This window comes from Flavobacterium qiangtangense, assembly GCF_042658345.1.
Lineage (GTDB): Bacteria > Bacteroidota > Bacteroidia > Flavobacteriales > Flavobacteriaceae > Flavobacterium > Flavobacterium qiangtangense.
The window spans coordinates 1-57,671 of sequence record NZ_JBHSQB010000021.1 but is presented as its reverse complement, the minus strand read 5'-3'; the positions used below and the strand labels follow the sequence as shown (position 1 = coordinate 57,671).

At 35.9% G+C, this 57,671-nt stretch carries 44 protein-coding genes, 1 tRNA gene and 1 pseudogene (1 of these 46 running past the window's edge); 23 read left to right on the top strand and 23 right to left on the bottom strand.

Annotated elements, in window-relative coordinates; translation table 11 throughout:
- Both radA and ACFPVY_RS16880 read right to left on the bottom strand, forming a co-directional pair.
- Positions 1-367, bottom strand: partial view of a DNA repair protein RadA gene (radA, locus tag ACFPVY_RS16885; RefSeq protein ID WP_379793337.1) — the beginning only. 998 nt of this gene lie to the left of the window's left edge; the window shows 367 of its 1,365 coding nt (coding positions 1-367); the start codon lies at positions 365-367; its stop codon lies off the left edge, out of view.
- 4 nt (positions 368-371) lie between these two features.
- Entirely contained in the window at positions 372-1,514 is a 1,143-nt protein-coding gene (locus ACFPVY_RS16880; RefSeq protein ID WP_379793336.1) for an alpha/beta hydrolase, read from the bottom strand.
- Positions 1,515-1,639: 125 nt separating this feature from the next.
- Between ACFPVY_RS16880 and ACFPVY_RS16875 the strand changes: the two genes are divergently transcribed.
- Positions 1,640-2,095 (top strand): nuclear transport factor 2 family protein, encoded by a 456-nt coding sequence (locus ACFPVY_RS16875; RefSeq protein WP_379793335.1) that lies wholly within the window; start codon positions 1,640-1,642, stop codon positions 2,093-2,095.
- Between the two features lies 1 nt (position 2,096).
- On the opposite strand, the gene ACFPVY_RS16870 is transcribed toward ACFPVY_RS16875, so the two are convergent.
- The 3 genes from ACFPVY_RS16870 to panC are packed head-to-tail and all read right to left on the bottom strand — an operon-like array spanning position 2,097 to position 4,289.
- Positions 2,097-3,062: a lysylphosphatidylglycerol synthase transmembrane domain-containing protein gene (locus ACFPVY_RS16870; RefSeq protein WP_379793334.1), complete on the bottom strand. Its 966-nt coding sequence runs from the start codon at positions 3,060-3,062 to the stop codon at positions 2,097-2,099.
- A 7-nt stretch (positions 3,063-3,069) separates the two neighbouring features.
- Positions 3,070-3,420, bottom strand: coding sequence for an aspartate 1-decarboxylase (panD, locus tag ACFPVY_RS16865; protein WP_125011083.1), 351 nt, complete (start codon positions 3,418-3,420; stop codon positions 3,070-3,072).
- Between the two features lie 20 nt (positions 3,421-3,440).
- Positions 3,441-4,289: a pantoate--beta-alanine ligase gene (gene panC, locus ACFPVY_RS16860; RefSeq protein WP_379793332.1), complete on the bottom strand. Its 849-nt coding sequence runs from the start codon at positions 4,287-4,289 to the stop codon at positions 3,441-3,443.
- 106 nt (positions 4,290-4,395) lie between these two features.
- On the opposite strand from panC, the gene ACFPVY_RS16855 reads away from it, so the two are divergent.
- The 7 genes from ACFPVY_RS16855 (at position 4,396) to ACFPVY_RS16825 (ending at position 15,351) form a co-directional block, all read left to right on the top strand.
- Positions 4,396-5,202: a glycogen/starch synthase gene (locus ACFPVY_RS16855; RefSeq protein ID WP_379793331.1), complete on the top strand. Its 807-nt coding sequence runs from the start codon at positions 4,396-4,398 to the stop codon at positions 5,200-5,202.
- A 22-nt stretch (positions 5,203-5,224) separates the two neighbouring features.
- Positions 5,225-6,835 (top strand): DUF4270 domain-containing protein, encoded by a 1,611-nt coding sequence (locus ACFPVY_RS16850; RefSeq protein WP_379793330.1) that lies wholly within the window; start codon positions 5,225-5,227, stop codon positions 6,833-6,835.
- Positions 6,836-6,849: 14 nt separating this feature from the next.
- The gene (gene glmS / locus ACFPVY_RS16845) at positions 6,850-8,694 is read left to right on the top strand and encodes a glutamine--fructose-6-phosphate transaminase (isomerizing) (protein ID WP_379793329.1); all 1,845 of its coding nucleotides are present in this window, start codon (positions 6,850-6,852) and stop codon (positions 8,692-8,694) included.
- A gap of 234 nt (positions 8,695-8,928) precedes the next feature.
- On the top strand, positions 8,929-11,742 hold the full coding sequence (locus tag ACFPVY_RS16840) for a carboxypeptidase-like regulatory domain-containing protein (RefSeq protein WP_379793328.1): 2,814 nt from the start codon (positions 8,929-8,931) through the stop codon (positions 11,740-11,742).
- 29 nt (positions 11,743-11,771) lie between these two features.
- Positions 11,772-13,286 carry a G-D-S-L family lipolytic protein gene (locus ACFPVY_RS16835; RefSeq protein ID WP_379793327.1) on the top strand — a complete coding sequence of 505 codons (1,515 nt, stop codon included), beginning with the start codon at positions 11,772-11,774 and terminating at the stop codon, positions 13,284-13,286.
- A 224-nt stretch (positions 13,287-13,510) separates the two neighbouring features.
- On the top strand, positions 13,511-15,022 hold the full coding sequence (gene atpD / locus ACFPVY_RS16830; protein WP_379793326.1) for a F0F1 ATP synthase subunit beta: 1,512 nt from the start codon (positions 13,511-13,513) through the stop codon (positions 15,020-15,022).
- Between the two features lie 47 nt (positions 15,023-15,069).
- Positions 15,070-15,351, top strand: a complete 282-nt coding sequence (locus ACFPVY_RS16825) for a FoF1 ATP synthase subunit delta/epsilon (protein WP_379793325.1) — start codon at positions 15,070-15,072, stop codon at positions 15,349-15,351.
- 65 nt (positions 15,352-15,416) lie between these two features.
- On the opposite strand, the gene ACFPVY_RS16820 is transcribed toward ACFPVY_RS16825, so the two are convergent.
- Genes ACFPVY_RS16820 through ACFPVY_RS16810 form a run of 3 tightly spaced genes read right to left on the bottom strand, consistent with a single transcriptional unit; the run spans position 15,417 to position 16,345 of the window.
- Positions 15,417-15,602: a GldL-related protein gene (locus ACFPVY_RS16820; RefSeq protein WP_379793324.1), complete on the bottom strand. Its 186-nt coding sequence runs from the start codon at positions 15,600-15,602 to the stop codon at positions 15,417-15,419.
- Between the two features lie 10 nt (positions 15,603-15,612).
- Positions 15,613-15,831, bottom strand: a complete 219-nt coding sequence (locus ACFPVY_RS16815; protein WP_379793323.1) for a helix-turn-helix domain-containing protein — start codon at positions 15,829-15,831, stop codon at positions 15,613-15,615.
- Position 15,832: 1 nt separating this feature from the next.
- A complete protein-coding gene (locus ACFPVY_RS16810; protein WP_379793322.1) occupies positions 15,833-16,345 on the bottom strand; it encodes a DUF2975 domain-containing protein in 513 nt (170 codons plus the stop codon).
- 112 nt (positions 16,346-16,457) lie between these two features.
- On the opposite strand from ACFPVY_RS16810, the gene ACFPVY_RS16805 reads away from it, so the two are divergent.
- Positions 16,458-17,603 (top strand): aminotransferase class I/II-fold pyridoxal phosphate-dependent enzyme, encoded by a 1,146-nt coding sequence (locus ACFPVY_RS16805; RefSeq protein ID WP_379793321.1) that lies wholly within the window; start codon positions 16,458-16,460, stop codon positions 17,601-17,603.
- Here ACFPVY_RS16805 and ACFPVY_RS16800 read toward each other — a convergent pair.
- On the bottom strand, positions 17,587-18,678 hold the full coding sequence (locus ACFPVY_RS16800) for an AI-2E family transporter (protein WP_379793320.1): 1,092 nt from the start codon (positions 18,676-18,678) through the stop codon (positions 17,587-17,589). The two genes, ACFPVY_RS16805 and ACFPVY_RS16800, sit on opposite strands and share 17 nt — an antisense overlap.
- 163 nt (positions 18,679-18,841) lie before the next feature.
- Here ACFPVY_RS16800 and bioD point away from each other — a divergent pair, with 163 nt between their 5' ends.
- The 4 genes from bioD (at position 18,842) to ACFPVY_RS16780 (ending at position 22,516) form a co-directional block, all read left to right on the top strand.
- Positions 18,842-19,459, top strand: coding sequence for a dethiobiotin synthase (gene bioD / locus ACFPVY_RS16795; RefSeq protein ID WP_379793318.1), 618 nt, complete (start codon positions 18,842-18,844; stop codon positions 19,457-19,459).
- Between the two features lie 78 nt (positions 19,460-19,537).
- Positions 19,538-20,809: an adenosylmethionine--8-amino-7-oxononanoate transaminase gene (gene bioA / locus ACFPVY_RS16790; RefSeq protein ID WP_379793317.1), complete on the top strand. Its 1,272-nt coding sequence runs from the start codon at positions 19,538-19,540 to the stop codon at positions 20,807-20,809.
- A 67-nt stretch (positions 20,810-20,876) separates the two neighbouring features.
- Positions 20,877-22,034 (top strand): beta-ketoacyl synthase N-terminal-like domain-containing protein, encoded by a 1,158-nt coding sequence (locus tag ACFPVY_RS16785; RefSeq protein ID WP_379793316.1) that lies wholly within the window; start codon positions 20,877-20,879, stop codon positions 22,032-22,034.
- A gap of 2 nt (positions 22,035-22,036) precedes the next feature.
- The gene (locus tag ACFPVY_RS16780) at positions 22,037-22,516 is read left to right on the top strand and encodes a hypothetical protein (protein WP_379793315.1); all 480 of its coding nucleotides are present in this window, start codon (positions 22,037-22,039) and stop codon (positions 22,514-22,516) included.
- A 59-nt stretch (positions 22,517-22,575) separates the two neighbouring features.
- On the opposite strand, the gene ACFPVY_RS16775 is transcribed toward ACFPVY_RS16780, so the two are convergent.
- On the bottom strand, positions 22,576-25,788 hold the full coding sequence (locus ACFPVY_RS16775; protein WP_379793314.1) for a T9SS sorting signal type C domain-containing protein: 3,213 nt from the start codon (positions 25,786-25,788) through the stop codon (positions 22,576-22,578).
- 323 nt (positions 25,789-26,111) lie between these two features.
- Positions 26,112-26,600, bottom strand: coding sequence for a regulatory protein RecX (locus tag ACFPVY_RS16770; protein WP_379793313.1), 489 nt, complete (start codon positions 26,598-26,600; stop codon positions 26,112-26,114).
- 278 nt (positions 26,601-26,878) lie between these two features.
- Here ACFPVY_RS16770 and ACFPVY_RS16765 point away from each other — a divergent pair, with 278 nt between their 5' ends.
- Positions 26,879-30,928 (top strand): beta strand repeat-containing protein, encoded by a 4,050-nt coding sequence (locus ACFPVY_RS16765; RefSeq protein WP_379793312.1) that lies wholly within the window; start codon positions 26,879-26,881, stop codon positions 30,926-30,928.
- Between the two features lie 29 nt (positions 30,929-30,957).
- Entirely contained in the window at positions 30,958-33,096 is a 2,139-nt protein-coding gene (locus tag ACFPVY_RS16760) for a T9SS sorting signal type C domain-containing protein (protein WP_379793310.1), read from the top strand.
- 63 nt (positions 33,097-33,159) lie between these two features.
- Here the strand turns inward: ACFPVY_RS16760 and ACFPVY_RS16755 are convergent, their stop codons facing one another.
- The 3 genes from ACFPVY_RS16755 to bioB all read right to left on the bottom strand — a co-directional run bounded on the left by ACFPVY_RS16755 (position 33,160) and on the right by bioB (position 37,064).
- Positions 33,160-34,032 (bottom strand): cupin-like domain-containing protein, encoded by an 873-nt coding sequence (locus ACFPVY_RS16755; RefSeq protein WP_379793308.1) that lies wholly within the window; start codon positions 34,030-34,032, stop codon positions 33,160-33,162.
- Positions 34,033-34,177: 145 nt separating this feature from the next.
- Complete coding sequence (locus tag ACFPVY_RS16750; protein WP_379793307.1) at positions 34,178-35,842, bottom strand: tetratricopeptide repeat protein; 1,665 nt, start codon at positions 35,840-35,842, stop codon at positions 34,178-34,180.
- Between the two features lie 136 nt (positions 35,843-35,978).
- Positions 35,979-37,064: a biotin synthase BioB gene (gene bioB, locus ACFPVY_RS16745; protein ID WP_379793306.1), complete on the bottom strand. Its 1,086-nt coding sequence runs from the start codon at positions 37,062-37,064 to the stop codon at positions 35,979-35,981.
- Positions 37,065-37,250: 186 nt separating this feature from the next.
- On the opposite strand from bioB, the gene ACFPVY_RS16740 reads away from it, so the two are divergent.
- A complete protein-coding gene (locus tag ACFPVY_RS16740) occupies positions 37,251-37,706 on the top strand; it encodes an NUDIX hydrolase (protein ID WP_379793305.1) in 456 nt (151 codons plus the stop codon).
- A gap of 46 nt (positions 37,707-37,752) precedes the next feature.
- On the opposite strand, the gene ACFPVY_RS16735 is transcribed toward ACFPVY_RS16740, so the two are convergent.
- From ACFPVY_RS16735 to ACFPVY_RS16725, 3 genes are all read right to left on the bottom strand, one after another.
- A complete protein-coding gene (locus ACFPVY_RS16735; RefSeq protein WP_379793304.1) occupies positions 37,753-38,205 on the bottom strand; it encodes a hypothetical protein in 453 nt (150 codons plus the stop codon).
- A 168-nt stretch (positions 38,206-38,373) separates the two neighbouring features.
- Positions 38,374-39,708 carry an HTTM domain-containing protein gene (locus ACFPVY_RS16730; protein ID WP_379793537.1) on the bottom strand — a complete coding sequence of 445 codons (1,335 nt, stop codon included), beginning with the start codon at positions 39,706-39,708 and terminating at the stop codon, positions 38,374-38,376.
- A complete protein-coding gene (locus tag ACFPVY_RS16725; protein WP_379793303.1) occupies positions 39,705-40,628 on the bottom strand; it encodes a bifunctional riboflavin kinase/FAD synthetase in 924 nt (307 codons plus the stop codon). The genes ACFPVY_RS16730 and ACFPVY_RS16725 overlap by 4 nt, the downstream gene beginning before the upstream one ends.
- Positions 40,629-40,893: 265 nt before the next feature.
- Here ACFPVY_RS16725 and ACFPVY_RS16720 point away from each other — a divergent pair, with 265 nt between their 5' ends.
- A complete protein-coding gene (locus ACFPVY_RS16720; RefSeq protein WP_379793302.1) occupies positions 40,894-43,566 on the top strand; it encodes a reprolysin-like metallopeptidase in 2,673 nt (890 codons plus the stop codon).
- 45 nt (positions 43,567-43,611) lie between these two features.
- Here the strand turns inward: ACFPVY_RS16720 and ACFPVY_RS16715 are convergent, their stop codons facing one another.
- The 4 genes from ACFPVY_RS16715 to ACFPVY_RS16700 form a co-directional block, all read right to left on the bottom strand.
- Complete coding sequence (locus ACFPVY_RS16715) at positions 43,612-44,127, bottom strand: hypothetical protein (protein WP_379793300.1); 516 nt, start codon at positions 44,125-44,127, stop codon at positions 43,612-43,614.
- Between the two features lie 47 nt (positions 44,128-44,174).
- Positions 44,175-44,741 (bottom strand): aminoacyl-tRNA hydrolase, encoded by a 567-nt coding sequence (gene pth / locus ACFPVY_RS16710; protein ID WP_379793299.1) that lies wholly within the window; start codon positions 44,739-44,741, stop codon positions 44,175-44,177.
- A 282-nt stretch (positions 44,742-45,023) separates the two neighbouring features.
- Positions 45,024-45,638: a 50S ribosomal protein L25/general stress protein Ctc gene (locus tag ACFPVY_RS16705; RefSeq protein WP_379793298.1), complete on the bottom strand. Its 615-nt coding sequence runs from the start codon at positions 45,636-45,638 to the stop codon at positions 45,024-45,026.
- Positions 45,639-45,736: 98 nt separating this feature from the next.
- Positions 45,737-46,678, bottom strand: a complete 942-nt coding sequence (locus ACFPVY_RS16700) for a ribose-phosphate pyrophosphokinase (RefSeq protein ID WP_379793297.1) — start codon at positions 46,676-46,678, stop codon at positions 45,737-45,739.
- 158 nt (positions 46,679-46,836) lie between these two features.
- Here ACFPVY_RS16700 and ACFPVY_RS16695 point away from each other — a divergent pair.
- A tRNA-Leu gene (locus tag ACFPVY_RS16695) sits at positions 46,837-46,916 on the top strand.
- A 1,053-nt stretch (positions 46,917-47,969) separates the two neighbouring features.
- Entirely contained in the window at positions 47,970-48,665 is a 696-nt protein-coding gene (locus tag ACFPVY_RS16690; RefSeq protein ID WP_379793296.1) for a response regulator, read from the top strand.
- Here the strand turns inward: ACFPVY_RS16690 and ACFPVY_RS16685 are convergent.
- Positions 48,627-50,624: a tetratricopeptide repeat-containing sensor histidine kinase gene (locus ACFPVY_RS16685; protein ID WP_379793295.1), complete on the bottom strand. Its 1,998-nt coding sequence runs from the start codon at positions 50,622-50,624 to the stop codon at positions 48,627-48,629. The two genes, ACFPVY_RS16690 and ACFPVY_RS16685, sit on opposite strands and share 39 nt — an antisense overlap.
- A 313-nt stretch (positions 50,625-50,937) precedes the next feature.
- Here ACFPVY_RS16685 and ACFPVY_RS16680 point away from each other — a divergent pair, with 313 nt between their 5' ends.
- Positions 50,938-53,802, top strand: coding sequence for a hypothetical protein (locus ACFPVY_RS16680; RefSeq protein ID WP_379793294.1), 2,865 nt, complete (start codon positions 50,938-50,940; stop codon positions 53,800-53,802).
- Between the two features lie 102 nt (positions 53,803-53,904).
- A pseudogene (locus ACFPVY_RS16675) lies at positions 53,905-54,009 on the top strand (hypothetical protein); the annotation flags it as partial.
- Here ACFPVY_RS16675 and ACFPVY_RS16670 read toward each other — a convergent pair.
- On the bottom strand, positions 54,009-54,155 hold the full coding sequence (locus ACFPVY_RS16670; RefSeq protein ID WP_379793292.1) for a hypothetical protein: 147 nt from the start codon (positions 54,153-54,155) through the stop codon (positions 54,009-54,011). The pseudogene ACFPVY_RS16675 and the gene ACFPVY_RS16670 sit on opposite strands and share 1 nt — an antisense overlap.
- Before the next feature lie 130 nt (positions 54,156-54,285).
- On the opposite strand from ACFPVY_RS16670, the gene ACFPVY_RS16665 reads away from it, so the two are divergent.
- On the top strand, positions 54,286-57,438 hold the full coding sequence (locus ACFPVY_RS16665; protein ID WP_379793291.1) for a DUF7507 domain-containing protein: 3,153 nt from the start codon (positions 54,286-54,288) through the stop codon (positions 57,436-57,438).
- 56 nt (positions 57,439-57,494) lie between these two features.
- The coding region (locus tag ACFPVY_RS16660) for a type IX secretion system membrane protein PorP/SprF (RefSeq protein ID WP_379793536.1) at positions 57,495-57,671 on the top strand (177 nt) is incomplete at its 3' end.

Genomic DNA, 57,671 nt, shown 5'->3' with positions numbered 1-57,671 from the left:
CATATAACGTTCTGTACGGCAATTGCAGTGAAATTTGAAGCAAAAGCGTACTTTTTCCAATGCCAGGTTCGCCACCCAAAAGTATAAGCGAGCCGGGAACTATGCCGCCACCCAAAACACGATTCAACTCGCCATCGCGCGTGTCAAGACGAATTTCTTCGGTGCTGTCAATTTCGTGGATTTTTAAAGGTTTGGTAACCCTTTTTGAATCCGGCGACGTCGCTGATTTCCAGTCTTTTTTTTCTTCTTTTTGGATTATTTCTTCGGCAATGGTGTTCCATTCTTTGCAAGAATTGCATTGGCCTTGCCATTTTGAATATTGCGCGCCACAATTTTGGCAGAAAAAAGTTGTTTTTACTTTCGACATATAGTTATTTCGTCTTCATTTCGTCCGCTTTTTCAAGCATCATATCTTTGGTCAAATCTCCGATTTCGTTTTTTGTATAAGCATTTTGGTAAGACTTAAACGCTTTTTTGAAATCGCCCGTGTGTTCATACATCATTGCTAATTCATAATCTGCAAGCATCGCTTTTGGATAGCTTTTCTTTGCCAAATCTGATAATTTTTCAAATTCTGAATACGCCTTATTTTTTAAGATTGCAGCTTCAATTGCTTTGAAATCATTGACTCTAATTGGCATTTTTATTCCTAAAGATTTTTCGATGATTGTGTATTTATTTGCCAAATAATCAACATAACCGCTTGGCAATTTTGCGATTTTGTCCTGAAATTCAGAAGAAGAAATCGGTTGGTACGCAGCGAAAATTTGGTACAAAGAATTGGGAACTGCTTGCAAAACTAATGAATAATGCGTTGCGTTTTTAAATTCGTCAAAACGATAATTCACATTTGGATTCGTTTTCGCTTTTATGTTTTGGTCCAATTCCTGGATTTTCTTTTGCATTCTTTTCAAATCGCCGTCGGCTGTGGCTTGGTAGTAAAAAATTGGCGTTTTTGCCACGGCAAGTCGGTCTGCGATTCTGGTTTCCATTTCTGGAGCGAATTCCGGACTTAAAGAAATATAAGCATTAAAAATTGGCTGGTCTTTGTATAAATAAAAATTCAAAAATCCAGCAGTAGTGTCGTGTCCGGCGATAATTTTGAAAGGAGCAACTCTGTATTTTTTTTCCAAGGAAGGAATTAATTCAGAACCAATAAATTCATAAAAACGAGAACCGCCTTCTTCCGGAAGCCCAGATTCTTTGTCGAATTGGCTGTCCACAAAACGCTCTCCATTTGAATTTTGATTGATTGCAACGATAATTACCGGAGGCAAATCATCCCAATAATTCGCGTAAGAAAGCGCGCCGGAAAAAGCATCAAAAAGATATTCTCCGTCTAATAAAATCAATAGCGGAAACTTTCTTTCTGGCTCTTTTGCATAAGCGGGAGGAAGCGAAATGGTGATTTGTCTTTCACCGTTCAATTTTTCTGATTTGACAACTTCTGTGGTTTTTTGAGCAAATAAACTCAGTGAAAATAATGAAAAGGTGAGAAGTAATAGTTTTTTCATTTGGAGGTTTGTTAGTTAGTTTCTTCCGAAATTGTCTTCCGATTTTGGAAAGCAAGATAATGATTTATTTTTCGATTGGGAAATATGGTTTTTCAATATCTTCGCCATAATTAGAATCTAACAAAATGAAACTGTACCCAATTTTTTTCTTCCTAATTTCTCTTTCAATAAACGCTCAAGAAAACGGCGCCATTTCTGAATTAAAGAAGGAACCAAAACTTCAGGAAAATATTAGGCTACTTGATTTTTATATGAAAAATAATGATTCTGCCATTTTAGAATTGTTTTCAGAAGACGTTTCCCTTGGGCATTCAAACGGCTGGGTTCAGAATTTTGATGATTTCAAGAAAGATTTTGAATCTAAAAAAGTCAGCTATAAATCAATTGAGCAGACTGATTTTTTAGAATTTAAACGAAATAGAAAAACGGTCAGCCTTCGCAGAAAAGTGAAAGTTGTGGGGATTTATAAAATTTATGATTTTGAAATGACACTTTCTTTATTGGAAATTTGGGTCAAAAAAGGAAAATCGTGGAAACTTTGGAGCCGACAAGCAATTGAATTAAAGGAAAAGGCAGAATAACTTATTGCTTTTTTCTGTTTAAAATTGGCAGAAATAAAAATGAAAGTCCGCCTAAAATAATGATTTGAACGGTTTGAGAAGTCCAAATAATCCAGCCAAAAGCGGTTCCGGCTTCCTTTGGAATTCCGTATAAAGCTAAGATTCCTGCAATTACCACTGGGAAAACTCCAAAACCTCCGTTGGAAAAAGAAATTGCCAAACTTCCGATAACGAAAGCGGTAACGACTACGCCAAAACTAATCTCGCTGGTTTCTTTCAAAGCAAAAATCGCGGAGTAAAAAGTCAGTACGTAACAAACCCAAATCACAGCCGTGTGAAAGATAAACGGCCATTTTTTCTCCATTTTCCAGACGCTCAAAAGACCTTCGGTTAAACCGGAAATTTTTCCTTTGATCATTAAAATCCATTTTGATTTTGAATAGGCAAAAATTAAGATGGAAGTAATGAAAATCGCAAAGGCGACGACTCCGTAAATCAATAATTTTTCAACCGGAATTGTTGCTAAAAGAAACGTTTTTAAAACTTCAAATTGCAGTAAAACGGCAGTTGCGATAAAAGCCAAAAGAATGATGAAATCAACAACACGTTCAGCAATAATGCTTCCAAAAGCCTTGTCGAATGGGATGTTTTCATATTTTTTTAAGACCAAAGCTCGAGAAACTTCGCCTGATCTGGGAATCGTCATATTCATAAAATAAGCAACCCAAACCGCCATAAAATTATTTTTAAACGGAGAATTATATCCCATGTGTTCGAGCATAAATTTCCAGCGATACGCGCGTGCGGCGTGACTGATAAATCCGAAAATAAGGGCGATAAAAATATAGGTGTAATCAGCATTGACAAAATAACTTTTCATTTCTTCCAGTTGCGCCGGCGTGAATGAATTATAGGTGTAAATTGTCAAAAAAACTCCCAATAAAATTGGGAGTAATATGGATAATACTTTGCTTATTTTTTTCTTCAAAAGACGTTTACGTTAAAGTGTTGTCTTTTTCATTTGGGAAAACCAAAGTTGGCTTGAAGGTTTTTGCTTCTTCAAAATCAAGAATTCCATAAGAAATAATGATGATGATATCGCCTTTTTGAACCATTCTTGCCGCAGGACCATTTAAAGTAATGTCACCGCTATTTCTGTTTCCTTTGATGGCATAAGTCTCTAGACGAGCGCCATTATTGATGTTAACAATTGAAACTTTTTCTCCCTCAACTATGTTGGAAGCTTCCATCAACGCCTCGTCGATTGTGATACTTCCGATGTAGTTTAAATCTGCTCCAGTTACCGTTACGCGGTGAATCTTGGACTTAACAACTTGAATTTGCATGGGGCAAAGGTAATTATTTTTTAATTTAATGAAATATTATCTATCAATCTGATACTGTTAATAAAAACAGCTATGAAAGCGCGGTATTTTTTATCCTCTTTTTTTGCAGTAGCGGGAAGCAGTTCGTCTTCATCGGCAATCTGAAAATATTCTAACTGAAATTCTGGATTTTTCTCAAAAATGGCTTCCACATATTTGATGATATCTTTTGCAGAATTCGTGCCAAATTTTTCTTTGGCAGTTTTTAATGTCTTGTAAATCAATGAAGCATCTTCTTTTTCTTGAGCCGAAAGTCTTTCGTTTCTTGAACTCATCGCCAGGCCGTTTTCTTCTCTGAAAATTGGGCAACCGATTACGTTTACAGGCAAATCATGCTTTTCAACCATCTTTCTGACAATTTGCAATTGCTGGAAATCTTTTTCTCCGAAGTAAGCATTTGTTGGATTTACAATTTTAAAAAGACGTTTTACGATCGTTCCAACACCGTCAAAATGTCCTGGTCGGTGTTCGCCTTCCATCTGGTTTTCCAATCCGTCGAAATTGAAAGAAGCAGAAACGGTATTTCCCTCGTAAATATCTTCTACGCTTGGCGCAAAAATCAGTACGTCTTTGTTTACAGTTTCAATTTTTTCAGTGTCTTTTTCTAGAGTTCTTGGGTATTTTTCTAAATCTTCGGCGTTGTTAAACTGCGTTGGATTTACAAAAATGCTTACGACCGTAATTTTATTTTTGGCTAAAGAATTCTTGATCAGCGATAAATGACCTTGATGCAAAGCGCCCATCGTTGGTACGAATCCAATTGTTGTGTTTTCATCTGAAACCGACTTCAAATGGTTCTTCAAGTCTTCTTGTCTGTTGAAAATGAGCATCTGCAAATGATTAAATTGAGTGCAAACTTACCATTTTTGTTAATAACTGCATAAATTTTTGTAATTTTGCGTGTTTTTATAGGCAATAAATAAAGTTCAAAATAATATGGAGGATAAGAGGATATTGTATGTATCATCTGAGGTAGTACCTTACTTGGCTGAAAATGAAGTATCTAATATGTCGTATGACGTTCCAAAGATGATCAATGACCAAGGAGGACAAATTAGAATTTTCATGCCAAGATATGGAAATATAAACGAAAGAAGACATCAGTTACACGAAGTTATTCGCCTTTCTGGGATGAATTTAGTTGTAAACGATTTAGATATGCCACTGATTATCAAAGTAGCATCAATCCCAAAAGAGCGAATTCAGGTTTACTTTATTGACAACGACGAATATTTTAAACGCAAGGCGACTTTTACAGATGAAGAGGGCGTTTTGTATCCAGATAATGACGAACGTGCGATTTTCTTTGCAAAAGGAGTTGTGGAAACCGTTAAGAAATTAAACTGGGTTCCAGATATTATCCACGTTCACGGATGGTTGGCAGGAATGCTTCCGGTTTATATGAAGCATTTTTATAAAGATGAAGCATTATTTTCGGAAACAAAAATCGTGACTTCGGTTTATACATCAGGTTTTGAAGGAAATCTTGATATGGAAATGATGAAGAAAGTGGCTTTTGACGGCGTTCCAAATGAGTCAATTGAGCTTTTGGCAGAGCCAAATTATGCAAACATTATGAAGACGTCAATTATGCACTCAGATGCTGTGATTGTTGGCTCTCACGACCTTTCTTCAGATTTAACAAAATTTATAGAATCCTCGGGAAAACCTTTTTTACCTTTCGCCGCTAAAGATAAGTTTGCAGAAGCTTATACTAATTTCTATAAAAATGAAGTTTTATAACAAAAATACATCTAAAAATTCTATGCTAAATAGTTCAATTTTAAAGAAGTTTGCCTTGGCTAGCCTTGGTATTTTCTTCTTAATTTCATGTGATAAAGATTTTAATGAGATTGGAAGTGACATTGTTGGAGAGGACCATTTTGGTTTTGAAAGAGATTCTATGTCTACTTTAACGGCTTTTACAAAAAAAACAGGTGCAGTTGAAACTTCAAATCTTGATATTAATCCGTTAGGAATTTTAGATAATGGAAAGTTTGGGAAAACTACTGCAAATTTCGTGACTCAAGTTTCTTTTCCTTTAGGGACAGAAAATCCAACTTTTACAAATGTTACGCTTGCGAGAATAAAATCTGTTGTATTAAATGTGCCTTATTTTAGTACTTTTAAAGAGACAAATTCTGACGGAGCTAATGTTTATGAACTTGATTCTATCTATGGTAATTTAAATCAAACTTTCAAATTAAGTGTCTATGAAAATGGCTATTATTTGAGAAATTTTGATCCAAATAATAACTTCGAGGCGCAAAAATACTATTCAGATCAGAATGCAATGTTTGATGCGGTAAAAATTGGATCCTCATCGACAGGAACGCCAGTTTTAAATGGCGCTGCCTTAAATGCAGGAGAAGAGATTTTTAAATTTTCTCCGAGCGAACTTGTAACTGAAGGCGAAGAAGATGAGGATGACATTAAAGAAGCGCCAGGACTTCGATTGAATTTAAATAAGCAATATTTTTACAATAGAATTATCGACGCAAATTCTGAGAGTTTAATCAATAATAATATATTTCAAAATTATTTCAGAGGACTTTATTTTAAAGTGGAGGAAATAAATGGACCAGCAGCTTTAGCAATGTTGAATTTTGCAGCAGGTACAATCACAATTTCTTATGAAGATGAAACTACTGCATCTGGGGTTGTTGATAAAACGCTTGTACTAAATTTATCTGGAAATACCGTGAGTCTTTTGACACATACCGCAACTACAGAAAGTTCAGAATATGATATCGCTTCAGGAAATTCAGTTAGCGGTGATGCGAAGGTGTTTTTAAAAGGTGGCGAAGGAGCAATTACTTATATCGATTTATTTGGCGGGGGAAATTCAGCAGAATTAGAGGAATTGAGAAGTACAGCAATAGCAAATAATTGGTTGATTAATGAAGCGCATATTGTTTTTAATGTAGAACAAAGTGCAATGGCTAATACTATTGATCCAAATAGAATTTATCTCTATGACGCCACAAACAGAAGGGCAATTTTAGATTATAACTTTGATTCATCTGCAAATACGGCACAACCAAAATATGCTAAAACCAGATATGATGGGATTGCACAATTGACCGGAAATTCTGGTGATGCGAATAGAAAGGCGAAAAAATATAGGGTTAGAGTAACAGAGCATATAAAAAATATTATATTTAACGACTCTACTAACGTAAGATTGGGACTTTCTGTAACAGAGTCTATTGCGAATTCGGCAACTTTAGGTGTAAAAACGCCAACGACAGAATTAAAAAGTGTTCCGCAAGCTTCAGTTTTAAGCCCGTTGGGGACAATAATATATGGTAGCAACCTTCCGGATACAAATGCTAAAAAATTAAGATTAGTTATTTCATTTACAAAACCTGACTAAATAAATAAAAATATATGTGTGGTATCGTTGGATATATTGGTCATAGAGAAGCTTTTCCTATTATCATAAAAGGTTTAAAAAGATTAGAATATAGAGGTTATGATAGTGCCGGAATAATGCTTTTCGACGGCGAATCAATGAAAGTTTCGAAGACAAAAGGAAAGGTTTCTGACCTTGAAGAAAAGTCTAAAGAAATTTCTGCGAATGGTTCTATCGGAATGGGTCATACACGTTGGGCAACACACGGTGTCCCAAATGATGTGAACTCGCACCCGCACGTTTCAAATTCTGGAGAATTAGCAATAATTCACAATGGAATCATTGAGAATTATGAGCCGTTAAAGAAGGAATTGATGAAACGAGGTTACGTTTTTAAATCAGATACAGATACAGAAGTATTGATTAACTTGATTGAAGACGTTCAGAAAAAAGACAAATTAAAACTTGGAAAAGCGGTTCAAATTGCTTTAAATCAAGTTGTTGGAGCTTATGCAATCTGTGTTTTTGATACAAAAAAACCAGATGAAATTGTTGTAGCAAGATTAGGAAGTCCATTGGCAATTGGTATCGGTGAAGATGAATTTTTCATTGCTTCTGATGCTTCTCCTTTTATTGAATATACTTCAAATGCAATTTATTTGGAAGATGAAGAAATGGCAATTGTTAGAAGAAATAAATCAATTAAAGTTCGTAAAATTAAAGATGATTCATTGGTAGATCCTTATGTTCAGGAGCTTCAGATGAATTTGGAACAAATTGAAAAAGGTGGATATGAGCATTTTATGCTTAAAGAAATCTATGAGCAACCAAACGTAATTAAAGATACATATAGAGGAAGACTTCTTGCTAATAAAGGAATTATCCAAATGGCAGGAATCGAGGACAACCTTGAGAAATTCCTTAATGCCGAAAGAATTATCATCGTCGCTTGCGGCACTTCTTGGCACGCTGGTTTAGTCGCTGAATATATCTTCGAAGAATTTGCAAGAATTCCGGTTGAAGTTGAATATGCTTCTGAATTTAGATACAGAAATCCAATTATCGGACCAAAAGATGTGGTTATCGCGATCTCTCAATCTGGAGAAACTGCAGATACTTTAGCGGCAATTAAATTGGCTAAAGAAAGAGGAGCATTTGTTTTTGGAGTTTGTAACGTAGTTGGTTCTTCAATTTCAAGAGAAACTCACGCAGGTGCTTACACTCATGCTGGGCCGGAAATTGGTGTGGCTTCAACAAAAGCATTTACAACTCAAATTACAATCTTGACATTAATTTCTTTACGTCTTGCAAAAGCAAAAGGGACGTTGTCAAATTCTGATTTCCATAGATATTTGCAAGAATTGGAAGTAATTCCAGAGAAAGTTCAAGAAGCTTTGCAAACAAATGATATTGCAAAAACTATCGCAGAAATTTATAAAGATGCACCAAATTGCCTTTATTTAGGTAGAGGTTACAACTTCCCAGTTGCTCTTGAAGGTGCTTTGAAACTTAAAGAAATTTCATATATCCACGCCGAAGGTTATCCTGCTGCAGAAATGAAACACGGACCAATTGCTTTGATTGACGAGAAAATGCCAGTTGTTGTAATCGCTCCAAAACAAGGACATTATGACAAAGTGGTAAGTAATATTCAGGAGATTAAGTCAAGAAGCGGTAAAATTATTGCAGTTGTGACAAAAGGCGATACTCAAGTTAGAGATTTGGCAGATCACGTTATTGAAATTCCGGATACAATTGAGGCGTTAACACCTTTGTTAACTACAATTCCATTACAACTTTTATCATATCACATCGCTGTTTTTAGAGGATGTAATGTCGATCAACCAAGAAATTTGGCGAAATCAGTTACTGTTGAATAGCGAAAACCTTACATAAATTATTAAAAGCGAGAAAATTTTCTCGCTTTTTTTATGCCGTTAAATTTTCTTCTTATGCGTGCATAGTATTGATTTTATTGAGATATTGACAATTCAAAAGTATGAATTATGTAAATATTAACTTTATTTATTACTAATTGCGATAAAATTTCTCACTTTTTTTATTAATGTCAAAATAATTTGTACTTTGGTATTAATAAACTAACAAATCAAAACATGAGACTGTATTTAACCATTTTGTCTTTGCTTTTCTGCGGTATCACTGCGATTGCCCAGAATTCAATTTCAGGAACTGTTACTGATGACAGCGGACTTCCCCTTCCTGGAGCAACCATTAAAATTATTGGAGAATCAACTTCCACGTTATCTGACGCGAAAGGAAACTTTACGATGAGGCCAGAATCGAAACCGCCATTTACAGTAGAAATCACAAATATTGGCTTTGCTTCGCAATCGATTGAGGTGACAAGTTTGGCAGAAAAAGTTACAGTTTCACTTCTCAAAAAAGAAGTAGATTTAGATGAAATCGTAGTTTCGGCGTCCAGAACTCCAGAAAGAATTCTAGAATCGCCAGTTACGATCGAAAGAATGGGAATCAAAGATGTGAAAAACACGTCTTCCGCAACATTTTATGACGGATTGGAAAACTTAAAAGAAGTGCATTTTAATTCAAGTTCGCTGTCTTTTAAATCAATTAATACAAGAGGTTTTGCGACAGTTGCAAACACTCGTTTCCTGCAGTTAGTGGACGGAATGGATAATTCTTCGCCGGCATTAAATTTTGTTTTAGGAAACCTTATCGGTCTTTCTGAATTGGATGTTCAGAGTGTTGAATTGTTGCCTGGAGCGTCTTCGGCTTTATACGGAGCAAACGCTTTCAACGGAATTTTGTTTATGAACAGCAAAAGTCCATTTGATCACCAAGGTCTAAGTTTTTATGCCAGATACGGAAAAACAAATCAAAAATTAGCTGGTGAAAATGATTACTATGATTTTGGAATTCGTGCTGCTCATGCGTTCTCAGAAGTTTTTGCAGCGAAAGCAAATTTCACTTATTTAAGAGCTACTGAATGGGTTGCTGGCGATGAAAGAAGTATGACAAACGGCGGAATTGGTCATGATGTGAACCAAAATTATGACGGTTTGAATATTTATGGTGACGAGGTAACTACGTTTATTCCAAATGTGGGTCAAGTTAGTAGAACCGGATATTTTGAACAAGATATCAATGATAATTCTATCGAAAGTGTAAAAGCAGATTTCTCATTGCATTTCAAACCAATGAAAGATGACTTCGAGATTATTTTACAACATAAATTGGGTATGGGAAATACAATTTATCAAGGCGCAAACCGATATAGATTGGAGAATTTTATCATGCAACAATCTAAATTTGAGATTAAAAATAGAAATTTCTTCGTAAGAGCGTACATGACGACTGAAGACGCTGGAGATTCTTATGATATGCGTTTCGCAGCTTGGAACGTTAACAGATCTTGGAAATCTGATCAAGAGTGGTTTACAAATTATGCGACAGCATATCAATTGGCCGGCGCTACAGGTTTGGCAACAACTGCGCAACAACAGGCTGCAATCGGAAGACAATATGCAGACTATAACATCTTGCCTGCGGGTTTATCTGGATTGCCACAATTTGCAACTCCTCCAACAGGAAGTTCAAGATTTATGCCAGGTTCTCCTGAATTTGCAAATGCTTTAGCGACAGTTATTCAAAATCCAGATTTGACAAAAGGCGCGAAATTTATTGATCAATCAAAATTGTACCACGCAGACGCTAACTACAATTTTAAAGAATTGACAGATGTTGTTGAAGTTCAAGTTGGAGGTTCATTCAGAAAATATGTTTTGAATTCAGACGGAACAATTTTTACAGATTATGACGGAGCCATTAAATATGACGAGTACGGAATTTACACACAAGCGCAAAAGAAATTCTTAGACGACAGACTGAAATTTACAGGATCGCTTCGTTATGATAAATCTCAAAATTTTGAAGGCCAATTTTCTCCTAGAGTTTCTTTGGTTTATTCTGCCGGAGAAAGAAAAAGTCACAATTTTAGAGTTTCTTTCCAAACTGGCTTTAGAAACCCAACAACTCAAGATCAATACATCGGATTGGATTTAGGGCCTTTCGCATTGATTGGTTCTGCTGAAGATAACTTAGATCGCTACACAGAAACTATGAATGTCAGTGCTGCAGGACAAGCTCTCGGTTATGCACCGACGGTTAATTTATCTGGAAGAAGCGCTTACTTAAGCGACGTATATTCTGTTCCTTCGGTTACAAGATTTGCATTATCTCAAAATCCTGCTGACCTTGAAATTGTAAATATTCAATTGGTTAAACCAGAACAGGTTAAAGCTTTTGAAGTTGGTTATAAAACAATTCTTGAAAACGGACTTTCAGTTGATATGAATGCATATTACAACATTTATACTGACTTCATGAGTACTTCAAGAGTAATTACTCCTTATTACGGAATTGTTGGATCAGATTTGACAAATCCAGAAGTTTTAAGAGGTCTTCAAGCTTTAGGTAACGGAGACAGAAGGGTTTATCAAGTTTATACAAATACAACCGAAGACGTTACTTCATTAGGTTTAGGTATTGGTTTGAATAAAAAAGTTTACGCAGATTTTGAATTAGGTATAAATTATAATTATGCTGAATTTAAATTTGACCAAGCAAAAGACCCTTCTTTTATCGCAGGATTTAATACGCCGAAACACAGAATTAAAGCCTCTTTAGGAAATCAAAAATTATTCAAAAACTTCGGATTTAATTTAAATGCAAGATGGAGCGACGAATATTTATGGCAATCTTCTTTTGCTGACGGTATGATTCCTTCGGTAACTGTTTTTGATGCTCAAATGAACTACGCAGTTCCAGCAATCAAATCTGTTTTCAAAGTAAGTGCTTCAAATTTATTCGGAAATGACTATTTGCAAGTAATTGGAGCAGGTAGAATCGGACAACAATATTTGGTTTCTTGGATTATCAATCCATAATAATTTTAGGTAATAAAAAAATATAGATCATGATAAAAAATTTCAAATGGCTGTTATTTGCTTCGTTAAGCATCGGCCTTGTTGCTTGTTCTGATGATGATACCGAAGGCGAAGTTGCCGAAGTGCCAATCAGTGCCGGAACTGCAGATTTTTCAAAATATGTAGCATTAGGGGACTCTTTTGCTGCAGGATTTAGCGACAATGCGCTTTTCAAAAAAGGACAAGAAAATGGTTACCCAAATTTATTGGCGCAACAATTTATGTTAGTCGGCGGAGGAGAATTTACCGTTCCTTACATGAATGATAACGTTGGAGGATTTTCAGCCGGAGGCAATCAAATTCCGCAGTTTCCAACAAGATTATATTTCAACGGAGTTGGGCCAGTTAACGTAACTGGAGTTTCTTCAACGTCTATTTCTGATCAATTGTCTGGGTCATTCAATAATATGGGAGTTCCTGGAGCAAAAAGTTTTCACTTGACCGTAAATGGTTATGGCGCTGCAAATCCTTACTTCGGAAGATTTGATTCTTCTGCAGGAGCTTCGGTGATTGGAGATGCGGTTGCACAAAACGCCACTTTCTTTTCATTGTGGATTGGCGGAAACGACGTTTTGAGCTATGCAAGTTCTGGTGGAATCGGTGTAAATCAGACAGGAAATTTAAATCCTGCGACTTATGGTTCAAACGATATTACGGATCCAATGGTTTTTGACAACGTTTACAACGGATTGGTAAATGCAATGACTGCAACGGGAGCAAAAGGTGTGGTGGCAAATCTTCCATACATCAATACGCTTCCTTATTTTACAACGGTTCCTTATAATCCAGTGCCGCTTGATGAAGCAACGGCAACTCAATTAAACACGCAGCTTTTAGGACCAATAAAACAAATCTTGACTGCGTTAGGTCAAGGCGATCGCATTGCAACATTAACAGCAGGATCAACAAATCCGCTTTTGATCAGAGATGAATCTTTGGTAAATTATTCAGCGCAATTGACAGGAGCTTTAATTGGAGCGGGAGTTCCAGCTGCACAAGCAGGCTTGATGGGGAATCTTTACGGTCAAGCGCGCCACGCAAAGAAAAATGGTGCTTTTGTTGATTATATTTTGCTTCCAACTCGATCAATTATTGGAACACCACAAGCAGGAATTCCACCGCCGTTTAACACAATTGGAGTAACTTATCCGTTGCAAGATGGTGCTGTTTTAACCGATGCCGAAGCACAAGATGTGGAAACTGCGACAGATGCTTATAATATTACAATTAAAAATGCGGCAGAAGCGAAAGGTTTAGCATTTGTAGATACCAAAGCAATTATGCAACAGTTGTTGAACGGAGGGATTCGTTTTGGGAATTACCACCTGACGGCAACTTATGTAACTGGTGGTACTTTTTCACTCGACGGAATTCATCCTTCGCCAAGAGGTTATGCTTATCTTGCCAATCAATTCTTGAAAGGAATTAGCGTCGCTTATGGTTCGTCAATTCCAGAACTAAATATCGGAAATTATAATGTTCAATATGGACAGACAATAAATTAAGAATTAAAATAATAAGAAAACCATCCGCCAAAAAACGGATGGTTTTTTATTTAAAAACACTGCGGGTTTGTTCGTCTTAATGTTCTTAAACAGACAATCCTATATTTTTTTCATATTTTTTTCGCAAAAGATTATTAAATTTTCATTTTTAAAACTATCTTTGCGCTCTGAAAAAAGAGGTGTTTTTCACAAGCCTAAATAGCTATTTAATAAATACATAAGTAATGTCAAAAGTAATAGGAAAAGTTGCTCAAATCATTGGTCCAGTAGTGGACGTTGTTTTCAACGGTCAAGATGTTGAACTTCCAAAAATTTATGATTCACTAGAAATCACTAAAAAAGACGGTACTTTATTGGTACTTGAAGTGCAATCTCACATTGGAGAAAACACAGTTCGTACAATCTCAATGGATTCAACTGATGGTTTAAGCAGAGGTTATGAAGTTGTTGGTACTGGAAATCCAATCAAGATGCCAATCGGGCCAGACGTTTATGGACGTTTATTCAACGTAATCGGTGATGCTATCGATGGTCTTGGAGATTTACCAAAAACTGGTGAAAACGGATTGTCAATCCACCGTCAAGCACCAAAATTCGAAGATTTATCTACATCTTCTGAAGTTTTATTCACAGGTATCAAAGTAATCGATTTGATCGAGCCTTATGCAAAAGGTGGAAAAATTGGATTATTTGGTGGTGCTGGAGTTGGTAAAACAGTATTGATTCAGGAGTTGATTAACAATATTGCAAAAGGTCACGGAGGTCTTTCTGTATTCGCAGGAGTAGGAGAAAGAACACGTGAAGGAAATGACTTGCTTCGTGAGATGTTGGAGTCAGGAATTATCAAATACGGAGAAGAATTCATGCACTCTATGGAAAATGGAGGATGGGATCTTTCTAAAGTTGATAAAATGGGAATGAGAGATTCTAAAGCAACTTTCGTTTTTGGTCAAATGAACGAACCACCTGGAGCAAGAGCACGTGTGGCTTTATCAGGTCTTTCTATCGCTGAATATTTCCGTGATGGAGCTGGAACTGATCAAGGAAAAGACGTTCTTTTCTTCGTTGATAATATCTTCCGTTTTACACAAGCTGGTTCTGAGGTGTCTGCACTTTTAGGACGTATGCCATCTGCGGTAGGTTACCAACCAACATTAGCAACAGAAATGGGTGCGATGCAAGAGCGTATCACCTCAACAAATAAAGGATCTATTACATCTGTACAGGCGGTTTACGTTCCTGCGGATGATTTAACAGATCCAGCACCGGCAACAACGTTTGCCCACTTAGATGCAACAACTGTATTGTCTCGTAAAATCGCTGAGCTTGGTATCTATCCTGCAGTGGATCCATTGGATTCTACTTCAAGAATTTTGACGCCACAAATCCTTGGTGCTGAGCATTATGACTGTGCACAAAGAGTAAAAGAAATTCTTCAAAAATACAAACAATTGCAAGATATTATTGCGATTCTTGGTATGGAAGAACTTTCTGAAGAAGATAAATTATCAGTTTCAAGAGCGCGTCGTGTGCAACGTTTCTTGTCGCAACCTTTCCACGTAGCGGAGCAATTTACAGGTATTCCTGGAGTTTTGGTTGATATTAAAGATACTATCAAAGGATTTAACATGATCATTGATGGAGAATTAGATCACCTTCCAGAAGCTGCTTTCAACTTGAAAGGAACTATCGAAGATGCTATCGAAGCTGGACAAAAAATGTTGGCAGAAGCTTAATATTTAATAGCTTAAAGCCTAAAGCTTAAAGCCTAAAGCAAAAAAAAATGTATTTAGAAATTATATCGCCAGAAGCAAAATTATTCTCAGGAAAAGTGACTTCGGTTACCGTTCCAGGAATTGACGGAGAATTCCAAATGCTGAATCATCACGCCGCAATTATCTCAATCCTTGCAAAAGGTGACATTAAAATTGCTGCTGATAGCTTTGAATTCTCAAAAGAAGCAGAAGGTAAATTTTTCCTTGGTGACGACAAAAAATATCATTTGTCAATCAACTCTGGAACATTAGAAATGAACGATAATAAAATCAATATCCTTGTGGATTAATTCGATTTTATTCTGATATAAAAAGCCTAACATTAATTTGTTAGGCTTTTTTGTTTTTGTCAAAATTATAGCTTTTCGTTTTTCATACCGATTAGCTTTCCAATGAAAAAAGCAACGGCTCCAACTTCAAGTCCAAGTCCTGCTCCCAAGATAAATCCAGCATTTTCGTAATGCTCGATTTTCAATAATGCGCCGGCAATTATTAACAGCGCTCCCAAAATAAAAAAGATATAAAGTGTCTTGTTTTTCATAATATAAAAATTAAAATTGTGTTTCTTCTTTTACAAATTCCATGATGTCACCAGGCTGACATTCTAAAATCTCACAGATGGCTTCTAAAGTAGAAAATCGCACTGCTTTGGCTTTGCCTGTTTTTAAAATAGAAAGATTGGCTGTGGTCATTCCAATGCGTTCTGCCAATTCATTGGAACGCATTTTTCGTTTGGCTAACATTACGTCAAGATTTACGATTATTGGCATATCAAATAGTTAATTCATTTTCTTCTTTCATACCTTTTCCAATGGCAAAAACTTCGCTCAAAACCATAAAAAATAATCCTAAACTAGCAGAAAATAGAAAAGAATCAAAGCCACTGCTTATTCCTAATTCGGCTTCACCTTCCCAATATATTTTTCCGATGAAATGTACAATTGCCGTTATTAATGAAGCCAACAAAAAGAATATTCCAATTTTATTCAAAAGCGAAATCACGCTATTTTCAAAGATTTCTCTTTTTGAGAAATGATTTAATACTTTTTTGAGTAAATAGATTCCGTAAACAAAAAATCCGAAACCAAATGTGTATCCAAGTAAGATCAACTTTGCAGGAAAATCCATTGCTAAAACTTTTTCTCCGCCTACATTCACCGGAACATCAAGTGGTTTATCGGTAAAAATAAACATAGGGACAAAAATTAAAAATGCGACTGTTACGATAACTGAGAAGAAAAAGAACAAGTCAACAAGTGCTTTAAGTAAATGAAGTTTTTTCATAAGTTCTAAAGATTAAGATTGATACAAATATATAAAAATTATCGAATAACAATAATAAAAATATAAAAAACGATAATTTTTTAATTTGTCAACTTTTCTACCTTTGTAAAATATGAAGCATTTTCCAGAAAATTTATCGCAAAAATTAGCGCAAAGAATTCAGAGTAATTCGTTGAGAAAATTAACTGAACAAAGTGATTTGGTTGATTTTTCTTCCAATGATTATTTGGGATTTTCTACTTCGGAAACTATTTTTGAGGAAACACACCAATTGCTTTTAGAAAAAAAAATAAATCAAAACGGAGCAACCGGTTCACGACTTTTATCAGGAAATCATTCCACTTATAGTTTGGCCGAAGATTTTATTTCTAAATTTCATAATTCAGAAGCTTCGCTGATTTTTAATTCTGGATATGATGCTAATGTTGGATTTTTCAGTTCGGTACCACAACGAGGCGATTTTATCTTATACGACGAATTAATTCACGCCTCAATTCGCGACGGAATTCGGCTTTCAAATGCCAAATCTTTTAAATTTCAACACAATGACTTGGAAGATTTAGAAGAAATTATTCTGAAATACAAATCTGAAAACGCTTCAATTTATATCGTCACAGAATCTATCTTTTCAATGGACGGCGATTCGCCACAATTAGAAAATTTATCGCAATTATCTGACAAGCACAACTGTTTTTTGGTAATCGACGAAGCCCATTCACTGGGAGTTTTTGGCGAAAACGGAGAAGGTTTACTCCAAGATTTAAATTTGGAACAAAAAATTTTCGCCCGAATAATGACTTTCGGAAAAGGATTGGGTTGCCACGGAGCCGTAATTTTAGGTTCAGAAGAACTGAAAAAATATCTAGTTAATTTTGCCCGAAGTTTTATTTATACAACGGCTTTGTCTCCACATTCAGTTGCGACAATTTTAACTGCTTATAAAAACCTAGAAATCCAAAAAGAAGAAATTTTTAAGCTTCGAGAAAATATTGCTCATTTTAATCAAGAAAAGCAACAAATTGGGTTAAAGCAAATTTTTGTGAGAAGTAAATCGGCTATTCAGTCGGCGATAATTCCGGGTAATGAAAATGTGAAAACTATCGCTTTAAAATTCCAAGAAAAAGGTTTTGACGTAAAAGCAATTATATCGCCAACTGTTCCTGAAGGCCAAGAAAGATTGCGTTTTTGCTTGCATAGTTTCAACTCAAAAGAAGAAGTTTCGAGCGTTTTGCAACTTTTGGCTAGCTTTCTTTTTTAGGTTTTCGGTGCCTGAACCATTGCGAATCTTCCTCTCCGAATAAATAAGCATACGGCTCAGTTTCCGGGCTCAATTCAAATAATTTTTTCAGGATTGCAATTGTTGGGATTATCAAAATCATTCCGACAACTCCCCAAATTGCACCTCCGATTAATAATCCTAAAAACGTGATAAAAGCATTCAAACTAACATTTGCACCCGTGATTTTTGGTGTCAAAAAACTGCTCTCTGCGAATTGAATGAGAGTAAATGCAACTACCACTGCAAAAGGATAAAACAAACTGTCTTTGGTTAGTAATGCGAAAAAGAATGGCATTATCGCGCCTAAAAATGGACCAACGTAAGGAATGATATTTAATAGTCCAGCAATCATTCCGAAGAAAATCGCGTGTTTAATTCCGAGCGCAAAAAGTACGGCTGTGTTCACGATTCCCAAAATAATCATCACTTTTCCTGCTCCAACAATGTACGCGTGAACAATTTTTCTGATGGAAACCATATGTTCTAAAAGGATTCGATTGCGTTGTTTTGCAAATACTTTGGTCACAAAAACAGCCAAATGATCTCTATAAATAAGCAAGAAAAAAATAAAAACAGGAAGTAAAATAATATTCGAAATCGTGCCAATCGTAGTAAATAATAAAGCAGAAATATTAGTCCCGCCTTTTTCAACCATCGCCATTATTTTTTCCATCTTAAAACCGTTGCCCATTCCCATGTCATAACTCACGACGTCATTTACCCAAGTATTTATTTTTATGGCGAAACCGTTTACTTTTTCTTCCATATTCATTTCGACATCAGCTTTGAAGTTTTGAAGTTGCGTGACAATGAAGTACATAATTCCTAAAAAAGCCAAAATAATCAGCAATAAAGCGATAAAAGCACTCAATGATCGGGGTATTTTTAACCGCTCTAAACGATTACAAAAACCGGTCATCAACATCGCAATGTATCCAGAAACCAATAACGGAACTAAAATAGCTTTTGCCATAATCATAAAAAAGATGATGATTATGATCAGCAAAGAGATGAAAACTGCTTTGGCATAAGGCGGGAATTTTGTGGTGACCATTTTATGTTTGAGTTAAATTTGGGTTAGTTTCCTATCAAATTTAGCGATTAATAATCCCTTGTTGTCTAAAAATTATATTAAAATCTTACAAAATTCCCATTAGTTTAAATTCCCAAAACTATTGTGTCGAGTTGACTATCTTTGTAAATACAATAAGAATAAAATGAAAATATTTATAACAGGAATCGGCACCGATGTGGGCAAAACAATAGCTTCTGCAATAGTTACCAAAAGCCTTGAAGCCGATTATTGGAAACCAATTCAAGCTGGTGATGTTGATAATTCAGACAGCCATAAATTGAAACAATATATCTCAAATTCAAAGACGACAATTCATCCAAATAGCTATTTATTGCAAACTCCTGCAAGTCCGCATTTGGCGGCGAATTTAGACGGAATTACGATTAATATCAAGAAGATTATTGAACCTAAAACCAAAAATAATCTAGTAATTGAAGGAGCCGGAGGAATTTTTGTTCCGATAAATGACAACGAAACAATTGTTGATTTAATTCAGAAAGATCATAAGGTAATCGTCGTTTCCAGACATTATTTGGGAAGCATCAATCATACATTATTAACTATCGAAGCTTTAAAAAATAGAAATATCAACGTCGTCGGAATCATTTTTAACGGAAACGAAAACAAAGCTTCCGAAGAAATTATTTTAAGCAAAACCGGACTTAAATTTATCGGAAGAATTGAGGATGAACCTTATTTTGATAAAAATGTCATTAAAGAATACGCTGATTTATTTCGAGAAAATCTACTAAGTTTATAGAAGAAAAATAGAAGAAAGAGAAAAGATGCAAGAATAAATTCGGTAGTTTTTTCTCTAATTTATCTAAAAAAAATAAAAATGACACTTTCAGAAAGAGACCAAAAACACAATTGGCATCCTTACACACAACATAAATTAGTCAAGCCAGCAATTGCAATTTCAAGAGGCGAAGGCGCACTTTTGTGGGACGAAGACGGCAAAGAATATATCGATGCGATTGCTTCGTGGTGGGTGAATCCGTATGGACACAGCAACCGATTTATTGCAGATGCGATTTACAAACAGCTTACTTCGTTAGAGCACGTTTTATTTGGCGGTTTCACCCACGAGCCAGCCGTTTTGCTTTCAGAACAATTGATGAAAATTCTTCCGAATAATCAAAAAAAGCTGTTTTATTCTGACAACGGATCAACCGCAGTGGAAGTTGCGCTGAAAGTTGCGCTTCAATATTTTTATAATAAAGGAGAAAAACGAACTAAGATTATTGCTTTTGAAAACGCTTTTCACGGCGATACTTTTGCGGCAATGGCAGCAAGTGGAATTTCTTTTTTTACCGAAGCTTTTAAGAGTTCGTTGATTGAAGTCGTTCGAATTCCGGTTCCAACGGAAGGCAAAGAGAAAGAAAGTTTTGAAGCTTTAGAAGAACTGGCAAAAACCAACGAATATGCGGCTTTTATTTTTGAGCCTTTGGTTCAAGGCGCCGCCGGAATGGTGATGTATGAAACTTTTGCGTTGGGGAAATTGATGAGCATCTGCCAAGAAAATAATATTCTGACCATTGCCGACGAAGTGATGACGGGTTTCGGTAAAACCGGATTAAATTTTGCCTGCAATTACTTGGAAGTCCAACCCGACATGATGTGTCTTTCAAAAGCGTTAACCGGAGGTACAATTCCGATGGCGATTACCACTTTCACGCAAGAATTATTTGACGGATTTTATGACGACGATGTGAACAAAGCCTTATTTCACGGACATACTTTTACAGCAAATCCAACAGGTTGTGCGGCGGCTTTGGCAAGTTTAGAATTGCTTCAAACGCCATTAATTCAAAACGGAATTCGGAATGTAAATCAAAAACATTTGGAATTTCAACAAAAGATTAAAGAACATCCAAGAGTGAAAACTACGCGTGTTCTCGGTGTTATTTTTGCTTTGGAAATAAATACCGGAAATGAAGACAGTTATTACGGAGAATTTAGAAATAAATTATACGATTTCTTTATTGAAAAAGGCGTGATTCTTCGTCCGGTTGGAAACATCGTTTATATTTTACCTCCTTATATTATTTCAGATTCTGAATTGGAAAAAGTGTATGAAGTAGTGGAGGAAGCTTTGCAAATAGTTTAAATTTGCTCAATATAGAACTAACTCTGACAGGGTTTCAAGCCCTGTCAGATTTTTAAATAGAATAAAATTGTCCCAAAAAATAGCCATTACCGCATTCTCCTCAATCTCTCCACTCGGAAATTCTCCTGATGAAATTTGGAAAAATTATCTCAAGCCCGAAACTTTAATTTCAAAAAGAGACATCGGAAATTCAGAAGTTTTGGTGGCCCAATTGCCTTTAGATTTAAAGAATAAAATTGCAGATTTAAAGAATTCTGAAAGCAAATACAAACATTTAGACGATTCGGTTTTGTACGCCATTTTAGCTTCGCGACAAGCGATTGAAAATTCGGGCTGGAAAAAAGGAGATGATTTTGGCATAAATATCGGATCTTCTCGCGGGGCAACGCAATTATTTGAAAAGCATTTTGAAGAATTTTTGCAAACCGGAAAAACCAATACTTTGGCCTCGCCATCCACAACTTTGGGCAATATTTCATCTTGGATTGCCCACGATTTGAATTCACAAGGCCCCGAAATTTCGCACTCCATTACTTGTTCCACGGGCTTGCACGCGGTTTTAAACGGTGTTGCCTGGCTTCGTTCTGAGATGGCAAATAAGTTTTTGGTCGGTGGAAGTGAAGCTCCGTTGACAGCTTTTACTATTGCTCAAATGAACGCTTTAAAGATTTATTCGAAGAGCGAAGACGAGTTTCCGTGTCGTGCTTTTGATATGGAAAAGACTAAAAATTCGATGGTTTTGGGCGAAGGCGCTTCTGTAATTTGTTTAGAAATTGGTCACAAAGAAAATGCTTTGGCTTACATCGAAGGTCTTGGCTTTGCCACAGAAATCTTGGAACACAGTATTTCAATTTCCGCGGAAGCGAAATGTTTTCAAAAGTCGATGAAAATGGCTTTAAAAGACACAAATTTTGATGAAATTGACGCAATTGTAATGCACGCTCCGGGAACTTTGAAAGGCGATTCGTCTGAATTAAAAGCGATAGAAATTGTTTTTGGAGAAAATCTTCCGATGCTAACCACAAACAAATGGAAAATCGGACATACATTTGGCGCTTCGGGAATGCTGAATATTGAGATGGCGATTTTGATGATACAACAACAGCAATTCATCGGCGTACCTTACGCGAAAGCGCAAAAAGAAAGAACTTCTATTAAAAAAATATTGGTAAACGCCGTTGGTTTCGGAGGAAATGCGGTGAGTGTTTTAATTTCTAAATCATAATTATGGAAACTATTTGTTACATTAAAAAAGTGCCGTTTGTAAAACAGCTTTTTGGTTTTTCGTTAATCATTTTGGCCTTTCTTGGATTTTTTACGACAGGAAATATTTTCTCGGTAATTTTCTTGGCGATTGGATGTTTTTTGATTGTATCTGAAGGTTCAGAAATTGATTTGGAAAATAAAAAGTTTCGCAAAGTCAATTTTTTCTTGGGAGTAAAATTTGGTTCTTGGCAAGCGCTTCCTGATTTTGAGTATGTTTCTGTTTTTAAAACTAAGCAAAGCCAACGTGTGAATTATATTACCGCAACGACTAATTTTACTAACGATGTTATTTTGTTGAACCTTTTTGATTCACGAAATAAGTACATCACTTTTTATCAAACTGAAGATAAAGACGATGCTTTTAAAGTAGCTTCACACTTTAAACTTGCTCTTGGAATTGACATTTTAGATGCGACCGGAGCTGAAAAAATTTGGTTGTAAAAAAAAATCCCGTAAACAAAAGCTTACGAGATTTTTTCGGGGGGTTTACTTAACTTGCATTAATTCATTATTACTTTTTTAGAAACTGTTTGGTTATCGTCTAAAGTTACTTTTACGATTACTACTTGAGTTGCAACATTTAAGCCAGTTGTTGAAAAAGTATTGTTATTTACATTTTTACCAGAAGTCAATAATTTTCCGGTGATGTCATAAACTTGAACCGTGTCGATTGTAAAGTTTGTTGCTCTTACAGCGATTTGGTTTCCAGATTTGTAAACAACCACGTCATTATTTGAAACAATTGGTGTGTCAATTCCAAGTTCAGTTCCGTTTACATATCTGATTTCAAATCTTGAGTTGAACGTTCCAACTTCAGAATTGAAAACATAATCGCTTGCTTTTAAATCATGAGTTGTGTTTGTTAAACTGTCAAATAAATAAATATTTTGGCTTAAAAACAATCCGTCAAACTGATCCATGTTGATTGTGTATTGACCAGCAGTTGAGATTTTCATACCTAAAGGAACAACATCTGTGTTTGTGAATGGCAACGCACGACCTTGAATTACCAAGTTATTGCTGTCAATGATTGAATATAAAGTTGTGTTACCTGAAGAAAGATTAGCTCCGTCGAAGGCTTCGTCCATTCCGTTTGTAGCGTTTGAAATATACCCAACTAATGTTTCATTAAAATCACCTGCTTCATTTGAAATATTTAACCAAAGTCTGCTTTTTTCAATTGTTACCGGAAGATCCTCTGATTGTGTTGTGTTGCTAGTCCTAAAAAATTGAGAGTTGTCACCAGCGTTTTTAGCTCTCATTGAATTTGAGAAAGTTAAATTTGCGCTAGTTTTTCCTGCGATAAAGAAACTTTGACCAGCACCGATATTTCCTGTTGGAGATTGACCTCCTGTTATAGCTGATTTAGTTTTTACACCACCCAAAACATTATAACTTGCGTAGTCGTCAGAAGAATAATTGTAAGTCGCATTCCCAGAATTCGCTGAACTTGGAAGCGAATTGTGAGTCCAGAAATAGAACGTTCCGCCAATTTTATCGCTGTTTGCATTGTAAATCGCGTCAGCGCTAATTGCTGAAGGATAAGGATTTCCGATTAAGTTAGATGCATTTGCAACAATTGCCTGTGCAATGATTCCGTTATTTGGTTTTCCAGTAAACGTAGCGTTGTAAACTGCTGGATTATTGATGTCATATTCTTGAGGCGCTCTCACGATGTAACCTTTACCAGGTGCCATCACTTCATTTCCATTGTAGTGAATCATCCATCCAGAAACTGGATTATAGCTGTAATATTTGTCACCCAAAGTATTTGGAGATAAATCATATAATGTTTCACCAATTACTGGAGAAGACCAATATGTAAAGTCATATCTTTTTACCGGAGCGGTATTTCTTTTCATCACAAATGATGTAGCATTACCGGTGTAAGTTGCATCGTTATTAACCTGAACCAAAGAACCTTTGTCTTCGATGATGATTTTTCCTGTACCTTGAACAGTGATGTCTTCTTGTACGTTTAAAACTGAGTTTGGATTAACTTTTAAAGTTTTTCCAGAAGCAACTGTGCAAGAACAAACGTCAATTCTTCCGTTGATTGTAATATCAGAATCAATTTTTATAGATGTGTTTTGAATATCGTTGATTGATGCACCTGTGTAAGTGACAGGAGTTTCAATTAGTACCAATTTTACTGAACCATCACCACCTTTGTTTTTCATTCTCACTTCAATTTTAGAAGTACTGCTTAAGTTCATTGGTAACCCAACATTTTTAAGACCTTGATTACTGCTTGAAATTCCGCCGCTATATCCATTATATTCCCATACTTTGGTTGCCACATTGTTACTGTCGTAAATATATACTGCAGCAGCATCATCCCATTTGTCCATTTTTAATTGGTATGTTCCACATTTAAAACCTTGTCTTCTGTAAGAAAGTGTATAATTATAATTGTGAACCGGAGCGCCATTCCAAACATTAGCGACCAAAGTTTTTGATGGTGATCCGTTTTGGTTCCAAACTAATTCAGAATCAAGTGTTGATTGTGTGTAATATCCTGCGTAAGTATTAGAATCCAATGTTAGATTATAATCTGTCTGATTACATGTGCTAAAACCGTAAGCTTTCCATTCATTAACTCCAAAAGGATAATTTTGAAAATTACCTGCAATTTTTCCGTAAGTAAAAATCAATTCAGAATTACCTGGCCCTTCAAAGTATTCTAAGATCAAATTGTGAGTCCCAACACTTAAGTCCTTTAAACCAGCGTTTGTAGATTTGTTATTCGTCCATCCGTTAACTAAAGGAGTTGTTAAATCATCCACAAATAATCTGAATCCATCATCACCGGTTACTGTAAAATTATATTTTGCAGCTTCAGTGATAGTAAGTTTCATTTTATAACGCACCATGAATTTATCAGAAGGAAGTGGTGAAACACAAGGAATGTTTCTGCTTCCCGGTCTACCATCTACCGCACCAGCACCAACATTTCTTTCGAATATTTTATCTTCTTTTACTGTGCCAATATAAGTTGCTGTTTCAAAATTTGTATTATCAGCTGTGTAAGTATATACATAACCATTCCATTCGTTATCTCCAAAAGCTTGTGTGTTCGCTGGAGGTGTGCATGGAAGATTGGCTGCGGTAACTGTTCCTGTAATCGTTGGAGGAGTTTGGTTATTTGGACCATTAACACGAGCGAACTCTAATCTGTCATATGTATTATAGGCGTAAAGACGAACATAAACTTTTTCACTACTCGCTACCGGATTAATAGCGTTATTAAATACCAAATTAAAAGTTGTGTAATTAGTCCCTGTGCCTGATGCTAAATTAGTTTCTGCTAATAATGTATAGACATTATTTACAAAGTTTTGATCTTTAGAGTATTTAACTTGAAATTTCGCAGCAACACCTTGCATACGCGCTTGAAATTTAAAGTTTTGTAGATTTATTTGATTGCCAGAAGTGGCGCCCACTACAAATTGAATGTATTTTGAATTGTCTATAACGCCTCCGTTAGATTCATTTGTTGGCCAGTTCGGCGAAGATTGAAAAAACATCTGATTTTGATCGTAAGCTTGAAAGCCAATAGCTACAGATCCGTTTCCAATAATATCTTGAGAACTAACATTTGAAGCTGTAGTTGGTGCTAAAGAATTGTTAGCGCCGTTCCATCTAACTAAATCAACTTGAGAAAATCCAAAAAGAGGTAATAATAATCCGAATAAAAGTACTAATTTTTTCATAGGTTTATGTGGTATTTTGTTTTGGGGTACTGCAAATGTATATTGAGGTACGGATCTAAATATCACTTTGGATTGCCTATTTTTTGACTTTTCGATGACGTGGGAATTTTCATCGGTGAAGTGCACAATTTAACGAAAACGTTTGCGTAATTTAAGAAAGAAAAAACTTACTATTTTAACGTAAGGTTATGTTTTTAATGTGTTTTAGCAAATTTTAATTGCAACAGTTATTGAAATCCCAATAGGATTATCGAGACAGATTTAAGTATTTAATTTGAATAAATAATTCGAAAATTAATCGGGCAAATAGTCAATTCTAAAATCTAATCTTTAGAAATTAACTCGTTTAATTTTTCATAGATAAGAGAAGTTTCAAAACCTTTGCGAAGCAAGTAATCGCAAAATTTCTTTTTCTTTTTTTGGATATTCTTTTCGTGAATCGAATCCCAAATTCGCTCTGAAAGTTTGTGGAAATTTTCAAGATATTCTTCGGCATCAATTTCCTTTAAAGCAGTGTCAATATTATAACGAGAAATATTTCGAAGTTTCAATTCGCGCACGATTCTCGTTCTTCCCCAATATTTTATGCGGTGTTTTCCTCTGGCGAAACTGCGTGCAAAGCGTTCTTCGTTCAAGAAATTATTTTCAATCAAATGAACAACTGCATTATCAATGACAGTTTCTGAAGAGGTCATCGTTTTCAATTTTTGAACTACTTCATCATGACAGCGCTCTTGGTAAGCGCAGTAACCTTCTGCTTTGCGAAGAATTTCTTCAAAAGTAAACGTCTTGTCAGAAGATTTGTAATTCATAATTAAAATATTGATCGTAAAAATATAAAATTCAAGGCTTTTTATTGGGATTGATTTAAAATATTACAATTTGATACCATTCGTCGCTTATTTATAACATCTTGACGACTTTATTAGAAGTTAACATTCTCGATAAAATTAACAATTATTTTTGTTTTAAAATCTCAAGTGACCAGCCCTTTCCCCAACTGTTTTATTGAGAATCAGCCATTTGATGTGGTTGAGAAACGTTAATAATAACATGCGCTTTAAATCAAAGCGTCTAATATTGGGGAAATATGAATAAAAAATTACACTTCAAGATTGCGAGTTCTACGCAAAATCTAAAATTTGGATTTATCCAAAATATTCTTTTGGGTTTTTTATTGATGATGAGTTATGGCGTTGTGGGGCAGACAACATTATATTCCACAAATTTTGGGACAACAAATAATGCAGCTGTAAGTACTTTACCCGGTTGGACAACTTCAGGATCTCAAGCGGGTAATTTAATTTTATCAACAGGATCCGCAAGTACTGGTTATACCACTCCGATAGTAAGTTCTGCCAGTGCAAATTTAGCAGACGCAGCTTCATCCCTTGCAATTGGTACAGCAGTTGCAACATTATCAGGGCAAGTAAATACGACCGGTTATACATCGATTGAAGTTGCATTTGGCAATAGAGCAACAATGTCTTATTCAGGAGTGGTTACATTAGAGTGGAGCTCAAATGGAACAGCATGGAATACGATTTCTACAATACCTAATACAACTGGTTGGGGAGCCACAGGATGGTTATCGCTGCCATTAGGAGCACAAAATCAAAGCAATTTAAGATTTCGATTCTCATTTGTAAGATCAGATACCAGCGGAAATTTCAGAATAGATGATTTTGTAGTAAGAGGAACGTTGTCAACTCCTTGTTCAGGAACTCCAAATCCAGGGAACACAAATGCCACAGTAAATCCGGTAGTTTCAGGAAGCACAACTGTTCTGTCTTTACAAAATACAACTTCTGGTTCTGGAGTTACATATCAATGGCAAAGTTCTACAACTAGCGCAAGTACAGGATTTACAAATATTGCGAGCGCAACTGCAGCAACTTACACAGCATCACCAACAACTAAAACGTGGTATCGTTGTGTGGTAACTTGTAGTGGCAACAGCACTAATTCTAATCCTGCGGAGGTGAATTTGACTTATTGTACGCCAACGTATTCTAACGGTCCTGGGACAGTTGATCAAATCACAAATGTAACGTTAGGAACATTAAGTAATAATTCTGGTGCATCGGCAAGTCCGTTTTATACATTTTATAATGCTGTAGCAATACCAAATATTCAGCAGTCATCTACAGCAAGCGTTTCTGTAACTTTTGGGAGTGATCCAAGTCAGTTTGCAGCAATATGGATTGATTTTAATCAAAATGGTATTTTTGAATCTAGCGAAGGATTGATTTCAGCAAATGCATATCTGAATGGAGGTACTTATGTTTTTAATATTTCAGTTCCTGCTGGTGCAGTTTTAGGAAATACAAGAATGAGAATTAGAGGCGGTGATGATAATGCTTTGACATTGACACAATCTTGTGGTGCCAGTAATAGTGGCTTTGGTGAAACTGAAGATTACATTGTAAATATCATCCCGCCCTGCACACCACCAACAACGCAAGCCAACGCTTTTACAAGTTCTTCCATAACTCAAAATAGCGCAACAATCGGCTGGACAAGAGGAAACGGTACCGCAGGAGTTATAGTTCTTGCACGTGCCACAAGTGCCGTAAATTCAGATCCTTCAAGCGGAAACGCATATACGGCAAATAACTCATTTGGTTCTGGATCACAAATTGGCACAGGAAATTATGTAGTTTACCAAGGCAATGGAAATTCAGTAAATCTAACAGGTCTTTTACCAAGTACAAATTATCATTTTGCGGTTTACGAATACAATAGTGCTGCAACATGCTACAATCTTGTAGAATTAGTGGGAAATTTAACCACGTTGGCACCAGCTGCGGGTACTTTCGTTTGGAACGGATCAGTTAGCTCCAATTGGAACAATACTAATAACTGGACGCCAAATGGAGTTCCTGGCGCGACTAACAATGTTATTATCACAGGAACTGGCGTGGCGAATATCTTAAATATAAATTCAGATAGAACAGTTGCAAATTTTGAATTGGCAGGTTCTAGCCAAAATTCATTCAACTTAACATCTGGTAATACTTTGACAATTACAGGAAACGTGACTTATTCAGGCACGGCTTTCGCAACTTTGGATTGCGAAAGTTTAGTCAATATAACAAGTTCCTCGCCACAGATAATTCTACCATTAAATTATGGTGCGCTTAATGCTGCTGGTGGAAACAGGACTCTTTTAAGTGACAAAACCGTGGGAATATGTTACACATTTACTCCGGGATCTGGAGTTTATACGATAACTGGAAGCACAGTAAATTATTTTTCTTCCGCTGGTTATTCTTACACGATGTTGTCATTCAATTACCATAATCTGAAATTTAGCGGAACTGACATATTTACTTTTGGTGCAGGAAATACTATAAATGTTCTAGGAAATTATGAGCAAACAGCAGGAAAAGTATTTGTTGCAAATACCGCCGGCAGCATCAATACTTTAAATGTTCACGGAAACTTTTTAATGTCAGGTGGAGAGCTCGATTTAAACGGAATTTCAGGTGGGCAAGGTACGATCAATTTGAAAGGAGATTTGCTGATTGGGACAGCTGCTTTATTACGTGCAACTTCTAGCCCTACAACAAATTCCAATTTTAATTTCTCCGGAGTTGGTGATGGACTCACCAGCGCATCAACACAAACTATAGAAATCGCCAGTACGGCAGCTGCAAGTAACAGAAATATTAGCTTTAATGTGAAATCAGGCGCTTATGTACAACTCTCTAATATAGATTTTGCATTAGGAAATAACTCAAGATGCGTAGTAGAAACTGGTAGTAAATTCGACTTTGGTTTCAATGGAACAACCGCTTTGAATATTGCCGGAAATGGAGTCACAGGAACTGGATTCACATCCCAGTCTGACGCAACTTTAATTATTTCTTCTCCACAAGGAATCATGAATACTTCCGGAGCGGTTGGTAATATCCAAACAAATACAGCTCCTAGTATTAGCCAAACCGGTAATTTCTACTTTGTTGGAAAACAAAATCAAATGACTGGAACTGCGCTCACAAACGGTTCTACAACAAAAAATATATTTGTAAACCTTGCAGATAATTCTTTAGAACTACGATTAAATAATGTGATCGGAATTGGAACTAATGGAAAACTTGAAATTCAAAAAGGAACAGTAATTGGAGCAACCGCAGTTGATTTTACAGGTCCTGGCCGACTAATTATGACTGATGGCGAATATAGAATCAGCACCATTACAGCAACACCAGCATCAGATTTTCTGCCACAGTTATCTGGATATAATAATTATAGCTTAACCGGAGGAACCGTGACTTTAAACGGATCAAATGCGGACCAAGTACTTTCTCACATTCCGAGTTATAAAAAATTAAAAATTGCAGGAACTAACATTTTAGGAAGTAATGATAAGAAAGTAAGCGGTCCAAATATTACGATAACAGAGCAGCTTCAAATCACCGAATCTGCAATATTTAATTCCGAAAACAGAGGTGTTATCGGAACAGCAAGCGTAGAAATGACAGGAAATTCGCGTTGGAGAAATTCTAGAACAACAACCACGCAACCAGAACTCTCCGGAACGTACACTTTAACCAGTGGAACAATGGAATTCTACGGAACCGGAGCAATAACCGGACAAAAAATTAAAGGTGGTATTAAATACAACAACATTGATGTCAATTCAAATTCGCAAAATTCAGATTATTCAAATATCGAAGATTTTCATAACGTCAGTCCGTCGTCAAGTATTGAAATTGCTGGCGCTCTAAACATAAATTCACCCGCAGTTTTTAAAATAGGAAGTACTTATAATATTTTTGGAGCTGGAAATATAAATGTAAATCCAGGAGCAACTTTGCTTTATGGTTCTGAAAATGGCATAAAAACGACTGGAACGAGTGCCTCAGATGGAGCAATTAGACTTGTTGGAACAAGAAATTTTTCAAATTTAGCTTCGTACGGATTTATTGGAAGCCAAGCAACAATGATGTCTGGAAACGGATTGCCTTCCACAATTGAAAATCTTTATGTGGCAAGAACGAACACGCTTCAAGACGTGGATCTTACAAATCCAAATCTTACCGTTAAAAATAAAATGTATTTAATCAGCGGGAATCTCGTTACCGGAAGCACTAATTTGCAACTAGGAACCGACGCCACAAACAAGGGACTTTAGAATATACTTCAGGTTTTGTAAAAGGAAGATTGACACGCTGGTTTAACGGAGCGAATTCAAACGATGCTACGGGACTTTTTCCAATAGGAACAACTGATAACAAGAATCGTTTTGCAAGAATCGCTTTTAACGGAACTTCTGGCGGAACATTAACTGCTTCCCTCAACACATCTTCAATGGGAATTGCTGGAGTTTCAACGCTAACCGCAATTCCAGCGGTCGGCTCTTGTACTACATTCGATGTTTCTAATACCGAAGAATTTTTCTGGAATATCGTTCCAACTGGAGTTTCCGGAAATTACACTGCTTCATTTACGCGAGAAAGTAGTTCTACAGATCCAATTTGTGAAATGACGCTATTAAAAAGAGCAACCACAAATTGGGAAATTCAAGGAACTCATGCAGAACCGTCTGGAACTTCAAACATGGTTACAGTCAGCCGTTCTGGATTGACAAATTTTAACGACTTTGGATTCGGATTTAAGCGTTGCATACCCACAATCTGGAATGGTACCGCGTGGTCAAACGGTTCGCCATCAAGCTTACACGCCGTGACTTTTAGCGAAAATTTTACAACTACCGGAAATCTTGTAACGTGCGAATGTCAAATAAACACGGGTAAACAATTGACAATTATGCCGAATCATACCTTAGAAATAAAAGGAAATTTGAATAACAGCGGCACCTTAATAATTGAAAATAACGGAAGCCTTGTACAACACGATGATTTTGCAACAAATACCGGAAAAATTATCATGAAACGCGAAACCCAGCCAATGTATCGATACGATTTTACATATTGGTCGTCGCCATTGAAGCAGGCTTCGGGCTATAAATTGGCCGATCCTAATTTGGCAATTCCAAGCCTTTCGCCGGCAACACTTTGGGATAAATATTATTTCTGGAATGCCACGAGCCAAGCCTGGAATACAATTCCAAGTGGCGATGAAGTCATGATTCCCGCAAAAGGATATATCGTGAGAGCGCCACAAACCTATTCAACAGATCCTTTTACAACGCAAACCTATCAAGCGATTTTTGAAGGTTTTCCAGGAAACGGAATTGTAAATGCGCCGATTTCTACAACTTTAAACGATTTTAATTTAATCGGAAATCCATATCCATCGGCGGTAAGCGCAGATTTGTTTTTAAGTAACGCTTTAAATACCTCAGTTGTGGACGGAACCATTTATTTGTGGACACATAATTCGCCTCCAAGTGACGCTATTTCCGGAAGTAGCGCTTACAATTACACGTCCAGCGATTATGCAAGTTACAATTTCACAGGAGGAACGGCCACGGCACACAACGCTACAACTGAACCAAATACGACAATAAATACTCCAACCGGATTTATTGCTGCCGGCCAGTCATTTTTCATAAAATCAACTGGCGGAGGAAATGCTATTTTCAATAATTCAATGCGCGCTGTCAACAATAACAATCAGTTTTTTAGAACATCAAATTCAAATGAAGTTTCTCAAAGTATATTGGAAAAACATAGAATTTGGTTGAATATTTCAAATACTCAAGGCGCTTTTAATCAGACTTTGGTGGGTTATGTTCAAAATGCTACAAATGGTTTAGAGCGTGGTTTTGACGGAGAATTAATGGGTGGCAATTACGTAACGCTGTATTCGATTGCCGAAAATAAAAACCTTACGATTCAAGGAAGAAGCCTCCCGTTTGATGTTCAAGATCAAGTAATTTTAGGTTTCAAGACAACAATTGCAGGAAATTTTAACATCAGCATTGACCATTTCGATGGATTGTTTGATAACCAAAACATATATTTGGAAGATAAATTGCTTAACATAATTCATGATTTAAAGCAATCTTCTTATGATTTTGTAGCACCAATTGGTACTTTCGATACAAGATTTGTCTTAAGATATACCAATTCCACGTTGGGAATTGGTGAATTTGCATCAAATAATAACGATGTAATTGTGTATGCAAAAGACAAAACCATAAAAGCAATTTCTGCCAAAGAAAATATTGAAAGCATAAAAATCTATGATTTGCTCGGACGAATGATTTATGAAAATAACGATGTAAACTCAATGACGTTTTCCGTAAGCGAAATCACTGCAAACCAACAAGCTTTGATTGTGAAATTAAAATTAGAAAGCGGACAAAATTTAGAAAAGAAAATTATCTTCAATTAAAAATTTATTCCAAAATAAAAAAGAGGCAGAATCAACGTTTGCCTCTTTTTTTATCATTTATTTTTAAACCGGAAGGTGTAGTTTTTTGTGTGTTTGAACAACAGCCTGCTGATTTTTATAGTCAATCCAAGCTTGTCCTTTCCATTTTCGCATCAAATTATCAAAATGGCGCATGATTATAATATTATAAACAGCTTTGCCCAAATTTGAAATTTTCCTTGGAAACGCTCTCAAACTCATTGAAAATCCGGGTGTCAAATATTTCATATAATGCCAATAACCTTCTGGCATATAAAGCATTTCGCCGTGATTTAAGTTGCAAATCAAACCTTTTGCTTGCTTTAAAGCGGGCCATTTTTCAAAATCGGGATTGTCAAAATCGATGTCTTCCCTTGAAATCAAAGCATGAGGAACTTTATACAAATAAGGAGTTTGGTCTGGAGCAAAGAGAACGCACTGTTTTTTTCCGTGGAAATGAAAATGCAAAATATTGGAATAATCGATGTCATAATGGATGAAAACCTTTGAATTTTCTCCGCCAAAAAACAACATTGGCAATTGTTTTACCAAACGTAATCCAATATCCGGCCACTTAAAATCATTCCGCAACGACGGAACTTCGTTCATTAAATTGTATAGAAAAATGCGATAATTCGTTGGTTTTGATTGAAGTAAATCGATGTATTCTGACATTTTCATTTTTGCGTGCGCCTCATTAAATCCGTCTTTGTGGGTAACCGGGCGATCGTCATAAAGCGGAACAGTTTTTTCGCCAGCAATATCTTTTATGTAATTCAGCTTCCATTTTTCATAGGCCGGCCAATCTTTGGTCAAGTTTTCAATGACCAAAGGTTTTTGTTTTTTTACATAATTGTTATAGAAATCTTCTTTTGAAATGGTTTTAACGCGCTCAATTTCAGTTAGATGTAGTGGCATACAAATAGATGGGTTTGAGATAATACTCATTTTAGTGGTCCGGTTTATAACAAAGTTACTAAAGGATTGCTAAATTGTAAAGTCCGAAATCTTAAATTTTTGCCATATTAATTTAAGAATCTACCCAAAATAGTTACAAGAAATCTTAAAGTGTTGAAAGATAGTCATAAAGGTGAATATCTGAAGGCAATTCCATTCGTGTAGCAATTCGTTCTTTTCGTTTTCGGCAAGCGTCTGGCGTAATATTCAACATAGAAGAAATTTCTTTCGTACTGAGGTTCATATAGATATAAGTGATGAATCGAATGTCGTTTGCATTTAACTTCGGATGTTTTTCTTTCAGATTATTCAAGAAAGTTTGATTTATTTCTTCAAAATGCGTGATGAAATTATCCCATTCATCTTCAGTTTTTAAATGACCTTTGAGCGTTTGAATGTGGCTCACAAGATGCGCGTCTTTTGAAATTTCTGGAAGCTTTGACAGCGATTGCAAAGTTTCTTCAATTAACTCATTTCTGCCCGAAAGATATAAGGCTTTCGCCGAAAGCTTGCGGTTTTTCTGTTCAATTTCGTTCTTTAATTTTTCTTGTTCCAATAAAGAACTCGTCTCTTTTTCGGTAATCATTTTCTCCAAAAGAAGGTTGTCGCTTTTTTCTTTTTCTAATTCTAAAGAGATGATTTGCTCGTTTCTTTCGGCAATTAATTTTTTCTGTTTGTGCTTCACCGAAAGATTTCGAAGCGTTAGAATTATAAAGAAAACGATCACAGCGATCACAGCAATTACCGAATAGAAGATTTTTCGCTCGTTAGAAATTTTTGCTTCCTTTAAAGCAATTTCTTTCTTGTAATTCTCCATTTCAAATTTTACTCTGCTGTTTTCAAAAACACGTCCGTTTTTTATTTCATTGAGTTCGCTTTCGGTTTTGATAATTGAATCTTTAAAATTCAGCGCTAAATCAAAATCCTTTTTTCTTTGGCTAATATCAGATAGTAGTTCGAAAACTTCTACTTTCGTCTCCAGATTTGGATTTCTTCCAAAGATTTTATTAGCATAATCTGTCGCTAAATCTAGATTATTTTCTTTCAAATGACTTCTCGACATCACCAGCAAAAGTGAAATTCCTACATCGTTATAACTTAAATCTTTTGTTGTTTTTAGCAAATCGTCCGCCACATTTCGGGCTTGACCTGTATTTCCTTGTAACATATCGTTTTCGGCAAGTGCCATTTTTGCTAAAATCTCAAGTTGAGGTTGTGGTTTCAACAACGGAAGCGCTTCCTTAAAATAGTTTCTTGCGATTTTTAATCTGTTTGTTTCATTGGCCACATTTCCAAGATTCATCGCATAAAGTCCGATTTTTAATTGATCTTTATTTTCAACTGCAATGTCATAAGCTTTCTTAAAATATTCGTTTGCTTTTTCATAATTTTTTTCCTTAGAATATAAAATAGCGATATTATTTAAGACGACCATCTCAAATTTTGGTTCCAAATGTTTTACCGCAATCGTATAACTTTCAAGATAATAATTTAGCGCTTCGCCATAATCAAGAAGGTTGTAATAATTGGCTCCAATGTTATTCGTGGCCAAAAATAACTGTTTGTACCAACGATTTTTTTCTGCTAAAGAGCGCGCTTCCGTTAAAAGTTCAAGTGATTTTACGTGATCTTTTTTCCAAAGCGCATCAATTCCATTTTGAATCAAAGTATCACAACGCTGGATGTTTCCTGCCGAAATTGTTGAAGTGAAAAAAGCGCACAACAAGAACGCAAACAAAAGGAACTTGAAATGATTTGATTTTTTCGGCATAGTGGTAGTTTGTGATTTCAAATATAAGAATAACTAAAATACAATTGGTTGCGTCGGCAAATTGCGAAATTTCAATAAAAAAAGCTTTTCTTGTTTTCAAGAAAAGCTTTTGTGTTTACTATCAAAAAGTTATGGTTTATTCTTTTTTACCTGAAGCTTCAAGATTTCTTTCAATCTTATGTCCCGGACGCGTCCATTTTGGTTTTTCTCCTAAAGCTTGAAACGCAGAATCTTCTGCTTCAACAGTTTTTGGTTGAGATACTTTTGTGAACGGTTTTTGAGGTTTTAATCCCAATGTTTCAAACATTTTCATGTCTTCATTCACGTCTGGATTGGGCGTTGTCAGCAATTTATCGCCAGCAAAAATAGAATTTGCGCCAGCAAAAAAGCACATCGCCTGACCTTCGCGCGTCATGTTCGTTCTTCCCGCAGAAAGACGAACTTGCGTGTTTGGCATCACGATTCTGGTGGTGGCAACCATTCTGATCATTTCCCATATTTCAACCGGTTTTTCTTCTTCAAGAGGCGTTCCTTCCACGGCAACAAGCGCGTTGATTGGTACTGATTCTGGCTGCGGACTTAAAGATGCCAATGCCACAAGCATTCCAGCTCTGTCTTCAGCACTTTCTCCCATTCCAATAATTCCACCACTGCAAACGGTTACATTCGTTTTTCTGACGTTTTCAATAGTTTGCAAACGATCTTCATAACCGCGCGTTGAAATTACTTCTTTATAATATTCTTCTGAAGTATCTAAATTGTGATTGTAAGCGTATAATCCGGCTTCTGCCAAACGATGGGCTTGGTTTTCAGTGATCATTCCGAGTGTGCAACAAACTTCCATGTCAAGTTTATTGATCGTTCTGACCATTTCAAGAACTTGGTCAAATTCTGGCCCGTCTTTTACATTTCGCCACGCGGCACCCATACAAACGCGAGAAGAACCGCTTGATTTTGCTCTCAAAGCTTGTGCTTTTACTTGAGAAACAGACATTAAATCGTTTCCTTCCACGCCAGTGTGATAACGTGCGGCTTGCGGACAATAACCGCAATCTTCAGGACATCCGCCAGTTTTTATTGAAAGCAATGTGGAAACCTGCACCACATTTGGATCGTGATTAATTCTGTGAACCGCGGCAGCTTCAAAAAGCAAATCCATCATCGGTTTATTATAAACTTCAAGAATTTCTTCTTTGGTCCAATTGTGTCTTGTGGTAGTCATTATTGTTTAGTTTAGTTGAATCAAAAGTAGGTATTTACTTGAAAAGTAAAAAAGAACTTCCTTTAATGTTTGGATTTCGCTTCGATGTAAAAACTAATCAATTGATTATGAAATATAAAAACTAATTTAGAACTTTAATAGTTCAACTGATAATGTAAGATTTGTATTATTTTATCCTAATAAAAAATGAAAAAGAGTGCGGGAATTCTTCTGTTTAAGAAATTAAAATCTGAAATTTATTTTTTCATAGCACATCCTGGCGGCCCATTTTGGAAAAACAAAGATGTTGGAAGCTGGTCAATTCCCAAAGGCGAATTTACCGATGAAGAAGAACCGCTTCAAGCTGCAATTCGGGAATTTCAGGAAGAAACCGGAATTTTTTTGGAAGGAGAATTTGTAGAATTAAATCCGGTGCGGTTAAAATCTGGGAAAAAAATTTTTGCATGGGCTTTAGAAAAAGATGCCGATGAAACTTCAATTGTCAGCAATGAATTCCCGTTAGAATGGCCTCCAAAATCTGGAAAATTTATAACTATTCCCGAAATTGACAAATGTGGCTGGTTCAAAGAAGACGAAGCAAAAGAAAAATTAAATGTTGCGCAATCCGATTTTATCGACCAAATGATTAAAAAATTGAGCTAAAAAAAAAGGACCGCAATTGCAGTCCTTTAATTATATATTGTTGTGATTAATCTACTTGATTGATTTTTTCTACTTTGTCTTTCCAAAATTGCATCATTGCAAATGAAACAATCATTGACGCTGCCGCACCTTCAATGAATAATCCGAAGCAAAATTGGTATAATGAAGGATCTCCACCACCAAAAATGTAACTGTCAGCAAATGTTTCTAAATAAGAATCGCCACCTTTATATTCAACGTAAATCATGAAAGCAATCAGCCCTAAAACCAATCCGAACATTGCAGTTATAAAACCGGCTAAAAGATTTGTTAAGTAACCTTGTTTCCCTTCTGCGGCATTGGCTTTAATCGTTCGATTTACTCCATAAATCACGAAAACAAAGTTTACTAATCTTAAATAAATTTGGTCTTTTAAGCCTAAAGCTTCAATCAGCAGAAAGTATAAAGCGATGCCTATAAAAATAATAAATCCGTTGGTTAAGAGTCTTGAGAATTTCATAATTTTTGTTTTTAGTTAGTTAATAATTAAATTGAGGTAGTTTAATTATTGCTTAGATGTTTTACTAAAATTACAAAATATTATCTGAAATTTCAATCAGCGGTTGTTTAATAATAAGATTTTTAATAAAACTTTAATAAACAAGTTTTTTCTGATTAAGACTTTAAATTATTTAGATTCGATTTTATTTCCTTGATTGTCATAAAGTAAGATCCATTCATTGTGGAAAAAGTAGTCCCATTCGGCGGAAGCCAAATCTACTGAGGGATCGATCAACTGCTTCGTAGGTTTGCCATTTATCGATACAAAAGTGTCTGCGTAAATGCTAACATCGATTCCTTTTTTCGCGTATTCTTTTTTAATTCTTTGGGCCAATTGCCAGATCGCATCAGGTTTATCAGAAATCGAATTGTACTGTTTTTGAGTCAATCTTATTATCGAATCAAAATTTAATCGAGCGTTTGTTTTTTTGTCAATAACCTTTAAAACGGTGTAGCCAGTTCGGGACCGAAGCATCATTCTCCAGCTTAAACGGTGCCCTTCTTCGGTCCATAAAACATCGCCTTTGATGAACCAATGACGAATGGGGAGCAAAATCTGAATTATAAAATAAGGAAGAAAAAAGTATAAAAGAACCGACTTGTTTTCATAAACGGGCTCTTTCTCTAAATCTAAAATTGGTTTTTTTCTGAAAAAAATCTTTCGCATTTTCTCTGGTGGATAAAAGAAAACGGCAAAGCTCAAGGCAAAAAACGGAAAAATTCCGATTTGCAATGTAACTGCGTTAAAGAGATGGAAAATTAACGAAGCAACAAAAGCGATGGTTCGAGTTCGTTTCCAAAGAAGCATCGGAATAATTAATAAATCAAAAGCTATTCCTGAATAAGCGATGAAAAGATAGAACCATTTTTGGCTAAAAATTTCTTGAATCCAAGGAATAGGTGATTTATTTACCAAAAGATTTTTAGTAAAAGTACCGTCAAGCCAATCGGGATAAAACTTGGAAACTGTCGCAAAAAAATACACAATTGCCACTTGAAGAATCATTACCAAAGAACACCATTTTGGCATACTCAGTCGTTTAATATCTGGATTTTGTCTTACATCAACCGAAGCATATCGATTTGCCGGAAGAAAAATCATTATCAAACACACCAAAATCAGCATGTAATAATGATTGTTATACGATGTTTTTTGCATCCAATAGGTCAGTGTCCAAAGAACGGTGTATGCAGAAAGTGAGTAGCGGTATTTGTAGCCAATCATCACCAAAACGCCTAAAATTCCCATTGTGATAAAATACAAATACATTCCAATTCCGGGAAGTGGTTGCAACCAATCCATCCCAATATGGTTGAAAGTGAATTGTGGTTTAATGAAATTTTCGTTTACCCAACCCGTTAAAATGGCGCCAAAAGTTTCTGCGGCGAGAAGAAATCCGAAGAAAATCCTGAAAATAATTAAAGGCGCATTGTCAATGGGCTGAAACAGTTTTTTCATTATCCTTTGATGTATTCTTGTGTTGCGATTTTATCTTTTGAAATTTGTTCTTTCAATGCTTCCAGCGAAGCAAATTTTTCTTCGGAACGAATTCTGTGTAACAATTCAATTTTCAATTTTTTATCATACAAATCATCCGAAAAATCTAAGAAATTAGTTTCAATAGTCTGTGTCTGACCACCAACTGTGGGATTTGTTCCGATATTCATCATCCCAAAAACTTCTTTTTCGTTGATAAAACTTTTGACTACATAAACTCCGTTTTGAGGAATCAATTTATAATCTTCTTCGATTTTTAAATTGGCGGTTGGAAACCCGATTGTTCTTCCCAATTGTTTTCCTTTCACGATAATTCCGGTCAAAAAGTAATTGTAACCCAAATATTCGTTTGCAAGATGAATGTTTCCGTCTTGCAAAGCGTTTCTGATTTTAGTAGAAGAAATCGAAACTTCGTCAATTTCTTGGGCAGAAATCTGTTCTACGTCAAAATGGTATTTTTGGCCAAAGGCAATTAAATCGTGAATATCTGCAGAACGATTTTTTCCAAATCGATGATCATGACCAATGATTATTTTCCCGACATTGAACTGGTTTACAAGAATTTCTTTTACAAATTCCTCGGCAGACAACTGCGAAAAACTTTGGTCAAACGGATGAATTATCAGATTTTGCAAGCCCGCTTTTTCTAATAATTCTGCTTTTTCTTCTATTGTATTCAAGAGTTTTATATCTGATTTTTCTTGAAGAACCATTCTTGGATGCGGAAAAAAAGTAAGCACAAGACTCTGATGCTTGTCAGGAGAATGCTGTGTCAGCCTTTCGATAATTTTTTTGTGGCCTAAATGTACGCCGTCAAAAGTGCCTAAAGTGACTGTAGTGGGGCTGTTAGATTTAAAATCTTGTATCTTATTAAAAATATTCAAAATGCAGGGATTATCTTTTTACAAATTTATGCTATCAAACGGATATATAAAACGAACGAGGTTTTATTTTTTAGATATTTATTTTTTAAAAAAAGGCAAAAAAATAGGGAGAAAATTTTAAATCTTCTTCCTTCTATCACAGAAAAATCTTATAATAATCGCAAATATTTGAAAGTTAGTGGGTTTGATTTAATTTTAAAGTAAAAATTCATCGTTTAAAATTTAATTTTCTTAAATTAGTAGGCTATTAACTAATTTAAGATTTATGAAAAAAAATTTACTATTAACAATTATGATGGTATTGATAGTTGGGACTGGCTATTCGCAATCGCTTTGGACTAAAACTTCTGCCGAAACAGTGGCTTCTTTGTCAAAAGTTGATCGTTCTTCGATGCCAAAAGAGTATCAAGTGTTCCATCTTGATTATGAGGCGCTCAAGGCACAGCTTCAAGATGTGCCGTCGCGAGCTAACGGGGATATTTCAAGTGTTGTTATTTCATTCCCAAATGCGGAAGGAAAGCTTGAAAATTTTAGAATTTATGAAGCTTCAGTTTTAGAGGCGCCGTTAGCAGCGAATCACCCAGAGATTCAATCTTATGTGGGGCAAGGAGTTGATAAACCAGGAACGTCTATTTACTTTAGTACGACAATTTTTGGATTGCACACTTTAACGAGATCTTTAAACGGAACTTCTTATATCGATCCGTATACTACAAATTTACAGAATTACATTGTTTACAACCGTTCAAGCAGATCTTCTGAACCAAGACAATTTGGATGTCAAGTCGAAGATGATGAAACATTAGGCAGAGCGAGCAGTACTGATTATTCTAATGTAACTTTTGCCAATGACGGATTATTAAGGACTTATAGACTTGCAATGGCTTGTACAGTTGAATATGCGGCATTTCATGTTAATGCGGCAGGTGTTGGTTCTGGAACTTTAGCACAAAAAAAAGCTGCAGTTTTGGCTGCAATGAACGTTTCTTTAGTAAGATTAAATTCTGTTTATGAAAGAGAAATGTCTGTGAGAATGGTTCTTGTTGCAACCAATGAGAACGTAATTTTTATTGATTCTGATAGTTTTACAAATTCACCAGAGATGATCAACGAAATTCAACCAATTATGGACACTGCAATTGGTGTTGGAAATTACGACATTGGTCACGGATTTTGTACAACAGATTCTGGAATTGCACAACTTAGCTCTGTTTGTGGCTCTGGTAAAGCAAGAGGAATTACAGGTCAACCAAATCCTGTTGGAGATACTTTTGATATCGATTATGTTGCACACGAAATGGGTCATCAATTTGGAGCTGGTCATACACAAAATAATGCGTGTAACAGAGCAGCAGCGACAGCTGTAGAGCCAGGAAGCGCAAGCACAATTATGGGTTATGCTGGTATTTGTGCGCCAAATGTGCAATCTAATTCTGATGATTATTTTCACGCAGTAAGTTTGGCTCAAATGTTTACGTTTGTTACATCAGGCGGTATTTGTTCTGTAAATACTCCAAACGGAAATGCTGCTCCAACAGTTACTTTGTTGCCAAATTACACAATTCCAGTAGGAACACCATTCGTTTTAAGAGGAAATGGAGCCGATGTTAACGGTGATGCTTTGACATATTGCTGGGAACAAACAAATGCCGGAGCGACTACAGCTGTTCCAAGTGCGACTACCACTGATTCTAATCCAAACTTTAGATCGGTTGCGCCAACAGCGTCTCCAAATAGATATTTTCCATCTTTGCAAAATGTAATTGCAAATAATTTAGTTTCTGCATGGGAAGTTATTCCAAATGTAGCCAGAACGATGAATTTTGCTTTAACCGTAAGAGATAATAGAACTCCAAACGGAGGTCAAACAGCAAGACAAAACATGACCGTTACTTTTAATGCTGCAAACGGACCTTTTGCGGTAACTTCACAAGCGACAGACGGAATTTCATATACACAAAATTCTACGCAAACAGTTACTTGGAATGTTGCAGGAACAGCTGCAGCGCCATTTAATTCTCCAAATGTAAAAATTTCACTTTCTACAGATGGCGGATTGACATATCCAACAGTTTTAATTGCAAGTACACCAAATGATGGTACTCAAGCGATTACAATTCCAAACGTTGCGGCACCATACTGTAGAATTATGGTGGAATCTATTGGTAATATTTTTTATGCATTGAACACGAAGCCATTCGCAATTGGATATACCGTTACAACAAGCTGCGTAACTTATTCAAATACAACTGTACTTCCAATTCCTGATGGAACTGGACCAAACGTTGGTGGTGCAACTGCTGGTTCAACGATTACAATTCCAGATAACGTTACTATTACTGACGTTAACGTGAATGTGAATGCTACTCACACTTATTTTTGGGATTTAGTAGTTGCATTGGTACATCCAGATAACACACAAGTTGCATTGTTAAACAGAAATTGTAATAACGTTAGCACAGGATTTAATATTAATTTTAATGACGGCGCCCCTGCTGTCGTTTGTAGCGCAGCTGTTAACGGAACATACAGCCCAGCGGGTTCACTTCCAACCTTAAATGGAAAACAATCAAATGGAAACTGGCAACTTTTGTTAAGAGATTTTTACAACGGAGATACAGGACAATTAAACTCTTGGTCAGTTGAAATTTGTTCTCAAACTGCGGTTTTAAGTACTGAAAACTTTGGATTAGCAGGGTTTAAAATCTATCCAAATCCCAATAATGGTAACTTTAATGTTCAGTTTGATTCTCAATCAGGAAATGAAATTAACGTGGGAGTTCATGATATCAGAGGAAGACAGATTTTTAATCAATCATTTGAAAACACAGGATTATTCAATCAAAATTTAGAATTGAATAATGTTCAATCTGGAGTTTATATGGTTACAGTTCAAGATGGTGACAAAAAGGAAACCAGAAAAATTGTAATTCAATAATCAGATTTTAATAAAACTAAAAAGGAGCTCGATGAGCTCCTTTTTTTATAATGTAACTTTTGTTTCTGTAGTTTTTTGATCTTCAATAACTTTTGGTATCGAAATAGAAAGCTGGTTTCCTTTTTTGACAATTTTTCCTTCGGAAATTTTATGAGCGCCAACTTTTCCGCTTCGGCAGAAACACATTACGTTTAAAATTAATTTTGTGTTTTGCAGTTCTTTTCCCGCGAAAGAGAAGTCGCCATAGTTTTTATCCATTTCAAAAAGCACTTCTTCTAAATATCCCGCGTCCATTATTTCCTTGTCGGTTTTTAGCTTATATTGGTATTTAAAAACCACTTTATTCGGATTTTCTTCTAGTTTGTAATACGATTGATTAAATTCATCAGTATTTACAACAAGACTTTGGTTTTGCAAGATTTCGAAAGAGCAATCGACATTTTCTGGACATTGATTTTCAATATTATAAGTTGCCATTTCTGTTGTTTTAGAACTTTCTGTCTTTGTAGTCGAGCAAGAGAATGCAAGTAATGTTAACGGAAATAATAAAAGAGTTTTCATGATCTTCTGATGTTAGTTTACATAAAGATAACAAAAATAAAGCCGAATTATTTGCCGTTAAAAGAAGTCATCGTGATTTCAAGTCCTGCTAAAGCAAAAGACTGGATGATTTCTGCCGAAATATCTAATCTTTCTGTCAGTTTTGCTTTTTCATCGTCGTTCCATTCGCCGAGAACATAATCAACTTGTTTTCCTTTTTTAAATTCATCGCTGATTCCAAAACGAAATCTTGGATATTCAGAAGTATTTAAAGTTTGCTGGATGCTTTTCAATCCGTTGTGGCCGCCATCGCTTCCTTTGGTACGGATTCTGATGCTGCCGAAAGGCAAGTTTAAATCGTCTGTAATAATCAAAACGTTTGATGCAGGAATGTTTTCTTTGTCCATCCAATATTTTACGGCTTTTCCGCTGAGGTTCATATAAGTATTTGGTTTTAGCAAGAAAAGCGTTCTTCCTTTTAATTTGTATTCTGCCATTTGTCCCAGTTTTGCGGTTTGAAATTCCACTGATTCTTTTCTGGCCAAATGATCCACGACTTTAAAACCGATATTGTGTCTGGTGTTTACGTATTCTGCGCCAATGTTGCCGAGGCCAACGATGAGAAATTTTTTCATTGGGTCTGTTTCTGTTTTGTTTTCTTTTTTGAAGATTTTGGAAAGCCAATTCATTTTGTAAAAATAGTTTTTCTGTGGGGAATTTGGAAGGAAAACTTTTCTGAACGCTTATTTTATGTTGTCATTGCGAGGAACAGGCGCCATCTCATCGAGCTCGTCAATAACTCTTTTGAATTTATTCATCGATTCATATTATGTGATTGCTTCGTTCCTCGCAATGACTATAAAACAAAAAAAGCACCAGTTTTGAGGCTGGTGCTTTTGATATAAATAAGGTGAAAATTATTTTTTCTTTCCTTTTGCTGGACCTGCTTTTGCAGCTTTCGCAGCTTCTTGAGCAGCTTTCATTGCAGCACGTGAGATTCTCACTTGAGCAACTACTGTGTTTTCTGGGTGAAGCAATTTATAGTTGTCTGAAACTAATTTAGTAACGTATAGTTTGTTACCCATTTCAAGACCTGAGATTTCAGCTTCTACGAAATCTGGAAGATTTTTTGGTAAAGCTTTAACTCTCAATCTACGTTGGTTTAAACGTAAAACACCACCTAAAAGTACACCTGGAGAAACCCCTGTTACTTTTACTGGAACTTCCATAGTGATTTCTTTGTCATCGTGTAATTGAAAGAAATCTAAGTGCAAAATCTTGTCTGAAACAGGGTGCACTTGAGTATCTTGCAATACCGCGTTGAATGTTTTACCACCTTCAAGTTCGATCACAACTGTGTGAGCGTTTGGAGTGTAAATCAAGTTTTTGAATGCTTTTTCTTCTGCAGAAAAGTGCACTGGTTGATCTCCTCCGTATAAAACGCAAGGAACCGCTCCAGCATTACGTAAGGCTTTAGTAGCTACTTTGCCCACGCTTTCTCTTTCTGATCCTTTAATTGTAATCGACTTCATTGTAAATATATATAGTTAATAATTTATGCTTTAGGCATTAAGCTCTAGGCTTTATGCGAATCGGCGTATGCTTAATGCTTACAGCCTACGGCTTTTTTTTACATCAAAAATTTACCGCTGATTGAGTTATTGTGTTGTACCATTTGCATTACTTCTGCAAAAAGTGGTGCGCAACTCACAACTTTAATCTTCTTAGATTCTTTCTTTAACGGAATAGAATCGGTAACTATTAATTCGAGTAATTTCGAATTTTCAATTTTTTCGTAAGCTTCTCCTGATAAGATAGCGTGAGTGCAGATTGCTCTGACGCTCAAGGCTCCTTTTTCAATCATCAGGTCAGCTGCTTTTGCTAAAGTTCCTCCGGTGTCAATCATATCGTCAACCAATATAATATGTCTTCCCGTAACTTCACCGATTAATTCCATGCTTTCAATAACGTTTGCCGCTTTTCTTTGCTTGTAGCAAATCACGACATCTGATTCTAAAAACTTAGAATACGCATACGCTCTTTTTGAGCCTCCCATATCTGGAGATGCGATTGTCAGATTCTCTAAACCTAGACTTTTTACATAAGGCAAGAAAATAGTAGAAGCAAATAAATGGTCTACTGGTTTTTCAAAGAATCCTTGAATTTGATCTGCGTGCAAATCCATTGTCATGATTCTTGTGGCTCCGGCAGCTTCAAGAAGTTTTGCAACTAATTTGGCTCCAATTGGCACACGTGGCTTATCTTTTCTGTCTTGACGTGCCCAGCCAAAATAAGGAATTACAGCAGTAATATGACGTGCTGAAGCTCTTTTTGCGGCATCAATCATTAATAAAAGTTCCATTAAGTTATCCGCACTTGGAAAAGTGGAACAGACTAAAAAGACTCTCAATCCTCTGATTGATTCTTCAAATGACGGCTGAAATTCTCCGTCACTATAAGTTGAGAACGTTACTTTACCTAGCTCCACACCATAGCTTTTAGCTATCTGTTCGGCTAAATATACGCTTTGAGAACATGCAAATATCTTTGCTTCTGGTTCTTGGTGCGACATTTTAATGTATTGTTTAGTAGTTAGTTAGTTGTGTTTCGCGTTAACGAGGTGCAAATTTAGGAATAAAAATCAACTCTGCGAGAAAATTTTTTAAGTTTTTTTCTTTTATTTTAAAATAAATCTATTACATTTGCACCCACAATTGAAACACATCAATTGCCTGGATGGCGGAATTGGTAGACGCGCACGACTCAAACTCGTGTACTTAGGTGTGTGGGTTCGATTCCCACTCCAGGTACTTAAAATTAAAAAACCCTTTGAGAAATTAGAGGGTTTTTTTTATGCTCAAAACTGAAATGTCCTCTTTGTTAAAAAAGATTGTTTTTGCGTGTCTCGAACATCTTTTGCCATATTGCGCCAATTTTTTTCAAAATGCTTGGTGATTTTTCGCCAAAACTGTCGTAAAAAATTACTTATTTTAATCCATTTATCGATTTGCATATACTCAACCTTACACATCTGTTATGGTTAATAAGTTGTAATTCAAATGTTTAAAAAATATTTTTGTTTGTGAGTATATGTGAGTATTTGAATATTTATTTTTTTCAAGATATCGGCATTTATTTGTAGAAGAATTTTAAACGACTCGTTATTGAAAAACAAATTTATGAAACGAGTCTAAAATAATCTTGAATTAAAATTACTATGGTTTAGCATTGCCTTTAGCCGCTACTCAAAGAAAAGCCGTTAATATAAAAGCCTGTTAGTATAGTATGCGCCAATATAAGTATATCATCATAAAAATGGAGTAGCCGGTTAAGGTTGCTAGTAATTTAAAATATCAACCACCAATTTGATAAATCAGGACGCCTGTTCTGATAATGACGAAAAACTAGTGGTAGGTTTCAGTCGAGGTGGTTTGGGAAGGTGGAGCGAAGTATTCGATTTGGGGAAATTTTTTATTTCATAACACACTGCCTTCTTTCTTAAAAAGGAATCGACCCTCAAGCGATTCCTTTTTTTTTGTTTAAAATTCGATTTTCTATCTATGTGAGTGTAAATAATCAAAATTATCTTCTAACAATTATCCTGTTTTTTAATATAATTTGGAGAATCTTTAAAAACCTCACATTTGATACCTTTTTTAGATATGTTTACATACTCACTTTTATCTTTTTATATTATTAAAATACTGTTAATTAGTTCGTTGTGATATTTTTATCGATGAGTAGATGTGAGTATCTATAATTTATGAAAACTTGTTTTTAGTGATTTAATTTGCATCATGGATTTCTGCTCACCCCTATGACAAAGTTCAACAAAATAAATATCACATCAAGACACTGCTATTATGAAACTTCAAAATGACCGTAAGATCAATATCGCTATTTTAGACGACCACAAAATGGTTGCCGGACTTTTAAGAGAAAATATGAAACAATTTGAATTTGTTGAAACTGTAAATCTCTTTTTTACTGCAACCGATTTTTTTGACTTTTTAACTACCAATAAAATTGACTTGTTAATTGTTGACGTTTTTATGCCAGAAATGAACGGTGTCGATATTGTGAAAAAATGTAGAGAATTACATAAGTCAAGTCAAATGAAAATTATCATGCTTTCATCAAGTATTGAATATAAGGTAATTAATGACGCAATATCTTTTGGCGCTAACGCATATGTTACAAAAGAAGATTTGCCAGACGAAGTTTCATCTGCAATTAAGTATGTTTTTGGCGATAATTCAAGGCCTTACTTTAGTAATAATGCCAGAGAAGTTCTATTAAATGACCGTTTTGAAGAAGATAATTTGGTGAAGCTTTCGCCTAGGGAAGATCAGCTATTAAAGTTAATTTGTGATGCAAAGACGGCAAAAGAAATTGCTTCCGAATTAGACTTAAGTATTAATACCATTCACTTTTATACAAAAAGATTGATGGTAAAAATGAATGTGAATAGAACGCCAGATTTAATATTAAAGGCTATTAATAAAGGATTTGTTTTAAATTTAAATAGGAATATGAGCAGTAATATCAGTGCCATGTAAGCTGCTTTCAAATTTAACAGTCCCATCGATTCTCTCTATGCGTTCTTTAATGCTTGAAAGCCCAACGCCGTCTTGTTGACTTGATTTTAAACCTTCTCCGTCATCAGATATTTTTATAATACAATTTGTTTTTTCAAAAGATATTTTGATTATTAATTGAGTTGCGTTTGCGTGTTTTAAAGTGTTAGAAACTGATTCTTTAATCAAATAATATATTTCAGATTTAATGTTCGAAGTTAGCATTGTTTCTAGATTTTTAGTGTCAGCATCAAAAATAATATTTAGCAATCCAATTTCTGAAAATCGATTTTGAATGTTCTCGATGTATGCAATTAGATTGAAATTCTGATGAAGATTTTCATTTTTTGTAAGTGAATGCGAAAAATTTCGAAGTTCAGTATAAATTGAGTTTGTTTCTAAGCTGATCTCATGAAAACTATTTCTTTCATGTTCATTAGTTGCTTTGCTTTTGTAGTCTTCAATTAAATAATTTAATGCAACAATGCTTCCTAGTACATCGTTGTGGATGTTTTGTCCAATTTCAATTTTTTGCTGCTTGATAATTGCATTTTGTTCACCATGCATTTTTGCCTCTTCATCATAAAGATATTCCTGCATCAATTTAATGTTTTCAGAATATTCTTTTTCTTTTTGAAGACGTTTGATCTTGTTTTGTCTGTTTTTAAAAAGGAGGACCGAAATAATAATTGATGACACGAAGAGAACTCCGAATAAGATCAGATAATTTTGCTTTTTTTTAATGACTGCCTGACCTTCTAGCCTTTCAATTTCAATCTGCTTTTCTCGAACATCATATTTTTTGTTAGCAGTAAAAACGGCTCCTTTATATTTAAAGTTATCCTGAAGCGTTTTAGTCTCAAATATTTTCTCAAGATAAAAATTTGCCTTTATATAGTTTTCTTCAGATTTGTAATATTCATAGAGCTCTTTTATAGTGATTTCATAATAAAAGTCGTCGGCTGTTTCATCATAAAATTTTTCGATAAGCTTGATTCCCTCTTTTTCTTTGGCGGTTTTTATGAATAACAGCCCTTTTAAAGTTTCAAATCGACAGGCAATAGCGCTATTTTCTCTTTCCTCAAATGAGATATTCAATGCTTTGTCCAGTTGCGACTGTGAAAGAGCATATTTTTTTTCTAAATAGCTGATATAGCCATTTTGAAGATACCATAATGATAGCCATCTGTCTTTTAGATCATTTTTTAAAATTTCATCTAAAGAGGTTTTTGCGATTTCCAGATATTTATTTTCCTTCGTATCGATATGTTTTAAAATATTAAGCTCACTCTTTTTTAAGAAAGCATAATATTTAAAGTATTTGTTGTAATAATCTGAAGTATGATCTGCAGTTTTTGTAGCGTTATCAAGATTTAATAGCGCCTCATCATAAAGATGAATTTTTTTATAGATTTCGGCAAGTGTGAGATACGCTCCGGCAACGATGTTTTTGTTCTTTATTTTTGATTTTTGAATTAAAGCCTGTTGAATCAAATTAATAGCTTCCTCAAAATTATATAATCCACAGTGGTAATTTGCTTTAATCAGCAGGCAATTAAAGTATTGTTTTTCATAACCTACCTTATTTTTTTCAATAATTTCTAAAAGAAGGGTGTTGTTTTTTAAGTTTATGTTGTCATCTGATGGAAAATTATAGTCAAAAATCATCAAGGTATAAAGTGCCATGATTTTTTCCTCACGTTTTTTTATATAAGGTAGTTGTTTTTCAATTTCTGTAGCAATTTGTCTCATCTCACCCGAAAAAGCAACTAGCGATAACGCCTTATTGTCAACAATGGCACACAATTCTTTTAGGTCAGGCTTGTTGATATTTTTTGGTTTCAAACTGTCATGAAGTTCTTCATTTAATTCGCGACTAATTTGTGCATCCAGGCCCAAAGAAAAAAAGAGAACAAAAAAAATAACGAAGAATTTAATCATTTGATGGGGTGTAAAAATATTAAGCGGGGAAACAAACTTACGTAAAAATGAAATAAGGCACCTGCGTTTTTCTTGTGCTACATTAAAATTAATGTATTGAATTACACGAATTTAATATAGCTCTTTGTTTTTCTATGAAATAAGGGCGCATTAATATTGTACCCTGAATAAATGTCATCAATAATTGACATAGTTCAGTGATTGTTAAAAATGTTTAGACCCAAAAAACAGTTTTAAATAATAAAAATTCGAGTTGAGAAAAACCTACACACTCAGCAATTTAAAAAGATTTAAAAAATCAAAAAAAATTATTATGAAACAATTTTTACCTAGTGTATTATTTGTTTGTTTTGTTGTCTTCGGAATAAACGCTGCAGCACATTACAATAAATTGATTGGGAATCATGCTTCTGGTTCATCCGAAAGCAAAGAATTTGCCAAAAAGAGCGGAGGCAAAAAAACAAATGAGAAGGCAGCCGCATTGGCGATGACGATTTCGTTAACAAAAACAGATGAAACTTGCCCAAACAATGGAACAATTAACGCAACTGTTTCTGGAGAAGAAGCCGGCGCAAATGTTATTTTTGAGTATTGGAACAATGCAACTCCAGGAAATGTAATTACATCCACGATGCCATTACAAGGTTTGGGAGATGGTACTTATACCGTTAAAGCGATTGCTACTGGAGTAAATGTTGAAGAAGTGCAATCAGAGATTACAATAGTTAGTAATTACAGTCCCTTAATTGCCAATTCTACAATAAAAAAAGTGCTTTGCGAAGGAGGATCTGACGGTCAAATCACGGTAAATGTAACACAAGGAAACCCTTCTGGAAATTATCAAATTCTATCGGCTCCGGCAACATATTCTAATCCACTTCCTTTTAGCCAAACATCTAATGTATTTACTGGCTTGACCGCTGGTGTTTATGAAATTAGAATATATGATGCCTGTGGTTTATATAATACAATTACTGCAACAGTTGCCGTACAGACTTTTGCTAATCAATACACAGTTGGATTCAGACCTAATACGACAGATTGTAGTCGAGTAAGTTTATTGCATCGTTTTTTTACTCAAAATAACGAAGGAATGCTAAAATTTCCTATAATAATCGCTAATACTATTGAAGAAGTAAGTACAGGAAATATAATCTACTCTGGAAGTGAAACTTTTACAGGAACACATGTTCCAGGAACAGAAGGATATGTACCCCAATCGGTAACGTTAACTAATCCTAATTATACGTATCCTCTTAGAATTGTTACAACAGTTACTGATGCTTGTGGTCATATTTACAATAGTACTAGAAATATTCGCAATAATATTAATTTAACAGCTTTGTGTGCGCCTGAAGTAGGTTTTAGTTGGGATATTTATACTACTTCTGGTATAATACTTTCTGATCGATTTCCTAATGCTGTGTGGCCAGTGACAATTTCGTGGGTTAATGTTTCAAATCCTGCAGATTCGGGTTCAGAAACGACACCGACCGGAACAACACCAGTTCGTGGAACTATTACTGGAGTTACTCTTGGCGAAACTTATGATGTTACCATCACTGATGCTTGTGGAAAAGTAAGAGCAAGTACGATTACAATTGATGGAACACCTACCAATGTAGGACAAACGGCTTTTGTCCAAGTTCGTCCTTCCTGTGCAACAGATATGTGGATACCTTATTTTGGAACTGCATCAGGAGGAAATAATTTAATGATTGACACCATTACGGTAGTGTCTTCTCCGGCAGGATCTGGAGTGGCAAATGGAACTAATTTAGGAGGCGGCGCTGGTTTCAACCTTTGGAACTTTGAAACAAGACCACTCATAAAAGGGGAATGGGTGTTCGCAGTTAAAATGGGATGTGTTGAACAAATTATAACTTTTGTTGCGCCAGGTCATGGAGTTGAATTAATTGATGCTACAATTACACCCTCAAATACCTGTAATTCAGCAAATGTATCAATTAATTGGTCGTTTATTAGGGATGGATTGCCAATTCCTTGGCCAACTGGAGTTTATAATCAAAACAGCGCAAGAATTTCTTTAAGAGATGTGACGCTTCCTTCAGGTGCAGAAAGTACATTTGCATATCAGAATAGTAATACTTTTCTAAATGTGCCTAATGGTACTTATGACGTACTCGTAAATTTACCAAAAGAAACTCCAACACAATGTTTAAATCTAGTAATAGGACAAGTCACAATTTCAAATGTTGGCCCACAAATAACTTCGCCTTACGGTTTTGTTTGTCAGACAGGAAATCCTAATACTCCATTTGGGGTAATTGTGGAAGCAACAGGGGTAGGTGTCTTAGAATATGCAATTACTGGATATAATGGTACGCCAATTACACCAGTATGGCAGACCACAAACCAATTTAACAGTTTGGGACAGGGTGTTTACAATATTGAAATTAGAGATAATTGTGCTTCAACGTCGACTATTTTTTCTACTTATTCGATTAGACAACCACGCATCACGCCAAATAATTTATGCCCTGGCAGTAACGGTTCTCTTATAGTTACCTCAGTTCCAGGATATGTATATCAATGGTCTTTAAATGGTGTTCCCTTAACAAATGGAGGACATATTTCAGGTGTTGATACAAACGAATTGACTTTTACGCCATTTACTGTTCCAGCAGATGAGGGAACTTATAGCGTGCATGTCACTTATCAAACTTGCGTTGACGACATTTATGAAATCGAAATTAGTGGAGTGATTCCAAATGCAGGAGATGATATTACATCTTCAGCATGTTATACAAATCCAGTTATTGGTCTTAATCTTGATACATTCTTGTCAGCTACCGCAATGCCTAATGGCGAATGGACACAAACGTCAACTAATGGAGGAACTCTTGTTGATAATATCTTTGATCCAAATGGTATTGATCCAGCAACAGGACCGTTCATATTCAAATACAGAGTAAATGGTTATTGTGGCAGCTTTGATGAAGCAGTAATTACAATCAATTTTAATGAAACTGTCGCGCCAACGGGTGCTGCAGCTCAAAATTTCTGTTCTGCTGATGCACCTACGATAGCAGATTTAGAAGTTACAGGAACTGATATTGCTTGGTATGCTACGCAAACAGCATCAGATCCTTTAGCCCAGACAACACCACTTGTTTCTGGAACTACATATTATGCAACTCAAACAGTCGCAGGGTGAGAAAGCTTTGATCGTGTCGCTGTTACCGCAACTCTTTTTGCCCCACCAGCACAACCTACAGGAAATGCTACGCAAGAATTTTGTAATCAAGCAGGCGCTACAATTGCCGATTTAACCGTTACAGGAACAGGCGTAGTTTGGTATGCAGACGCTACAATCACGACAGTTTTAGACCCTACGACTCTTTTAGTAGACGGAGCAACATATTATGCAGGATCTGTAGCAAACGGATGTGAAAGCGCAACAAGATTAGCAGTTACTGTTAATTTTACAGAAGTTGCCGCACCAACGACTTCAAACACTGCACAGGTTTTCTGTGAAATCGATAATGCAACAATTGCAGATATTGCCACAAATGAACCAGGAGTTCAATGGTTTGCAACAGCAACGAGCACAACGCCGTTAAATGCAACAACGCCGTTATTAAATGGAGCAACTTACTTTGGAGCAATCACAATAAACGGATGCGAAAGCGCAACTAGATTGTCAGTAACAATTACAATCACGCAAACGCCTGCGCCAACGACTTTAAACACAGCGCAGACTTTCTGTGAAATTGATAATGCAACAATCGCAGATATCGTAACAACAGAAACAGGAGTAGAGTGGTTTGCAACAGCAACGAGCACAACGCCGTTAAACGCAACAACGCCGTTATTAAATGGAGCAACTTACTTTGGAGCAATCACAACCAACGGTTGCGAAAGCGCAACTAGATTGTCAGTAACAATTACAATCACGCAAACGCCAGCACCAACGACTTTAAACACAGCGCAGACTTTCTGTGAAATTGATAATGCAACAATTGCAGATATCGTAACAACAGAAACAGGAGTAGAATGGTTTGCGACAGCAACGAGCACAACGCCTTTGAATGCAACAACGCCTTTGGTAAGTGGTGCAACATATTATGGAGCAATCACAACCAATGGCTGTGAAAGCGCAACAAGATTGTCAGTAACAATTACAATCACTCAAACGCCTGCGCCAACAACTTTAAACGCAGCACAGACTTTCTGTGAAATTGATAATGCAACAATTGCAGATATCGTAACAACAGAAACAGGAGTAGAATGGTTTGCGACAGCAACGAGCACAACGCCTTTGAATGCAACAACACCTTTGGTAAGTGGTGCAACATATTATGGAGCAATCACAACCAACGGCTGTGAAAGCGCAACAAGATTGTCAGTAACAATTACAATTACAGAAACAGTTGCGCCAACAACTACAGCTTCGTCTCAAACATTTTGTGAAATTGATCAGGCAACTGTAGCTGACTTGGTAGTATCTGGAACAGGAATTCAATGGTATGCTGATGCAACAAGCACAACAGCATTGCCTTCGGATACTGTATTGACAAACGGAACCTATTATGCTACTCAAGCAGCAGCAAGTTGTGAAAGCGCAACAAGATTAGCAGTAATTGTATCGATTACAGCAACGGTAGCTCCTATAGGAAATGCAACGCAAACATTCTGTGAAATTACTTTACCAACCGTTGCCAATTTACAAGCAACAGGAACTGGTGTTCAATGGTATGCAGATGCAGCAAGCACAACTCCGTTAACAGCAGCAACGCCGTTAACAGATGGTGCTACTTATTATGCAACGCAAACACTTAATGGATGTGAAAGTTTAGCAAGACTTGAAGTTACAGTAACGATCACAGTAACACCAGCACCAACGGGGAATTCTCCACAAGCATTCTGTCAGTCAGACAATGCGACTTTGGTCGATTTACAAGCAACAGGAGTAGGAATTCAGTGGTACGCAAGTGCAACAAGCACTACACCTTTAGCGCTAACATCCGTTTTAGTCGACGGAGCCACTTATTATGCTTCACAAACTCTTAACGGATGTGAAAGTTTACTAAGATTGCCAATTACTGTAATAATTGACGAAGCACCAACTGCAAACGCAGGGGCAGACCAGGTTCAATATAATTCGGGAACGTTTGTACTTGCAGGAAATAATCCAACAGTTGGTACTGGAACTTGGACAGTTGTTTCTGGGACAGCAACATTTAATGATCCCTCATTATTTAATTCAGCAGTAACAATTCCTGATAATTCAACAGCTACATTAATGTGGACAGTTGTAAACGGAACTTGTACAGTTTCAGACGAAGTGATAATAAGCTACTATATTCCAGAATTGGAAATCTTGAAATCGGGAGTATTTATGGATACAAATGGAGACGGAATCGACAATGTTGGAGATCAAATTCATTACACATTTACGGTTAGCAATACTGGGCAAACAACCATAAATAACATTATAGTTTCTGATCCATTGGTTGCAGTAACTGGAGGTCCAATCTCTTTGTCTGCTGGAACAAGTGATGCAACAACTTTTACTGCAGTTTATAACGTAACTCAATCAGATATTGACGCAGGAGTTGTTTATAACTTAGCTACCGTTAATGGTCAAGATCCAAATGGAGGACCTGTAACAGATACGTCTGTAGACCCAAATCCATTAAATCCAAGTGACCCATTATTTGACCCAGCTTGTCCAGACTGTACAGTTGTGCCAATTGTTCAAGAACCAAATATGACTTTGACAAAAGAAGGGACTTGGCAAGACACTGACGGAAACGGTATGGCATCTGTGGGAGATACTATCATCTATGCCTTTACGGTTACAAATACAGGAAATGTTACGCTTTCAAATATCTCAATAGCAGATCCATTAACTGGATTAGTGTTGTCTGGAGGACCAATCATAACATTGGCACCTGGACTTTCCGATAGTACATCAATAACGGGTATTTATGCAGTTACACAAGCAGATATTGAAGCGGGAGCGGTGTATAATTTAGCAACTGCCACAGGAACAGATACAAATGGAAATCCAATTTCGGAAGTGTCAGTAGACCCCACACCAATTGATGTCAACGATCCGTTATTTGATCCAGCATGTCCAGATTGTACTGTGGTTCTTTTGCCTCAAGTGTCACAAATTGCAATCATTAAAACAGGAGTTTTCAACGATGACAATCAGGATAATATTGCACAAATTGGAGAGACAATCACTTACTCTTTTGAAGTAGTGAACACAGGAAACATGACATTGTACAATGTGACCGTTTCTGATCCACTTCCAGGTGTAATCTTAACAGGCGGACCAATTGCAGAATTGCTTCCTGGGCAATCTGACACTACGACTTTCACGGCAACATATATTGTTACCAATCAAGATTTAATCAACGGTGGAGTAACAAATCAAGCCTTAGTTTCTGCAACTAATAATGCAGGAGCTGTTGTAGAAGATTTATCAGATGATGACAGCTTATCAGAAAATGACCCAACATTTGTACCTCTTGAAGGATGTACTTTAGAAGTCTTCAACGCGATAACGCCTAATGAAGATGGAGTAAATGACACTTTTTACATTGCAGGAATTGAATGTTATCCTAAGAATAAAGTAATAATCTTTAACAGATGGGGAGTACAAGTATATGGAGTTGATGGATACAATAACAATGACAAAGTGTTCAGAGGTTATTCTGAAGGAAGAACAACTATTCAGCAGTCGGCAGGATTGCCAGTTGGAACTTATTTCTATGTAATTGAATACGTTGATTTCACAGGAAAAGGAATAAATAAATCTGGTCATCTATACATCAACTAAATAGTAAAAAAATTCCCAAAGAGTTGAAAAGCTCTTTGGGATTAAAATAAATCACAATGAGAACAAAATTAATTTTATTCGGGCTATTTTTTAGCATTGCTTCATTTGCCCAGCAGGACTCACAGTTCACCCAGTACATGTACAACACGGCGAACATCAATCCTGCGTATGCGGGACAGCGAAAGGCCCTGAGCATCTTCGGGCTTCACCGAACACAATGGGTTGGTCTTGAC

Bases quoted from the DNA above. Each gene is read 5' to 3' on its own strand.
- ACFPVY_RS16880 (WP_379793336.1), bottom strand. From the start codon at position 1,514: ATGAAAAAACTATTACTTCTCACCTTTTCATTATTTTCACTGAGTTTA.
- ACFPVY_RS16875 (WP_379793335.1), top strand. From the start codon at position 1,640: ATGAAACTGTACCCAATTTTTTTCTTCCTAATTTCTCTTTCAATAAAC.
- panD (WP_125011083.1), bottom strand. From the start codon at position 3,420: ATGCAAATTCAAGTTGTTAAGTCCAAGATTCACCGCGTAACGGTAACT.
- panC (WP_379793332.1), bottom strand. From the start codon at position 4,289: ATGCTCATTTTCAACAGACAAGAAGACTTGAAGAACCATTTGAAGTCG.
- ACFPVY_RS16855 (WP_379793331.1), top strand. From the start codon at position 4,396: ATGGAGGATAAGAGGATATTGTATGTATCATCTGAGGTAGTACCTTAC.
- ACFPVY_RS16850 (WP_379793330.1), top strand. From the start codon at position 5,225: ATGCTAAATAGTTCAATTTTAAAGAAGTTTGCCTTGGCTAGCCTTGGT.
- glmS (WP_379793329.1), top strand. From the start codon at position 6,850: ATGTGTGGTATCGTTGGATATATTGGTCATAGAGAAGCTTTTCCTATT.
- ACFPVY_RS16840 (WP_379793328.1), top strand. From the start codon at position 8,929: ATGAGACTGTATTTAACCATTTTGTCTTTGCTTTTCTGCGGTATCACT.
- ACFPVY_RS16835 (WP_379793327.1), top strand. From the start codon at position 11,772: ATGATAAAAAATTTCAAATGGCTGTTATTTGCTTCGTTAAGCATCGGC.
- atpD (WP_379793326.1), top strand. From the start codon at position 13,511: ATGTCAAAAGTAATAGGAAAAGTTGCTCAAATCATTGGTCCAGTAGTG.
- ACFPVY_RS16825 (WP_379793325.1), top strand. From the start codon at position 15,070: ATGTATTTAGAAATTATATCGCCAGAAGCAAAATTATTCTCAGGAAAA.
- ACFPVY_RS16820 (WP_379793324.1), bottom strand. From the start codon at position 15,602: ATGAAAAACAAGACACTTTATATCTTTTTTATTTTGGGAGCGCTGTTA.
- ACFPVY_RS16815 (WP_379793323.1), bottom strand. From the start codon at position 15,831: ATGCCAATAATCGTAAATCTTGACGTAATGTTAGCCAAACGAAAAATG.
- ACFPVY_RS16810 (WP_379793322.1), bottom strand. From the start codon at position 16,345: ATGAAAAAACTTCATTTACTTAAAGCACTTGTTGACTTGTTCTTTTTC.
- ACFPVY_RS16805 (WP_379793321.1), top strand. From the start codon at position 16,458: ATGAAGCATTTTCCAGAAAATTTATCGCAAAAATTAGCGCAAAGAATT.
- ACFPVY_RS16800 (WP_379793320.1), bottom strand. From the start codon at position 18,678: ATGGTCACCACAAAATTCCCGCCTTATGCCAAAGCAGTTTTCATCTCT.
- bioD (WP_379793318.1), top strand. From the start codon at position 18,842: ATGAAAATATTTATAACAGGAATCGGCACCGATGTGGGCAAAACAATA.
- bioA (WP_379793317.1), top strand. From the start codon at position 19,538: ATGACACTTTCAGAAAGAGACCAAAAACACAATTGGCATCCTTACACA.
- ACFPVY_RS16780 (WP_379793315.1), top strand. From the start codon at position 22,037: ATGGAAACTATTTGTTACATTAAAAAAGTGCCGTTTGTAAAACAGCTT.
- ACFPVY_RS16775 (WP_379793314.1), bottom strand. From the start codon at position 25,788: ATGAAAAAATTAGTACTTTTATTCGGATTATTATTACCTCTTTTTGGA.
- ACFPVY_RS16770 (WP_379793313.1), bottom strand. From the start codon at position 26,600: ATGAATTACAAATCTTCTGACAAGACGTTTACTTTTGAAGAAATTCTT.
- ACFPVY_RS16765 (WP_379793312.1), top strand. From the start codon at position 26,879: ATGAATAAAAAATTACACTTCAAGATTGCGAGTTCTACGCAAAATCTA.
- ACFPVY_RS16755 (WP_379793308.1), bottom strand. From the start codon at position 34,032: ATGCCACTACATCTAACTGAAATTGAGCGCGTTAAAACCATTTCAAAA.
- ACFPVY_RS16750 (WP_379793307.1), bottom strand. From the start codon at position 35,842: ATGCCGAAAAAATCAAATCATTTCAAGTTCCTTTTGTTTGCGTTCTTG.
- bioB (WP_379793306.1), bottom strand. From the start codon at position 37,064: ATGACTACCACAAGACACAATTGGACCAAAGAAGAAATTCTTGAAGTT.
- ACFPVY_RS16740 (WP_379793305.1), top strand. From the start codon at position 37,251: ATGAAAAAGAGTGCGGGAATTCTTCTGTTTAAGAAATTAAAATCTGAA.
- ACFPVY_RS16735 (WP_379793304.1), bottom strand. From the start codon at position 38,205: ATGAAATTCTCAAGACTCTTAACCAACGGATTTATTATTTTTATAGGC.
- ACFPVY_RS16720 (WP_379793302.1), top strand. From the start codon at position 40,894: ATGAAAAAAAATTTACTATTAACAATTATGATGGTATTGATAGTTGGG.
- ACFPVY_RS16715 (WP_379793300.1), bottom strand. From the start codon at position 44,127: ATGAAAACTCTTTTATTATTTCCGTTAACATTACTTGCATTCTCTTGC.
- pth (WP_379793299.1), bottom strand. From the start codon at position 44,741: ATGAAAAAATTTCTCATCGTTGGCCTCGGCAACATTGGCGCAGAATAC.
- ACFPVY_RS16705 (WP_379793298.1), bottom strand. From the start codon at position 45,638: ATGAAGTCGATTACAATTAAAGGATCAGAAAGAGAAAGCGTGGGCAAA.
- ACFPVY_RS16700 (WP_379793297.1), bottom strand. From the start codon at position 46,678: ATGTCGCACCAAGAACCAGAAGCAAAGATATTTGCATGTTCTCAAAGC.
- ACFPVY_RS16690 (WP_379793296.1), top strand. From the start codon at position 47,970: ATGAAACTTCAAAATGACCGTAAGATCAATATCGCTATTTTAGACGAC.
- ACFPVY_RS16685 (WP_379793295.1), bottom strand. From the start codon at position 50,624: ATGATTAAATTCTTCGTTATTTTTTTTGTTCTCTTTTTTTCTTTGGGC.
- ACFPVY_RS16680 (WP_379793294.1), top strand. From the start codon at position 50,938: ATGAAACAATTTTTACCTAGTGTATTATTTGTTTGTTTTGTTGTCTTC.